Consider the following 57671-nt stretch of genomic DNA (forward strand, 5'->3'; position numbering starts at 1 on the left):
CCGTCGTGTGAAAGCCCGCTGCGGACGGGAACGTCCTTCCTGATGCTGAGCCAGGGTAATTTGAAAAATAAGGCTTATACCTCTCATGACGGGTAATGGAATGATGCCATCCCGTCACGCCTCCAACCGCCGCCAGAATAAGCAGCTTCTCCAGATCGTTCAGCGGTATGGGCTCATCCTTGGATTTGTATGCAAGCGGCCCGTCGGGAATTTCAGCGCCAAGGAAGAACCTTCTAGACCGGCGCCCGAACAAGGCTTCCACCAAAGGGAATTGAACAAGCTCCTCCAGTAACTGCTCATCGAAGTCCAAATCATCTAGTGATGCGAATAGTTTTTCATTTTGATTACTCACAAAATGTCCCCTCTCTGCTAATGTCGAATTTGAGCAACAAAAAGAGGCACCCGTTTCCCTTCTGCGCTTCTGCACAAAGAAATTTTTGGTGCCTCCATAGGAATGGTCGACAAGTATATTAATCCTTTTAATACTTTACCGGTAAATGTTATTAATAGAGCATTTCATGAGACCATTCTCCCGGCAATGCCGAATCCGGTAAAATCGGAAGCTTTAATGCCTCAACAGCCTCCTGCAAAAACCGTTTATCGAACTCGAACCCTCCCCGATGCGTCTCATGCGATTGCAACAAATCCATTTGACTTTCACCTAGCTGATTAAGTGTCATCAGATCCTTATTATAGAACGAAGCATCCCAACGGATTCGTGATAACACGCTTGCAATAACGCTGATTGGGAATCCGCTTCCCGCTTGAACAAGGGATGATGCTCGATCCGGCTCTTGTCGAATAAATTCGTGCGCTCTTAAATGTGCCTTCAAGTACGCAATTACAACATCCTCGTTGTTATGTGCCCATTCGTTATCTGAAATTAACCCAGTCAAATAGTCACTGCTGACGCCCTCAGATTGTAGCGGAATTCCCGCACCAAGCGCTTTCGCCCAGCTCAAATACGGCTCCCACAGCATGCTCGCTCCAATGCTGCCATCTAAGATCCCGTTCATGCAATCACCCATTGTACGATGGACAACTGGATTGAATTCTAAGCCTAAGCCCTTCTCCCACTCGCTCAGACGATAAGATGCACTTGAATGACCAACCGTTGCAATCTTCACCGCGGAAAATTCCTCCGGCCTATAAGCCGAACTGTTGGCAGGAACGACTAGGGAGATTCCTTCTCCATTCCGCGTTTTTCCGTCGAAAGCAAGCATTAAAGGACGAAATCTTGGTAATATCCGACTGAGCGCTATACTAGCAATCATCGGGTAATCTCCAATAGATGCGATATTAACTCGGCCTGCAATAATGTCTTCTACTAACTCTATGCCGTTCGGTGCATTAACCCAACGTACGTGATAATCAATTCCGGGGCTGATTGCCCGTAATTCCTCTTCGAAAAATCCTAATTGCTTGATAATAAGCGGACTCCACAGAAGCGCAGCCCCACTTTGGTAGCCGACCACGATCGTCCTTGATGAGGAGTGCTCTACTCTCGGGGGCATTGGAGGCAGTGGGCTCACAGGGGACGGAATTGCTCGAGAATGCTGCTGTATCCAAGTGTCAAGCTTATGCTTATCCACAAGAATTTCTTTACCAATCTTAATGTGAGGCAGCTGTTTATCACGACGCCAACGGTCAATCGTTGCCCGACTTACACCCAATAGATCCATGACTTCCTGCAATCTCAGTAGATGGTTGTGACGTTGCGACATACAGCTCCCCCCTTATTTCATACTATACTTATATGAATTATTGTAATTAACGTATATATGTATAATAATCGAACCCTCTCCATAATTCAATCTGTATTTCCGTCCTGTAATTTACTGGTAATACACCTCATTCCTCCTCATTGCGAATCTTACATCGTCATTGTATTGACACACCATTTTCTGGATGATAAGTTCAGAATTATTAAAACTCATTAAATACATCGGAATTATGAGTTAATAAAATGAGCTATAGGGGAGCAGTGAGAACATGTCCAAATTTATCGGCATTAATAGGAAGAAAACTACCTTGATTACAGCATTACTCGTATCCATCGTATTACTGGTTTTATCCGCCTGCGGAAATAACAATGCGAGCAAAGAGTCGGCTACCAGTTCAACGAACAAAACAGAAAAAACAGTACGTATCGGTTATCAAAAGTATGCTTCAGTAAACATCCTCAAGGAAAGAGGGACACTTGAAGCGAAGCTAGCCGAAATTAACTACAAGGTTGAATGGACGCAATTCCCGGGCGGACCGCAGCTACTCGAAGCCATCAACGTAGGCAGTATCGACTTCGGTAATGTCGGAGAAGCACCACCCATATTCGCACAAGCTGCTGGAACACCGCTCATTTATCTTGGGCATTCTCCTGCAAGCCCTAAAGCAGAATCCATCCTCGTACCTGAGAACTCTTCGATCAAGACAGGTGCTGATTTGAAGGGTAAGAAGGTAGCATTGAATAAAGGCTCCAACGTCCATTACCTACTTGTAAAATATTTAGAAAAAGAGGGACTGAAGTATACCGACATTGAAGTCGTTTTCCTTCCACCTGCTGATGCTAGAGCTGCATTCGAAAGCGGTAGCGTCGATGCATGGGTAATCTGGGAGCCCTTCTACTCTGCAGCCCAATTAGCAACCAAAGCGCGTGTATTAGCAGACGGTACAGGTCTCGTAGACAACTATGAATACTATCTCTCCTCCCGTGATCTTGCCGAAAAACATAAGGATGCCGTAGACGTCATTCTTGCACAGCTCAAGGAATCCGATCAGTGGGCGAAAGACAATCAAGGTGAGCTGGCCGAAATACTTTCAAAAGCACTCGGAATTGATGTTCCTTCTATTAAACAAGCATTAACTCACCGCGGATTTGGAGTCGAGCCAATTACCGACGATATTATCGCCGCACAACAGAAAATCGCTGATGTATTTTTTGAGCTTAAGCTGATTCCAAAAGAGATTAAGATTAGCGACGCAATCATTAAATAACAAAACCCATACCTTACAGAAGATTGAGGAGAATTGATATGGAAATATTCTGGTTTATCCCCTCGCATGGGGACGGCAGATATTTGGGCACTACTGAAGGTGCGAGAACGGTCGATTATGACTACATCCGACAAATCGCACAAGCGGCTGATCGGTTAGGCTATCATGGCGTGCTCGTACCAACCGGAAAAGCCTGTGAGGATGCTTGGGTGGCAGCTTCATCGCTTATTCCTGCCACCCAAAGACTTAAATTCCTCGTTGCCATACGTCCTGGGCTAATGTCACCCTCCACCGCTGCTAGAATGGCTTCCACCTTCGATAGACTTTCGAAGGGAAGACTTCTCGTTAACGTCGTAACCGGTGGAGATCCCCACGAGCTAGCGGGAGACGGAATATTCCTCTCTCACCAAGAGCGCTATGAGCAGACAGATGAATTTCTAACGATATGGCGGCGCCTGATGCAGGGAGAGGAAGTCACCTCCAGCGGAAAATATTTACGCACAGAAGCTTCTGAAGTACTCTTCCCGGCACTTCAGAAGCCTTATCCTCCCTTATATTTCGGAGGATCATCTCCTGCAGCACAGCAAATCGCCGCCGATCATGTTGACTACTATCTCACCTGGGGCGAACCCCCTGCAGAAGTCGCTGAGAAGATTGCTCAGGTAAGACAGCAGGCGGAGGCCGCTGGTCGAACAGTTAAGTTCGGCATTCGTCTACATGTTATTGTGAGGGAAACCGAGCAGGAAGCTTGGGAGGCTGCAGATCGGCTCATTAGTCATCTGGACGACAAAATCATTGCCGAAGCACAACAAATTCTCGGTCGCTATGATTCCGTCGGACAGAAAAGAATGTCTGCGCTTCACAATGGAGACAGGGCTTCCTTGATCATCTCCCCAAACCTGTGGGCTGGAATTGGACTCGTACGCGGTGGGGCTGGAACGGCTCTAGTAGGCGATCCGGTAACAGTAGCCGAAAGAATTAAGGAGTATGCCGAGCTTGGCATTGAATCGTTTATTTTTTCTGGTTATCCTCACTTAGAGGAAGCCTATCGAACGGCTGAATTGCTGTTCCCCTTGCTTCCTTTAACGCAACAAGATGAACCAAACCCATCTCTTACTATTCAAGCTTCAGGTGAACTCATCGCCTACAACAAACGCCCGAAATCAGGCAATGACCTCGAAGCCGAAGGAGGCAATTATGGGCTTGCTCAACAAACTGTTACGTAGTCGATTCGCACCGGCTTTCGTTCCCTTACTCATTTTAGTTACCTGGCAATTGCTCGGACAATTCGGATTTATATCCTCACGCACCCTGCCGACCCCGCTCAAAGTAGCGGAGGCCGGCTTGTCCGTTATTGAGAATGGTCAATTGTTCCATCATATTTTTATAAGCTCGAGACGATCATTCATCGGCCTCGCCATCGGCGGCGGGATCGGTTTCTTACTAGGCGTGATTAATGGTGTTTCCTATACTGCCAATCGTTTGCTCGACAGCACCTTACAAATGGTACGTAACATCCCCCATCTCGCACTCATTCCACTCGTCATTCTATGGTTCGGAATCGGTGAGACTGCCAAAATATTTCTCGTAGTGCTCGGTGTTTTCTTCCCGATCTATATGAATACCCTTCATGGGATTCGTTCCATTGACCCAGGACTGGTTGAAATGGCTAAAGTATACGGACTACGTGGTTTCTCTCTCTATCGCCATGTGATTATGCCAGGTGCATTATCCTCAATTCTCGTAGGTCTCAGGTTTGCTCTCGGCTTTATGTGGTTAACACTCATTGTCGCAGAGACGATCGCCGCTTCCGAAGGAATCGGATTCATGGCCATGGATGCGAGGGAATTCATGCGAACGGACCTCGTGGTATTCTCTATACTTATCTACGCGCTACTAGGGAAATTATCTGATAATGCTGCGAAATGGCTTGAATATCGCTTACTTAAATGGAATCCAAATTACGCTAAGCTGTAAAAAGGAGAGAAACGACTAATGAGCAACATACACGAAGGGAATCAACTTCATATCGAATCTGTCTCTAAGCGCTTTGGGGAAAAGGATGTACTTCAGGGGGTAACACTAGCTATTCCATCTGGCCAATTCGTTGCAATTGTCGGACGCAGCGGCTGCGGGAAGAGTACATTGCTGCGATTGATTGCGGGGCTAGATGAGCCAACCGAGGGAAAGCTATCTTTTGATAGCAGTGATATTAAAGGTATTAGGGAAGACACAAGAATGCTATTTCAGGATGCGCGACTGTTGCCGTGGAAGAAAGCCGTCGACAACGTTAAGATTGGGGTCAAATCAGGCAATGTGGACAAGGCGCTTGAAGCTCTAGGCCAGGTTGGCTTGAAGGATCGCGCACAAGATTGGCCCGGCGTTCTATCCGGCGGCCAGCGCCAGCGCATCGCACTAGCAAGGGCACTCGCAGGATCACCACAACTGCTACTGCTAGATGAGCCTCTTGGTGCACTTGATGCCTTGACGAGAATCGAAATGCAGCAATTGATCGAGAACCTGTGGGCAGAACAGCAGTTTACTGCTGTTCTTGTTACGCACGATGTCAGCGAAGCGGTTGCTCTCGCGGATCGTGTTATCCTTATTGAGAACGGACAAATCGCGCTAGACATCCTGATTACTCTGGATCGCCCTAGAGAGCGGGACTCCGGCTTCATCCATTTTGAGAAGCTCATTCTTAACCGCATTCTAGAACGCACGGAAGATGACTTATCCAAATTTAAGAGAAACTCATATGCAATATGAGGCTGCCTAGAAGCCGCCTAAATTTATCGCAAAAAGCTTATCGCAGGAGCGATAAGCTCAAGGACTCTTATCCTTATTCTAACGGCTGGCTAACCAGCATGTGATAAAGACCTTTATCCATCATTAGCTGCTCATGAGTACCAGACTCTGCGATAACTCCCTGATCCAGTACGAGAATGCGGTCCGCATTCCTAATCGTACTTAGTCTATGTGCAATGATGAGGGTTGTTCGATCTTTAAGTATCGTAGCCATATTCCGTTGTATTATTTTCTCGGATTCATTGTCTAATGCACTCGTCGCTTCGTCGAATATCAGAATACGTGGATTGCCAATCAATGCCCGTGCAATGGTAATACGCTGGCGCTGCCCACCGGATAGGCTTGCGCCCTTCTCCCCAACCTGTGTGTCGTACCCATTCGGGAATGTCATAATGAATTCGTGCGCTCCTGCAAGCATGGCGGCCGCCATTACCTCATCCATCGAAGCATCGGGAATTTGATAAGCAATATTTTCATGAATCGTTCCGCTAAAAAGCCCCGCTTCCTGCTGGACAACTCCAATCTGCTTACGAAGCGTCTCTGCCTGCACCTGCTTCAGATCATGCCCATCAATCCGGACCACGCCGCTGCTTGGCGCATATAGCTTAAGGAGTAAATTCGCCAATGTCGATTTCCCTGACCCGCTTCGCCCAACAATAGCAGTCGTTTGACCTGGAGCCATGTCGAAGGTAATGTTCTGCAATATATTCTTCCCGTCAGAATTATAGCGGAACGATACGCGTTCAAAAGTAATTGCCCCCGTAAGCTTCGGCAGCGCTGTCAGCCGGTTCAGATCGGCTTCCTCAACCTCCGTCTCGAAGACATCGTCAAGCCGCTCCAAGGCAATCCGTACGCCTTGAAACTCATCCCACATTCCGATTAGACCTAACGCCGCATTGGTAACGAGTGCAAACACCGCACTAAAAGCCATCAGCTCCCCGACGGTCATCTTATCCCCAATAATAAATACAGCCCCTGCATACAGTACGGTTATACCGCTTAAGGTTTGTAGCACTGTGGCGACAGAACCGGAGAAGATGTCGATTTTCCAACCCTTCATTTGTACAAAAGTAGATTGACGGAACCTCCCCTCCACCTTCTTCCTTACCTCGTCCTCGGCTGCGAGAGCTTTCACAGTGCGCATGGAGCCTATGGCTTCCACTAATACGTTCTGCAGTTCGACATCGGCTTGGAATTGCTTCCTGCTGTTACGCTTCATAAGAGGAGTCACGATCAGCGTAAGAGCAATGAAACAGGGAATAAACGCCAAGGCGATCCAAGCCAACGTAACGCTATAGCTAAACATAATGACCATGTATACGACGATCGTCATCACGTTCAATACAGCATTCATACTGTTCGTGACAAGAAATTGCCGGATGACCTGATTCTCCCCAGCGCGCGTCAAAATGTCTCCCACTTTCCGGGTAGCGAAATAACGCATGGGTAAGCGAAATACATGCCGATAAAAACTCATGATCATGTCGATGTCAATTTTAATGAATGTCCCCGCTATGACCCATTCCCTGATTGATTGAACGAGCATGGTAAGCAACGAGACCCCTAGCATAATGATCAGCATAATGCTCAGTTGATCATAGTTCTTGCCGACAAGCACGCGATCGATCACCTGCTGTGTAAACAGGGGGAGCGCCAGGTTAATGACCTGCAATAGCAAGGTCAACCATAAGAGATGGATCAGCGCTCTCTTGTGGGAGGCGAAAAAAGCCCAGTAGCGCTTGAATGAAGGTTTCGACTCTTCTTGAGTGAAGAAAGCTTCGACAGGCTTCAGAAACACCGTATTCAGTGTCCATCCTTTTAGAAAATCGTCATGCGAATAAGTCAATAACCCCACAGCCGGATCGGCCACGGTCACGAATCGTTCGTCTACTTTAACAACCACGACATAATGATTGCCTTTCCAATGGGCGATAGCCGGTAGCGTATGCTCGGCGAGTCCCTTCAAGCTGCTGCGGACCGCGTCCGCTTGAAAGCCGATCGATTCGGCTGTTTTGCACAGATTAAATAACGTGCTTCCCTCCAACCCGACTTGCGCTAGCTCCCTGAGCCGATGAATGCTCAAACGCTTGCCGTAATGCTCAGCGATCATCGTGAGGCAGGTTGGGCCACAGTCCATCTCACTTTGCTGAATGCGCACCGGGAACCGGTTCTTTAATCGCCAAGTCCTTCGCGCGCCGTACCGCTGCTGCTTCTCCTGTTCCGCTTCTTCTGCAAAAATTTCGGCAGCATTAACTTCGCTATCCTTCGCGTTAACGCTCGCTACCGCATTTAGAGTTGTTTCTGCACTCTGTAAATAAGCAGAAGCAATACCGATAATTGTTTCCCTAACCTTTGGATACTTAATAATCAACTTATCAAAGTCGCTCTTCGCCAGACTAAACACGGAAACCGCATCGTCCGCTATAACGCTGGCCTTACGAGGATCTCCGGTCAACAGCGCAAGTTCTCCGAAAAACTCCCCAGGCTTTATCGTATTAAGCTTGCGACCTCCTTCGCTATCCTTCCTTACGGAAGCCGTACCGGAACGAAGGATATAGAACGCATCTCCCGTCTCCCCTTCACTGACAATCGCTTGCCCGGGTGCATATTCCTTCATAGCCATAATATCAAGCAGCGAGCGCAGCTCCTGATGATGTAGCGGAGCAAACAGCGCCGTCCGCTTCAGAAATGTACGCATCGCATCATCAGCCAATTGTTCAAGTAAGTACACCCTCAATTCAGGGTGCGCGTCAATCATTCGCATAAACATTGTCCTGGATAACCTTAGAAGCTCAAGCTTCGCCGAAGCCCTCAGCGCATGCTCCTGAAATTGTTCATTCAACAGCGCTTCCTGTCCGAAATGCGAGCCCTCTTCTATTAATCCGAAATTAAGCTCTTTGCCATCCTCATCCTTACCAATCATTCGTACTTTGCCCGCCAAGATGAGATGAAACGACTCTGCTCTTTCTCCAGCTTCAATAATCGTGTCTCCCATATGGAAAGAAAGCCTCTCAAAGGAGGCAAATAGCTCCTCTTTCTCCTGTGGCGACAGCACCTGAAAAATAGGGATGGTATCCAAAACGATATGATGTAAATCGCGCATTCCTGTGCCTCCCGAACAATCAGCCTATTTACTTCCCTGCCAAATAGCCCCATAGCTTAATATCAACTTCTGATCTTTTTACAGCCTCGTTCAGCCACTCTTCATAAATCAAATTAGCAAGCTTAATCCTAAGCTCCTCCGTAAGTGAAGCCGGAATCACTTCCCAAACATACAGTAATCGATAGTAAGACCCGGTTGGAAAAGGCCCTCCCGATTGTCCTGCTTCCGAACTGAACACAAAAGACTCCTCTTCGCCGCTCATCTCAGATCGTCCAACCGCCCCGACGTAACCGCCGTCGTACTTGCTGCTACTGTTCAAACAATAGGTTTGCGCCAACTGATAGAACGGCTCGCCCTCTTCAAGCTGAAATAACAGCTCTTGCGCCTGCTCTCTGCTATCCACAATTAATTGAGAAAGAATCGCTTTATCGTAAGAGAGTCTATTTTTCAAATAGTAAGCGTCTATTCTGTCTTCCGTAACGATCCTCTTTACCTTCTCCGTCAGTAGCCGGGCTTTGGCCGACTCTAACAGATCTGCCGTCGTGAGCCCTCGCGCCTTGAGCCAAACCAACGTTTCAGCTACGCTGTATAACCCCAATTGCTGTCGCAGTTCATTAGCTTTGGCCTTCCATTCTTGCTCATCGATCGATATCTTGTGCAGTTCCGCATACTCCAGCGTAACGGCTCTTCGAATGCTATCTTCGACAGCAGAAAAACGCCCCTCCATGCACGCAAGCTTTAGTACATTGCGTAGACGCCATTCCGTACCGTTCACGTTAAATGCTACCAGCTCCATAACATCCATAATCATTCACCTCTTCGCTTTGAAATGGAAAAAACCTAACGATAGTTAGGTCTCTCCATTTTAACAACCTGTATTTAATAGAATCTATTCCTTGCTACAATTCGAGGTTATCGTTATAACTGGTGATTTAGTTTGCGCCGCGATTACGACCAGCCCTGGGTGGAGCAAACGGAAGAGGGCTTCTCGGGTCAATTAGCCCTACGCCGCCAGTTGTTTCTTTCAATTCTTCCTCCGTCAACGGCTTTTCCAAATTTTCAAGCTCGATTTCTTTTGGTTGTTCTTCATTAGACATTGTTATTATTTCTCCCTTCTTAATTTGATTTAATACATTAATAGTATCACCTTGCCTTTGCGCATCCTATTATCCGAAGGTATAGTAATGGTCGACTTTGGTATACCTTCATACTGTTAAGCATACTATGTTTTTTTCAAATAACTGTTAACCAGCTGCATTCGACTTTTGACATTCAGCTTCCGGAATGCCGCTGTCAAATGCTTCTTAACCGTTACTTCTGTAATATGCATATCCGCTGCAATTTCTTGATTCGTATAACCTTTCACCAGCAGAACGACCACTTCTTTTTCCCGCTCGGATAACATCTGCATACCATCATCCGACTGCTTGGAATGATCTACAAGACCGAAGGACGCTATCATTTTGTTCAAATAACTCTGCAGCTTGCCACTCCTCGTATCGAGAACGTAATAGGGTGCAGGAGCGTTAATGTCATATTCGTAATGTGCAACGTTTTTCGCCTGCTCGCACCCTAAGCTAAGGTGGAAATCCTTTAAGAAGGGAATATCCGGAGGAGCAGCCACGACATAATCGGAGGAAGTAAGCAGTGAGATGAACGTTAGCCCTGCAGTTGTACGTATCGCCACGTCCTCCAAATCCGCCACATCGATCGTTCTCACAAAATAACCCGCATTATGTTCCTTCGGCACCCGGAGTTCCTTCAGCTTATGATCCGACAAGCTTTGAAAATAAGCGGATGACAGCGGGTGAGTTTGCAGGTAATCAAGCGTCCCTATATGAATCGGAATGATTGCCGTCATACCGCATATTGCCCCCTGCTGATCTCTCATCAGCTTTACTATGCCAGGATCAAGCTCGTAAAGCTCTTGAAGATGAATATGCTTAACCGAATATAGACTTTCTTCTTTAGAAATCCTATACTCCAGCCTCTCGCCCGTGTCGGGGTTCTGAAAAGGAAAGCATACTTCCTTCGGGTTAATGTGACGATTGTCCAGATACTGCTCCGCCTCCGCCCAATTGGACGGATTCAACGTCTCCATGACATACGGAGTCGATTTCTGAAAACTGAAATGGCGGACAACATGATCGCCGGTATAATAGTACCATTCGACACCTTCCCAAGTGATCGCCTTCGTCTTGGGTAGTTTAATCATCTTGTTATAGTAAAACATGATACAGCGCTTCGATAACAAGTCGTAATGTTCAGGCTGGCGCAAACGTAGCTCATAGGCGATGGCATCCCGCATCAAATCATGAAGGATCCAACCTCTCTCTACTCTCCGAATGAAGGAAAGTCCGACCAGCCTTTGGAATAAATCTGTCTTTACCTGTCGATCCAATACATAAGAGAGAAACTCCTGGTTAAAATGCCGGAGTACAGCTACGGTCTCCACGAGCTCCCTGAGGTCTTCATTTGGAACCTCTGTTAGCCAAATACTCACAATATGTTTAAACACTTCGGTTCCATCCACCAATGCCAAGCTCTGAATGTTCTGAACCATCGTTGTAGAGACGATTAAGGACAACGTGAGCGGATGTCCTCTCGTTTTCATCCAAATTTGTTTGATCATTGATTCCTGAGAAATGTCCGAGCGCTCCAAATACTGCTTAACAGAGGAATAATCCAGATCACCGATCGGCATCCGGTGTATCCAATGGCGCCATGCCGGAGAACTGAGCCATAACCCTTGTAGGGGAAATCTTCCTGCAATGAGAATAAGGATGTCCGGGTGTAACCTTGGGAGAAATGCCTCTCTCAGCCAGATCTCCATATCAACCATGCCCTCGAATGTGTCTAAAGCAAGGACAAGCTTCTGTTTCATCGACTTTGCTCTAAGAATGTCATGGCATAGCTCTAGAAGCGCCTGCGGATCAGCAATCTGATGTAGCTTCTCCTTCGGATAGCCGAGCATACGTAATAATTGATTGCAGAAGTCCTGTGGTGTATGCGAGAACCCGCGGCTGTCCATCAACAGAAATATCGCACCCAAATTCACCGTTAGCCGGCGGAACTCGTCGATCAAATAGCTTTTTCCTACTCCTCCGGTACCATAGAGATTCAGCATCCGCCCTTGCTGTCCGCCCACTGTCAGTTGCTGCAGAAAATACTGAATTTCGATCTCCCGTCCTACCAAATAATGCCGTTCCAGCTGATCAATCTGGACAGCTATGCGTTCCTCAGGAACGCCGACCTTCACCAATCCAATGTACATAGGATTTACCTACCTTCGAATTACAGATACAAATCCTTGCCTGACAGTTGGCATTCCACACGGGCTAATTGATTGCTGAATTACTCACTCCTTCTATCTTAATAGAAGTAATCTATACTTTTCTTAATGAAATCTTAATGAATTTCAAATATTGTGTATTTCCCAATTTTTTATTGTTATGATTTGATCGTAATCATGATTGGCGGGTCGGCTTCATGCTATTTACGGAGGAGGAATGATTCACCATTAATAAAATTCTAATAGTAGATGATGAACCCGAAATTCGTCAGTTAATTCGGATGCATTTAGAACAAGCTGAGCTTCAAGTTATTGAAGCAACTTCAGGACGACAAGCTATTCGATACTTACAGGAATATCCCATAGAATTATTGATACTGGACCTCATGATGGATGATGGCAACGGGTTTGAAGTACTGCAATATTTACGAAAAGAAAATGCTGGACCTTTAGTAATTGCGCTTAGTGCAAGACGAGAAGTGCAAGACAAAATCTTGACGCTCGGACTAGGTGCAGATGATTATGTCACAAAGCCATTTAGCCCAGTGGAATTGGTTGCTCGTGTGCAAGCCCAGTTAAGAAGACATCGCCCTCATTCCTCTTATCCCGCCAAGATTCTACGTTTAAATAAATTAGTGCTGGATATCGATAATTATTGTTTACGAAATGATGGAAAATCGTTTACCGTAACTCCGGTAGAATGCCGACTTTTAGAATTGTTCATGCAAAATCCAGACCGCGTTTTAACCAAAAGAGAAATTTACAAGCATGTTTGGAATCATGAAAATTTTGATGATAACAATTTAAGTGTATTTATAAGCAAGCTAAGAAGCATTCTTGAACCCACAGAGGGCTCACTTCATTACCTTCATACTATACGCGGGATCGGTTACAGATTCTCAGGAGATGGACAATGAAAAATCGAACAAAGCTTTGGCTGCTTATGCTTATTAGTGCAATCATTAGTATTCTTTTGTTTACTTCCATTAGCCTTGTTATAGGTAAAGGCGCTAAGGGTTATGGCTTGAACAGCCTGAACGCCATCGGGCATGAAGTTATTGATGCGGTTGCAAAGCATCAAGCTTTTCATGTCAAAAACATAACGCCAATACTAGATAACTTTCATAGCAAATATCCTGAAATTCGCTATGAATGGGTTTCAGCAGATGGATCGACGACATATGATACGTTCGGAGAAAAGAAGACTTATAATTTTGGTCAGCTTGCAGACCGATTGCGTTATATGCCTCAGAGCTTATGGGGGGTCGACGAAATAGTCACGCTTGTTTTTTCCATTAGCCAAGGTGACCAACCCTATTATTTGCTCATCAGCTTGTCCAGTAACGATATGAAAAGAGGGCAAGTTTTTATTTTCATGCGCGGCTTTAAGGTCTTCGCTAATCTTATGATTCCATTAGTCGTTGCTTTATTAATTCCTTATCTGCTATCTCTATGGTTTTTCTCTTCCATAAACAAACGCATTAATAAGCTCAACCATGCTCTAGGGCAGCTTAACCTCAAAAGTGAAATCACCGTACTAGAGAATACGAACAAGGATGAGATTGGCCAGCTCACTGCGCATTATAATGCCATGGCTCGCCGTATTCAGAATCAGGGTGAACAAATCAAGCAATTTGACGCCAGGCGAAATCTGCTGCTGTCTAATCTCTCCCATGATCTGCGCACCCCATTAACGATGATTTTAGGCTACGCAGAAACGATTCGCGCTGGATTGTATAAGGATGAGATGGAATTGCAAGCGAGTGCCAAGGTTTTGCTGCATCGCTCTCGTTATATCGATAAGCTGCTAGATCAATTGTTAGATATTACTCGGCAGGATGAGGGGAATTTAGAGCTTCATGTTGAATCGCATAATCTATCTGAAATGATGCGGAAAGTGGCTGCAGATTACCTGATGTTTCTTGAGGGGCAAAACTTCACTGTTGAAATAAATATCCCTGACGAGGATATCCATGCCTGGGTTGATGCCTCCCTGATCGAACGCGCGCTGCGAAACCTGTTGGATAACGCGATTCGTTACGGATCAGAGGGCCATTATCTTGAGATTGGGCTTACAGAAAAGGATGATTCCCTATTCATGACGGTTATTGATCGAGGACGCGGAATTCCCTATCAGGACCAAAAGCATGTTTTCGAAAGATTCTATCGTGTCGATGGAAGCAGAAAAGGCGAAGGGCTCGGCATCGGACTATCTATTGTCCAAGAAATCATTGCCCTCCATGGTGGATCCATTACCTTGAAGAGTTTCCCTTTTGAAAGGACAGTATTCAAGATCCAGCTGCCAAACCATTAGTGTGGACAATCCCCATGCATTTATAATTTAACTCCCGCTCCAATATCGGCAACTATCCGACAACTTATCCCACAATGACTGGCTAATACCCGCTTTGTGGGATAATAAAGTAACTTTAGTGGACTCACAGTACTCTAACGCCCTCGTAACCACTCAAAAAGTAACATTAGTGAACACCCAGTGCTCTATCACCCCTGCCAGCGAGTAAAAAGTAACATTAGTGAATCCACAGTTCTCTATCACCCCCACCAGCCCGTAAAAAGTAACATTAGTGAACCCACAGTTCTCTATCACCCCAGCCAGCGCAAAAAAAGTAACATTAGTGAACCCACAGTTCTCTAACGCCCTCGGCACAGCTCAAAAAGTAACAATAGTGAACGCCCAGTGCTCTATCACCCCTGCCAGCGAGTAAAAAGTAACATTAGTGAACCCACAGTTCTCTATCACCCCAACCAGTCCGACAAAGCTGTCGTAAACAACAATTTTATTTTGGCATATGATCGAAAATGTAATTTGAATTACAAATTGGATGATCGCTTTGTTTTATACTACGTGAAGGCACAATCAATAGATTAATAGCGGAGTGAACGGCGAAGGGATGATCGTGTGCGAGGTATAGTGATGCTTCTCATGAGCGTTGCCATCGCCTCCTTCCTGTTCATATCCTCGGGGATTGGAGAGTTTCAACTATGGCAGAATTATTAAAAATTAGAGGCAGTGTATTTATCGGTGGAATGCTCTATTTACCGCCTATTCAGGATCCGTCCACAGGTTTGATTTATGAATATCAAGGGGATGCTAGGGAATTCACGCCTCACGCTGTGAACACCGGGCGTTGCCGCGTAGAGCAGGAGGTCGTAATCGACTTCGTCAAACAGAGGATTGCTACATTCGCCAATACGGGTGTCACTGTCCTTAAATTGACGACTCCAGATGGTACGGTCGAGTTCAAACGAGGCAAAGCCTCTACAGAAGGCATTCTAGTTGAAAACGAAACGTGGACTGAGGATGCAGTATCCTTAACCATGCGTGCGAGCGCAGGCAATCCCCTTCACCCAGATGCCCCAACGGTTGACTATTCTCTACAAATTATCGCCTATAAGAATGGCGAAGTGCAGATAAAGGGCAGCCATGACGGGTTTCCATGCTACGAATTTTATAAACAATTGGATTATGGGGACTTTCAATTGCTTCACGCCCATGATTTCAGGAAGACGGGAGATACTCCAGCCGCAATGGCCGGGGAAATGGAATATCATTTTGAATGTTAATCGTATACCCCCCTATTGACAGCACAATGTGTCCTAAAGAAACCACCGAATTTTTAATCGCCTTAACATACATCCCTCTAGGCATGCCCATTTAAAAGGGTTATCCTTCAACCAGTTGAATAAACCTACCGATTGAAGAATAACCCTCACCTCAAAATTGTTATTAATTTTTATGTTACCTACTCTTTTGCGCCAATACTTTCAGAAGAACGGTAACAGCCTCTGCTCTTGTCGTTCCAGCATCAGGCTCGAATTTATTCGCTCCTTTTCCATTAATAAAGCCAAACTTTCTGACGGCTGAGACGGCGCCTTTCGCCCATGCCGGAATAGCTTTGTCGTCCACAAAGTCGGTTGAGGAGTTCGCTTCTAACGATAGACCAGTTGCATTAGCAATAATCATTGCCATCTCTGCGCGAGTAATGACTGCATCCGGACGGAAGGACCCATCTGCATTGCCTTTTATATATCCAGCTTGCACGGCTTGGGCCACTGCGCCCTTCGCCCATGACCCAATTTTGTCCACATCAGTGAATGCCAGCGATGCGCTTGTATCTGATCCTTGAGGCTTTAACGTATTCATCAGCATCACTGTAAATTCCGCCCGTGTCACGATGCGATTCGGTCTGAACGTTCCATCTAGATAACCGGTAACAATTCCGCTTTCTATAGCTTGCTTGATCGCAGTCTCCGCCCAATGTCCGTCAATGTCGCTCAAATGTTTCGTCGGTCCGGGATGTTCTTGTTCATTCAATGATTGACCTGTGGCAAATACAGCAAACTTCGCAAAGTGATTGACCTTTACCGTAATTTGATTACCGGTTATTAATCCTCCAATCACTTCTATCCAGCTCTTTTTCACTTCATCATAATAGAAGACAGCCGCCGTTTGGCCACTCTTCAAGCTGGCAGGATCAAACGCAAAGGAAATCGAGACCGGATTATTAAAGTTTTCCCTGAAATTTTTCATGATCTCATATATCGCAGTAACCAGAACTTCATTTTTCGTAAGAAGATTTTGCGTGTCCGTCAATTTGGTGATCGTTATTTTCAACTCTTTATCGGTAGCATTAGCCGGTATTGAGACAAAGATTTCCTTCTCCAAACTAACCTCTCCCGCTTTACCTGCCGGAACCGTAAGCTTCCCATCCGTCGAGCTTACATCCTGTTCGCTTGGAAACGTAAAACCGCCGCCGTATGATGGTGGTGCCGCATTCACGGAAACCGTGTACGTTACTTTCGTAGTGCCATCCTGCGCTACTACAATTACCTTGTTACCAGAAATTAAAGTGGTTGCTACAATCGTTCCGTCGGCATCATAGATTTCAAAAGTCGCACCTGCTGCCTGTGTGATCGCTGCCTTCAAAGCAGCTATCGTTGTCCCGTACGGAATATTCGAGATGCTTTCATTCCCCGTTCCTCCCACAGTTACTGTCCCTATGGTAGATGTTATCGTGGCAACATGGCTTAACGCCGCACTATGCGTCACAGTTACTACCCAGTTCTGCTTAGTACCATCCTGTGCAATAACGATATATGTCACTGGAGATGTGAAATCGTTCTTCGTCGTTCTGCTCACTTGAGCTGTAGTGCCGACCTGTGCCGAGGCTCCTGCGGACAATGCGAACGTCGCTACCAACTCTCTTACATCCGTGCCGTGAGGAACGGTTATCGCGATATTCGTTCCGTTAATCGTACCCAACACAGGTGGTGTCAGCTCCGCAAAGCCAAAGGCTGTCACATCCTTCGCGCTGCTTGGGGCTGCCGTTACGGTTACCGTGTACGCTTTCGTCGTCCCATCCTGTGCAGTGACGATATATGTCACCGGAGATGTAAAATCATTCTTCGTCACACCACTCACTTGCGTTGTGGTACCCACCTTAGCCGAGGCTCCTGCGGATAACGTGAACGTCGCTACCAGCCCTCTTACATCCGTGCCATGAGGAACGATTAATGAAATGTTCGTACCGTTAATTGTACCCGCCACCGGTGGTGTCAACTCCGCAAAGCCAAAGGATGTCACATCCTTCGCGCTACTCGAAGCTTCTGTTACGGTTACTGTGTATGCTTTCGTCGTGCCATCCTGTGCAGTGACGGTATATGTCACCGGAGAAGTGAAATCGTTCCTCGTCGCACCACTCACTTGAGCTGTAGTGCCGACCTGCGCCGAGGCTCCTGCGGATAACGTGAACGTCGCTACCGACTCTCTTACATCCGTGCCGTGAGGAACGGTTAGCGTGATATTCGTACCGTTAATCGCACCCGCCACTGGTGGTGTCAGCTCCGCAAAGCCAAAGGATGTCACATCCTTCGCGCTACTCGAAGCTTCTGTTACGGTTACTGTGTATGCTTTCGTCGTCCCATCCTGTGCAGTGACAATATATGTCACCGGAGATGTGAAATCGTTCGTCGTCGTTCCGCTCACTTGGGCTGTAGTGCCGACCTGTGCCGAGGCTCCTGCGGATAACGTGAACGTGGCCTTCAACCCATTCGGATTGGTGCCATTCTTCACTTCAATCGTTACCGTATTCGTGGTTGTATTGATCGTTGCTGGTTTGCTTTGCGCAACGAAGCTGAATGCAGTGATATCATTGGCACTACTCGGCGGCGCAACAGTCACGGTAACCAACCAGTTTCGCGTTGTACCGTTCTCCGCTTTCACGATATAAGTGACCGGGTTCGTAAAATTGTTGGCAGTCGTCCCGCTTTTTTGAGATGTCCCGTTTACCCTTGCAGCGGACGCTGGAGATAATGTGAATGTGGCAATCAGATTAGTCACATTCGTTCCATACTTTACTTCAATCGCGACCGTATGTGCTGTCGTGTTGATCGTTGCAGGCTTGGTTTGTGAAGAAAAACTGAATGCTGTAATGTCTTTTGCGTTGCTTGATTCAATTGACACAGAGACAATCCATTCTTGGACGCTACCATCTGCTGCAGTTACTAAATACTTAACTGGGGTTCTGAAGTCGTTGGCAGTCGTCCCGCTCACTTGATTAACTGTGCCAATTTTCGCTGAAGCTTCAGGTGAAAGGGAGAATGTGGCCTTCAAATTAGACAAGCTGGTCAAAGGGATTCCGTACACGACTTCAACATCAACGGTGTGATCGATCGTACTGATCGTAGCCGCTTTGGTCAGTGTAACTGTGCTTAATGAGAATGCAGTAATATCCTTCTCACTGCTTTTTGTCACGGTTACTGTCCAGTTCTGACTGCTTCCATCCCCTGCCTTTACTATATATGTAACTGGAGTTGTGAAATTATTAGCACTCGACCCACTTACTTGATCAACAGTACCCACCCGAGCGGAGGCTTCTGGAGATAACGTAAATGTAGGCTTCAAATTGGTTACATTAGTAGCTCGCGCCACTTGAATCACGACAGTGTGTGCGGTCTTATTAATTGTTGCCGCTCCAGTCTGCTCTGCCAAACTAAATGCCGTAATATCATTCGCACTATTCGCTATGACGGACACGATATATGTAACTTTCGTTATTCCATCCGCTGCGGTTACAATGACTTTCTTCCCTGACGTTAGATTCGTTGCAACGTTTACTCCGTCTGCATCGAAAATTTCAAACGTTGCATTCGTCGCGGGTGTGATTTCTTCCTTTAATATGGCTAAAGTTGTTCCATATGGAATGTTGGTTATCGTTTCAGTTGTTGTTCCGCCGGTACTCACGATTCCGATACCGGAAGTCAAAGTAGCAGATGAGCTTTGGGCTGCCCATTGCGCATATAAGGTTGTATAGGGCATGATCTCGAAAGAACCACTATAGCTCTTTCCATTTCCATTTTCTTGTGTGTTCCATCCAATAAAGGTGTAACCCGTCCTTACTAAATTTAATGACCCCGCATATACGCTAGCCGTTTCTCCAGGTAAATATAAAATGGAATCGATCGGAACGGTCCCGCCGGTGTTTCCGTTTCCGTCATATTTCAATTGAAACAAAAAATCTTGCAAATAAGGATATCCGCCGTTACGCAATGGATCTATCCCCCAAAGGGTATTAAAGTCCCAGCCATCGACAGGTCCCTTCATATTTTCGTCTAAGCTAATGCTGCCTATATTATTCCCTTCACCATTACTGGTCAAAGGGCCTATTGGAGCCAAATCTCCACTCACATTCCCACTGGTGTAACTATTGCTATATGATCCTTCACTATCACTATAAGCAAAACCAATCAAGCCACCCACAAAACTATATCCGCTCACATTGCCAGTGGTAAAACTGTCTCTTATGATGCCTTTAACTTCAAGATTGCTGACCAATCCACCTACATGCTGTAATCCTATTACATCACCTGTGGAATAACTTTTACTTATCGATCCAAAATTGAAGCCAGTTAATCCACCCGTACTAAAAGTGCCATTAACCTTGCCTGTCGCGAAACTGTTGTTTATATAAGAATCTGTAGAATTGCTCCCAACCAGACCTCCTATACTCTGACCCTCTATCATTTCCCCTGTCGCGTAGCTGTAGCTGATCGTTCCATCATTTTCACCTACTAAACCACCTACTGCATAATCTCCGTGCACATCCCCCGTAGCGTAGCTGTAGTTGATCGACCCTTTATTCTTGCCCGCTAGACCGCCTGAAGCATACGAGCTTCCATTCACGCTAACATTAGCGTAACTATTGTCGATGGTTGCACTTACATTAGTAATTGTAACGCCGTTATCGCCTACCAAGCCGCCTACTCCATCTTTTCCGGTTACTTTGCCAGTAACATAACTGTTTGAAACCTTCCCTTTATTTGCACCCACCAAACCACCTACATAATTATTGCCCGTAACATCAACATTCTCCAGCTTCATATTTGTAATGACACTTTCCGTATTTGTCAATCCGAATAACCCTAAGTTGTTTCCATTACTATCTATTTTCAGCCCATTAATTACAAATCCGTTGCCGTCGAAATTCCCGCTAAATGGACTTCTGCGGTCATTTCCAATAGGAGTCCAGTCGTCTTTGTAGCTGCTAGTGCTCAAATCAATATTTTTAGTCAGCTTAAAATAAAGATTTTTATCTAGGTAATTTCCCCTGATCTGGTTAAGTTGATCGGCAGTTCCAATGAGATAGGGACTACTAGAGGTACCGCTTCCCAAAAACTCATTTGCCGCAAACGCTTTGCTGCTTCCGAAAATCCCTTCCGGCACGACAGCACCCAATCCTAGTAGTATCGTCAAAATTATAAACAAAGATTTTTTCCCTAATTTACGCATTCTTTATTCTCCTCTCAATCTATCTGACGGAATAAACAAGTCATAAAAAGGTTACTATAACGAAATAAAAGAATAATGAAAGATTTTATGAAAAACAGAAAAAAACCCCGCTGCACCAAGGCTTCGCGGGTTTTCACTAATGACAAAATAATTTATTGGGGTGCATAAAATCTCAATTCTTAATACTATTTTTCGATAAGTGGTTACTTCCAGAATGTAATTTTATCCGAGCTTAATCGAACTGACTCATGCCCTTCTTCCTTGGCTTTTCCTAGTGAAATAATCATTACTGGAACATAGCGTTCTTCATCCAAATCAAATGCTTTTGCTACCTGATCAACTTCAAAGCCTGCCATTGGATTCGTATCATAACCATGTGCACGAGCCACTAACATTAACTGCATTGCGAAGAGGCTACTATCAACTTTTGCAACTTCAACCTTTATTTCTCTTGGTAGAGTCGGATACATCGATAGAATGGCTCCGAGTTGACGATCTCGTACTTCAGCTGGCATTTTCCCTTGTTCTACGGCTGTGTTGTAAATTTCCTCGACAATTAATTCGCTTTGAGTATCACCAAAAATTAATAACATGGCTGATGAAGTATCATTTTGAGCTGTATTGAAACGCACAAGAGGTCTTAGTTTATCTTTTCCTTCCGGAGTATCAACCACGACTACGCGCCAAGGCTGCATATTGGCAGAGGACGGGGCCAAGCTAGCTTCGGAAATCATTTCGCTTATTTCTTCTTTCGATATTTTAATGCTCTCATCATAATGGCGCACAGAGCGTCTTCCCTTGACTATACTAGCGAAATCGTTATTTAGAATATTGTTAAACATAATATCTCTCCTTATGATAACGTTGGATTTTTTGACATTGTGTATGTCGTTCGTTATCATATTTGCATTATGAACTATAAACTTAGGTTTATAGCAAGAGAGGTTATGTTGTGAAAATAAATGATGTTTCAAAATTAACGGGTCTGCCCATATCGACATTGAGATTCTATGAACGTAAAAACCTAATTCCGGACACGTTTGTTACAAGAGATGCAAATAATTATCGTGTTTACTCAGAAGAGATTGTTGAATTCCTAGAAGATATTAAGGCGCTTTTATCCGTAGACTTTTCCATAGAAGATTTAAGTTTGCTTGTAGACCAACAGCTTAATTTATCGTACGAGGTAAAGAAAAAAATGGTTGAGCAAAAAATTAAAGAAATTGACGATGTCCAGAAACAATTGAAAAAGTCGAAAAAATTCTTAACTGCAATTTTAGAAGGAAAAGCAAATTTTCAAACAAAGTGTTAAGGGAATATAGACTCCCCTACTGTACTGCCTCATACAAGGTCGTATCCAGCGCCTGTAAATAGGGAGACCATTCTCCTATCGAGTAAAGTACAAGACGATGCATGGCACGCGTGCATGCAGTATAGAAAAGCTTGCGTTCACTTTCCCGGTTGTACGCAAGCGTAGATGCATCGTAGATCAGTACCGCGTCGAACTCAACGCCCTTGGCAAGATAGGCAGGAATCACCACAGTCCCCTTCACGAACGTAAGCGTCTCCTTCGTAATAAGCCGTAGATCCTCGCAGCCTTGCTTCATTAATGCTTCATAGGCATCACGGCTTTCGGCTTCTGTCTTCGTTATGATGGCAATGGTGTCGAAGCCTTCCGTCTTGAGCTCCGCGAGGTCGTCTATCATTCGTACCGCCCGCTTGTCGCTACTGCCTGACTTCACGAGGAGAGGCTTCCGACCACTCCGATCGAAGGGTACGATCCCCTCACCGTCATGCAGCAGAGACTTAGTGAAATCCACAATATCACGGGTTGAGCGATAACTTCTGTCAAGGCGGATAAGGCTCGTTTCTTCTTTGCCGTATAGCCGGATCAAAGGCGAATCCACATTATGCAGATTTGTTGCTTGCGGGAAAATTGCTTGACTGAAATCACCAAGCACCGTCATGCTGGCTCGAGGAAAAAGCTGCTTAAGAAACGCGTATTGGAAGGGCGAATAGTCCTGACCTTCATCCACAAACAGGTGACGAACCTCCGTGTTCTTCCGTGTACCCTCTATAAGTTCTTTTAAATAAAGGAACGGTGTCGCATCCTCATAAAACAGCTCGAGCCGACTCAGCTTCTCCTTCGTTTGCTTGCAAATTTCCGGCCACTGATTCGGTATTTCGGTCTCGTTCGTCATTTGCCTATAAGAGGCTTCCTCACTGAACAACTGATCGTACAGCCCGATCGTATCCACGAACATGAATCGCATCGCGTGCCGCCTCAGTGGTTTGAACTGCTCTCGCACGATCATTCGACGCAGCAATTCTTCCTCTTGTCCGGCGAAATCGAAGACCTCCTCCTCTTGCTGATCCTTCTTAAGCAGCGTACTGTAAGCTTCGGCATATTGCTCGTTGTCGAGGTAATCGAGCTCATCCTGAACCCAAAGCGCTTCCTGCTCCATACGCTCCAGCGAAGTAAGCTCTCGCAGCAGCCATTCCCGCAACAGCTCGACTCGATTAGCCACTCCAATGGAACTGTCATAGCTGTAAAATCGGGACTTCATCTGCTCCGAAGTAATTAACTCGCGATCCCGGAAACGTATGCTGTGGAATAACATCCCCTCCTTACCCAGCCACAACGCATAATGCTGAAGAGCTTGCAGGAATGCTTCGGACGCTTTATATTCAATTCCACTCTGCCGTGCCGCATCTTCTTGAGATAATTTCGAATTGAGCACATACTCGATCTGTTCAAACGGATCCTCTAGGCCCAACGTGGAACCAAGCCAATACGCAAGGTATTCTTGAAAGGTTGTCTGCTGCATGTTCTCCTCGCCCAGCTCGGGAAGCACCGTGGATACATAACTATTAAACATTGGATTAGGCGAGAAAAGAACGATCTGATCCGCCTTGAGTGTTTTGCGGTGTTTGTACAACAAATACGCTACCCGCTGCAGAGCCGCGGACGTCTTTCCGCTTCCAGCCGCTCCCTGCACAATGAGCATACGGCGCTTATCGTTACGGATGATGGCATTTTGCTCCTTTTGGATGGTCGCTACGATGCTCTTCATTTGCGCATCCCCACCCGCTCCAAGCACCTGCTGAAGTAATTCGTCGCCGATCGTTAAGCTCGTGTCGAACACATTCCGGAGCTTACCGTCACGGATCTGGTATTGCCTCTTCAGCGTCATCTCGCCCGTGATTTGTCCGTCCGGTGTTTCATAGTCGGCCGAGCCCGGAGAATAGTCATAGTACATACTTGCAATCGGCGTCCGCCAGTCATACACCAGAAAGCTCATGTCGTCTACATCGACGAAGGATGATACGCCGATATAGATTTGCTCGTCAAGACTCAAGCCATCCTCTCGAAAATCTATGCGCCCGAAGTAGGGAGATGGCAGTAGCCGATTCATGCTTTTCCAACGCTGCATTCTTTGTCGATGAGTGCGCTCCCGCTCCGACAACAACACTTCTTGCTGTTTTATACTATAGAAGGTATCTGCAAAATCCTCATGTGTGGTTGTATTGACCGTAACTTCTTCCCAGAACCGTTTGCGAAAATCCGTCACCTGATTGAACAGCCCGGACACCTCCGGCTCCAGTTCGGCGATTTTCGATCGCAGTCCTTCCGTAACTACATCTAGCCGCTCTTGTTCTTGCTGCCAATCCTTTGGATTTACCATCTTCTCGAACACGCTCCTTTTTAGCCTTGTATGAAGAAGCAAAATAACGTTTGACAACCCGCGACCCCTCGTGCTAAAATTAAAGTATAGATAAGATGTCATAACTTTGCCTTCTCATAAAAATTAAGACAATGATTCTCCAATCTTATCACGATACTCCTTTGTATGCAAATGATTTAATTATCAAGAAGAACCAGCATTGTCTGCTGGTTCTTCTTTTCTTTTCCCCGAATTTATACTAAAACCAGCCTAACTGAGTTAGCCAGACTGTCATTTATTTAGAAATATGATCAAAATGTAGCTCGAATTACAACTTGGATAAGTGCTTATGTTTTATAATATGAGAAGGGAAAATCTAGATTATATACGGAGGAGTTTCCATGATAGTACGTTCGAAGCTTCATATCCCCCTTGTGCGGCGCGATCTGGTAGCTCGTCCGAGATTAATTCATAAGCTTAATGAGGGAATGAAAGTCAAGCTGACACACGTTTCCGCGCATGCCGGTTATGGCAAAACAACGGCGTTAAGCGAATGGGCAAAGCAATGCGGCGTGCTTGTGGCTTGGGTTTCACTGGATACACGGGATAACGATTATATTCAATTTTGGAGTGGTATAACCTCTTCTACTCAGCAAATAATCCCAAGCTTTGGCGAGGCTATGTGCCCTTTACTTGAGAAGGGGCTTTGGGGTTCTTTAGAGCACGTAATTCCTACGCTGCTGAATGAACTGAATCGCATAACGAGCGAGCTGGCGATCGTTCTTGATGATTATCACTTGATCGAGAGTCCAGATATTCATAATTCTTTGAGCTATTTCCTTGAGAGGCTACCCTCTCATATTCATCTATATATAGCGAGTCGCAGCGAATTGGTCATACCTACCGCTAGACTACTGGCGAAGGGCGAATACAATCAACTCACGATACAGGATTTGCGCTTCCAACTGGACGAGGGTCTTGCCTTTTTTTCAGAGACTACGGATTTAAGATTAACTAGCGAACAGGTAGCGGAGCTTGAGCATCAGACTGAGGGCTGGATTAGCGGACTGCAGCTGGCCGCAATCTCTCTGAAGCACAGCACTAATATAGCTGAGTCTATTCATCAATTTAACGGCAGACAGCATCATATATCCGATTATTTGCTGGAGGAAGTTTATAGCCATCAATCGGAGGGCATGCGTTCATTTCTAATGGCTACATCTATCTTAAGCCGAATGAATCATTCTTTGTGCCAGGTCGTAACGGGGCAGATAGACAGTCAACAGCATTTGGAAAGATTAGAGCAGCTGAATTTGTTCATCATTCCTCTGGATGATCAGAGGAATTGGTACCGTTACCATCATTTATTTTCGGACTTTTTACAGCGTATGTGGTCGAGAGAAAATCCGGACAAACAAGAGCAAACGCATAGGGATGCAGCGTGCTGGTTAGAAAGTCATGGACTGGACGATGATGCGATGGAGCATTTCATAGCGGGCAAACACTATACGGATGCCGTTAGGCTGATCGAGAAAAATCTTCATACATTAGTGCAATCGCATAGTGTAGCGTTAATCAAATGGGTATCTGCTTTGCCAGAAAACTCTTTTGCCGAGAAGCCTATGGTTGAGCTATTTTATATATCGGTATTGTTGGGAGCGGAGAACTGGGAAGCGGCTTTTCTAAGAATAGAGAAGGCCCCAGCTAGATTCCAAGCACTGAAAGTCAAGCTGCCAAATACAGAATGGAAACAGGCCATGGGCAATATTTACTTCTTCAGCGTGGTCGCCTCTTACCTGCAAAAGGACTTGGTAAAAACCTCTGAATATTTCGAGCTTGTAGAACAATATATGCCGGAAGGCAGCTTCTTTCAAACCATGAGACGCTACAACTATCTTGGCTATGATCCGTTTGTGGATCTCTTGTCATATATTAACGATCTTCATGCGGCGGATGCTTTTTTGTCCAGATGGGCTATTGTTATGGGGGAAAAGACTAATTATCCTTTTGCGGGTGTCTTGCTCGCAGCTTACAGCAAATTACTGTACGAGTGGGATCGGTTGGAAGAGGCCGAGCTGTATGCAAGTCAGGCCCTTGGACGAAAAGATATTCAACCCTTTATGCGGATTTTCATTCACGTCGCCACTAGCGCCTCATCGATTCAGCAAGCCCTCGGAAATCCGAGCCGGGCCTCAAAGCTACTCGCGGATTTGAAGTCGCAGATCGACTCCCCTGATTATCAATCATTTATGTTGAAAATCGAAGCCGAGCAAGCTTGTCTGGCCTTACGGCAAGGCTCAGTCGAGGATGCGCTTGTTTGGCTGCAAGGGTGCGGTTTGGCGTATACGGATGAAGTGTCTCTCCATTATGTTCTGGAGTATTTGGCTTTGGCTAGAGTACTTGCAGCAAATGAACAATTGGAAGAAGCGCTGAACTTACTGAATCGCCTGAATAAGCTATTGCACAATAAAGACCGTCTCCGTGATCGAATCAAGGTGCTCATTGTACAAAGCGTGATCCTTCAGCGCTTGGGCAGGACTGAGGAAGCTTTAGCTCAGTTGGAAGCTGTTTTGCAATTAGCAGAGCCAGAGGGTTATGTCCGCAGCTTCGTGGACGAAGGCTCAGGGATAGCCGAGCTTCTGACTGCTTATTGGAAGACAAGATCAAGCAATCCGGTTCCAAATACGACCACGGTTTCTTTGGCCTATGTGAGGCAGCTGCTTCAAGCTATGCAAGTCACTCCGGAAGAGTTCATAAATGAGATGCTGACCGAGCAGGAAACGAAGGTAATACAATTGATCGCGGACGGGCAGACTAACAAAGGCATCGCACTTCACCTGAATATTACGGTTGAAACCGTAAAGTTTCATATTAAAAATTTATACAGGAAGCTTGATGTAAATAATCGTGTGCTAGCGCTGCAGCGCGCCAGAAAATTAGGGATATTGGGTTCATAAATGTTGAGCTCTAAGCTCACAATATAACGAAATCGATGTCAGCTCGATTTGTTTGCGAAAGTTTAAAAATTTTTCTTGCTCAATAATCCCGACCCTGCTATTATAAAGGAGCATGATTTTTGGAAAGCTAATATTTGAATTATCTAGGATCTTTCCAAGCAGATAATCTTTGACCACTTCCATTTGAAGTTAAGGCCATACGGACAGCCGGGTCAAATGCCGATTGGCAACTTTCGTTGCCTTATTGATTGAGTTAAAAGCTCAAATTTTATAAGTTGGTTACTTTACAACCAGTGCATACGCACATAACTTGTGAAACGGTCAATAAGAGTGGTAAAAGTAATTATTTGCTATATAGACTCTGATCCTACATGATATATTTGAATATTAAAGGCCTTTCCATGCAACTATGCAGTTTTTGGCTGAATGACGAGCTCTTAAGAGGTTTGTCCAGTCATGCTTATGTGGATAGTCTTATTATTTAATTATATCAGAGCAAGTGTGATGCGCATGGTGCGTGTTTCGCTTGCTTTTTTTGTTGATTTTTTACACTTTTTAGAAAATTTACTTGGGATAGGGGATTGAACAATGGGAAAAGCACTTATCATTGGCGCCGGAGGCGTAGCATCAGTAGCAATTCATAAATGCGTACAAAACAGCGAGGTTTTCGAAGAAATCTGCATCGCTAGCCGTACGAAATCCAAATGCGATGATCTAAAAGCAAAATTGGACGGCGGAAAAACCAAAATTACGACTGCACAGGTCGATGCAGACAACGTGGATGAGCTAATCGCTCTGATCAATGAAGTCAAACCTGATATTGTCATGAACCTGGCTTTGCCTTACCAGGATTTAACGATCATGGATGCTTGCCTAGCCACCAAGACAAACTATATGGATACGGCAAACTACGAGCCGGAAGATACGGCGAAATTCGAATACAAATGGCAATGGGATTACCGCGAACGCTTTGAAAAAGCTGGCATCACAGCTCTTCTGGGCAGTGGATTCGACCCAGGCGTAACTGGCGTATTTTCCGCTTATGCGCTGAAGCACTATTTTGACGAAATTGAATATATCGACATTCTCGATTGCAACGGCGGGGATCACGGCTATCCTTTCGCAACTAACTTCAACCCGGAAATCAACATCCGTGAAGTATCCGCTAACGGACGCTATTGGGAAAACGGACAATGGATCGAAACAAAGCCAATGGAAATCAAACGCGGCTATAACTTCGCTGAAGTTGGCGAGAAGGACATGTACTTGCTTTACCATGAAGAGCTTGAATCCCTTGTGGAAAATATACCTGGACTGAAGCGTATCCGTTTCTTCATGACTTTCGGCCCAAGCTATCTCATGCACTTAAAGGCGCTTGAGAACGTAGGAATGACTTCCATCGAACCGATCGAATACGAAGGAAAGCAAATCATTCCACTTCAATTCCTGAAGGCCCTTCTTCCGGACCCTGCTTCCTTGGGACCACGTACGGTCGGAAAAACAAACATCGGCTGTATCTTCAAAGGAAAAAAAGACGGTCAAGACAAGACTTACTATGTTTACAATGTTTGCGACCACCAAGAGTGCTATAAGGAAGTGGGCTCCCAGGCCATCTCCTATACAACTGGCGTTCCTGCCATGATCGGCGCAGCAATGGTCATGACTGGAAAATGGAACAAACCGGGCGTATTTAATATCGAAGAGTTCGATCCAGATCCATTCATGGAAGAGCTGAACAAATGGGGTCTTCCTTGGGTAGAAGACTTTAACCCGGTGCTTGTTGATGCTTTGCCTGAAGAAGCTAAAAAGCCGGAGCTCGTTCGCTAAGATGCGGTTCGAGGAGTTACCGACACCCTGTTACGTAGTCGATGAAGCGCTCATCGAAAAGAACCTTAAAATCCTGAATGGCGTTATGCAGCGTACGGGAGCCAAAATCGTGCTGGCGCAAAAAGCTTTTTCCATGACTGCTATGTACCCCCTCATTGGAAAATACTTAAACGGCACGACTGCGAGTGGTTTGTTCGAAGCGCGGCTGGCTCACGAGGAAATGGGCAAAGAAAATCACGTCTTTGCCCCTGCCTATCGTGAAGATGAAATTGACGAAATTATATCCATTTGCGATCATATTATCTTCAATTCCTTCTCCCAGTTGGAAAAATATAAAGCGAAGGCTCTTGCAGCAGGCAGAAAAGTGGGCCTTCGCATCAATCCGGAATGCTCGACGCAAGAAGGACATGAAATCTATGATCCGTGTTCACCAGGGTCAAGATTTGGCGTAAAACAAGAGGAATTCCGTCAGGAGCTACTTGAAGGCGTCTCGGGATTGCACTTCCATACCCTTTGCCAGCAGAACTCGGATGATTTGGAAACAACGCTGAATGCGGTCGAGGAAAAATTCGGGCAATGGCTGCCACAGATGGAATGGGTCAATTTCGGTGGCGGTCACCATATTACAAGAGACGACTATGATATCCCGAAGCTTGAAGCTTGCATTAAGCGAATGCAGGATAACTACGGATTAGTAGTCTACCTTGAACCCGGAGAAGCAGTAGCACTCAATGCAGGCTATCTGGTTACCTCGGTACTGGATATCCACCGGAACGGCATAGAGATTGCTATCGTGGATACGTCGGCTACATGTCATATGCCAGATGTTCTGGAAATGCCGTATCGTCCGCCGCTTTTCGGTTCAGGCGAAGCCGGAGAAAAGCCACACACCTATCGGCTTGGTGGTCCGACCTGCCTTACGGGCGATTTAATCGGAGACTATTCCTTCGATCAGCCCTTAAAGAATGGCGACAGATTAGTGTTTGGAGATATGGCGATCTACTCCATGGTCAAAACCAACACCTTCAACGGCATGCCGCTACCGGCAATCGCCGTGCAAGAAAAAGACGGCAATTGCCGCGTCGTTCGCGAGTTCGGCTATCAGGATTTCAAGATGCGACTAGCTTAATAAATAACCAAAGCCTTAACCCTACTTCACAAGAAGGGTTAAGGCTTTTTTGCGGGAAGGAACTCCCGTAGCGCTTTTGCTGACCTTTAATACTCTTTTTTAATTACGAAGAACGAACCTCGAATTGTTCCAGCTAGCTTGGACTTCTGCCTAGCAAACTTAAACTTCTCTTCTAGCTCCTTTGGTATCTCCATCCCCTCAGAAAGCTTAAAGCCAACGGCCCGCTTCTTAGGATCATCAACCGTATACATAACGTTAACCGAAAGACCGTCCTCATAAAAGACATAGGCAAATTTGATGTTTTCAACCTGAAACTGTGACGTTTCTAAAGGTTTGGCCGCGAACTCAATATCACGTTCTTCTTTCAAAATTCGGTTCACATAATCAAGGGTGTCCTGGCTTTCGCTAGCTTGTACAACCGTAAATTCATGCTTGTATTTGTTCATGAAGTAACGGGCTTCATTAGCACGTAAACCAGCAAGCGCCTCTACTACAGGTGAAGACTCTAAACCCACCGTAGACACATGATTAAAATCAACAATATAGGACATTTCCATCTCTCCTTTTAACTCTCATTATTACCAAAAAACCTCGCCGTTACTTGTCGTAAGGTTCGCGTAGTTTTATTCTCTAATGCTATTATTCGTTTTTAAGCCGACAAAAGGGCGCTCAACAGAACGCCCTTCCATCTTGCATATCTGTTTCTCTCTATTGTAAATACTGATGCATTCGTTAATTTATTTGAGCATTTGATACACTTGCTCGACATCCTTATCCCCACGACCAGACAGATTGACGATAATAATTTGATCCTGATTCATCGTCGGCGCCAGCTTTTTCGCGTGTGCAATCGCGTGCGCACTTTCTAGGGCAGGAATAATTCCTTCCGTGCGGGACAGCTCCTGGAAGGCTTCCAGCACTTCCTCATTGGAGACAGTTGCATATTCAGCCCGGCCTGTCACCTTCAGGTTGCTATGCTCGGGTCCAATGCCCGGATAGTCAAGTCCCGCGGCAATCGAATAGGTTTTCTTCGGTTGGCCTTCCTCGTCTAGCAACACTAAACACTTGAAGCCGTGAATGATGCTCGGGACACCTTCGGTTAAGGATGGTGCTTGATCTGGCTCAACGCCGATCAAACGAACTGTCGGCTCATCGATGTAGTGAGCGAATGCACCGATTGCATTACTGCCGCCGCCTACACAGGCCACTACCGCATCCGGCAAACGGCCTTCTTTCTCCAAAATCTGCCGCTTCGATTCTTCGCTAATGATCGCTTGAAAGTGCTTGACCATCGTCGGAAACGGATGCGGACCAACTGCGGAGCCGAGCAAATAAAACGTATTTTTATAGTTGCGCACTAGATCGTCCAGCGCCTCATCTACCGCGTCCTTCAGTCGTCCTTGGCCTTTATTTACTGGCACGACAGTCGCGCCGAGCAGCTCCATTCGGAACACGTTAAGCGCCTGCCGGCGTGTATCTTCAGCTCCCATGTAGATAATACATTCCATATTGAACATAGCGCAGGCCGTTGCCGTAGCAACACCGTGCTGTCCAGCGCCAGTCTCGGCGATAATCCGCTTGGCACCCATTCTTTTAGCGAGCAGAATCTGACCAATAGCGTTGTTGATCTTATGCGCTCCAGTATGATTCAGATCCTCGCGCTTTAAGTAAATCTTCGGGCCTCCCCAAGCATTCGTCAGTCGCTCCGCATAAGTCAGCGGATTCTCGCGACCAACATATTCAAGCATGTAATAGCTAAGCTCTTCTTTAAACTCCGGGTCGTCTTTAAACTTGTTAAATTGCTCACTCAAATAGCTCAACACTTCCTGCAGCTCCGGTGGGACAAAGCTGCCCCCGAACTCTCCAAAATATCCTTCTTGCTGCAATTGTTGTTCCATAAGTAAGCGCCTCCAATAATAAAATAGAAATGAAATCTATACCTGACATTCTACCATAGATTACAGTTCAGGATAGAATTATTCAATGCGTTAATAGAAAGAACTGATTGGAAAACGGATTGACGGACCACACGCCAATTGCTATGATTTTCCATAAGGTAAATACCTACAAAACCTATAGGAATAATTACTAAAATTTAACAATCAATAAAGCTGATTGGACATCCAAAAGCTGCTGTGATCGCCACAGGAGTTTTTTTTGCTATATCATTTCACATTGATAAGGAGTAACAAAATGACAAAACAGCGCAAGATTAAACTAGGAGCAGACTTAAACATCAATGGCAGTAATATGGGGCTTTGGAGACATGCGGATTCAGTACCGGGTGCAAGTGTGAATTTTGATTTTAATAAGAAATTGGCTATAAAGGCTGAAGAAGGCAAGTTCGATTTTTTATTCATCGCAGATGGCTTATACATCAATGAGAAGACCATTCCACATTTTCTTAATCGTTTTGAACCGATTGCATTCTTAAGCGCATTAGCAGCAGTGACCTCCAATATCGGATTAGTCGGTACACTATCAACCTCTTACAGTGAACCCTTCACAGTAGCGCGTCAATTCGGAACGATTGATAAGATAAGCGGCGGTCGAGCAGGCTGGAATATTGTCACTACACCTCTGGCGGGGACAGCTACTAATTATAGTAAACAGGAGCACCCTGAACACGATTCGCGTTATAAGATAGCTGCCGAGCATCTGGAGGTGACTAGAGGACTTTGGGATTCTTGGGAGGATGACGCTTTTATAAGAGATAAAGAATCTGGTGTCTTCTTCGATCCAGATAAATTACACACTTTGAACCACAAGGGTGATTTTTTCTCGGTAAAAGGTCCATTGAATATTGCACGATCTCCACAAGGGCATCCCGTTATTTTTCAAGCAGGAACCTCAGAGGTTGGCAAAAATTTTGCCGCATTAGTGGCTGACTCTATATTTACCGTTCATTTCGATATAGCAAGCGCCCAAGAATATTATAGGGACATTAAAACTAGAGTAGTCTCGAATGGTCGTTCGCCTGATGATGTGCTGATATTTCCAGGCATTACGCCAATTATCGGTCGGACAGCTGAAGAAGCAGAATTGAGGTATCAAGAGTACGCCAATCTGGTGACCATCGATAAAGCTTTGGAGAACCTCGGCCGACTCTTTGACCACCATGATTTTTCACAATATCCACTAGATGAAACGTTTCCTGAGCTTGGTGACTTAGGGGGAAATAGCTTTCAAGGCAGTACGAGCAAAATAAAAGAGCAAGCTCGGGCGAGAAATTTGACATTACGACAGGTAGCCTTATGGATAACCATTCCAAGAGGAGAGTTTGTTGGCACACCCGTTCAAATTGCAGATTCATTGCAAAGGTGGTTTGAGAATGAAGCTGCAGACGGATTCGTTATATTCCATGGGACTGTTGGCGGTTTAGATGAATTTGTGGACCTGGTGGTGCCGATTCTTCAAGAAAGAGGGTTATACAAAACGGAATATGAATCAACAACCCTTCGTGGTCATTTAGGTCTTCCTATCCCGGCTAACCGTTATACATTAGAAAAGAGTGCCGTTACTAACACACTATAAAAATCTAAAAATAGAATGAGGTTGTTTAGAATGAACAAGAAAATGAGACTATGGAACAAATTAACGTTAATTAGCCTGGCTTTAATCTTAGTATTAACAGCTTGTGCTTCAAACACCAAAAAGGAAGAAGCGAGTAAAGCACCACCCGCAAGTGTAGCACCATCACCATCCGAAAAAGCTGAAGAGCCTGAAGAGGCTGCCAAAGGCGGCGAGCTAACTTATGCCTTAGCAACTTCACCTGATTTATTGGATCCACATGTAAGCCGAGTAGCCGTTTCGGTTAGAGTACTTAGAACGATTTATGACAGCTTAGTCGTTCAGGATGCGGACGGTTCTATTAAACCTTGGCTAGCAACAGAATGGGAATTAGCGCCTGATAGCAAGAGCTATACTTTTAAACTACGTAAAGACGTAAAGTTCCATGATGGAACTCCTTTTAACGCAGAAGCGGTTAAGTATAACTTCGATCGCATTCTTGACCCCACCACGAAAGCCGCTAATGCAGCAGCCCTAATCAGACCTTATGTTTCTTCAGATATCATTGATGAGTTTACGATTAAATTAAATCTAGCTACACCGTCGGCTGATTTCCTTGGCAATCTAAGTCAAGCACTTGTTGGAATTGTATCTCCTACAGCTGCTAAGAAATTCGGAGATCAGTTCGGCAGGAATCCAGTAGGGTCAGGACCTTTCAAATTTGTTAAATGGGATGACAACGCTCAAATTAATGTAGAAAGAAATCCAGATTATAACTGGGGACCTAGCAACGTAGATAATAAATCGGCAGCCAATCTAGATACAATCAGCTTCAAAATTATTCCGGAGGAAGCAACAAGATTGGGTAGTGTGCAAAGCAATCAAGTGCAAGCTGCTGAATCTATACCGCCTCAGAATATACTTTCCTTGAAAAAAGAAGATAAGCTGCAGCTCCTGCAAGTAAATACCAATGGTTTGCCGTATACGTTATTTATTAATCAAAGAAAGAAGCCATGGAATGAACTAAAAGCTCGACAAGCGCTCCAATATGGCATTGATGTTACAACTATCGTTCAGACCTTATATTTAGGGACCTATGAACAAGCTTGGTCACCGATTAGTCCGGGGTTATTGGGCTACGATAAATCGTTGGAAAATGGAATTAAGCTGGATATTGATAAAGCAAACAGCTTGTTAGATGAGATTGGCTGGGTTAAAGGTAAGGATGGCTTGCGTGAAAAAGATGGTAAAAAGCTAACATTACATTATGTAGATAGCTCTCCAAACCGTGAAAAAAGAAATGATATTGCAGCCATTGTTCAACAACAGCTGAAAAAAATCGGTATTACAGTCGAAGTAGAGATCACTAAAGATGTATTGAACAGTGTATTCGTGAAGGATGGCTACGATATATTTGGGAACAGTCAAACGAATTCCGATCCCAATGCATTATTCGCATTCTATCATTCACTCGTTAAGATTGTTGGAGGCGGAAATATTCCTGGCGTGCTGGATCCAGAGTTAGATGATCTTCTTAACAAAGGTGCTGTTGAGCAAGATAATACCAAACGCGTAGAGATATACAAACAAGCACAGCAGCTCATTATCAATAAGGCTTACATCATCCCGATTTATGTATTTCCTTACACTGTTGCAGCATCGAAAACCGTAACTGGACTGAAATTTGATGCGCTTGGATATCCTCTGTTTAATGATGTTTCGATTACAAAATAGTTAGAATTAGGTGATAAATGATGACAAAATTAATTCTGGTGCGGCTCTCTACTTCTCTGTTGGTTATATTGGGTTCATTGGTATTAGTCTTCATTATCATTTATCTGCTCCCGGGGGATCCAGTGTTACAAATGCTGGATCCCAATACAGCAACACCAGAGGATATAGCAAACCTACGGCATCAATTAGGGCTCGACAAATCGTTTGTCTCGCAGTTTTTAACCTATGCCAATCAAATGCTTCACGGTGACTTCGGTAAATCTATTCTTAATAGTGAGCCGGTTTTACCGAAGATTATTAAACATTTTCCAGATACATTAGCATTAACTTTAGCTAGCTCTCTTATTTCAGCGGCTGTTGGCATATTTCTCGGAGTGCTTTCAGCTATTCATCGAAATTCATGGATTGATATCGTAACAAGAATAGTTGGATTGTTCGGAATTTCAATGCCATCCTTCTGGTCGGGAATACTCTTGATTCTGATCTTCTCGGTCCACTTCGGCTGGTTTCCAGCGATGGGCTCGGATGGTTGGAAGACACTTGTTCTGCCAGCCTTTACTCTAGGAATTGTAGGCTCTGGTTTTATTGTGCGGATGGTTCGCAACAGTATGCTAGAAGTCATTAATGAGCAATTCATTCTCACCCTTCGTTCTAAAGGATTATCTGAAAGATTGGTTATGTATAGGCACGCCTTAAGAAACGCTTTAATTCCAGCGATAACGATGATCGGCGTGTTAGTAGGTGAGTTAATGGCAGGTGCTGTTGTGATTGAGACCGTATTCTCTCGACAAGGCATTGGTAGAATTGTATCAGATGCATTGATGGCCAAGGATTTGCCGGTTGTTCAAGGTGTTGTATTTTTCTCGGCCATTATCTATGTGTTAGTTAACTTACTAGTAGATCTTTCTTATTCGGTTATTGATCCACGAGTAAGACGAGCTCATTAGAAGGAGTTATTGATTAATGAAACAAGCCGTCTTATCGAAATTAGCTTGGCGTGAACAAAAGCCGTTATTACAGGCTGGCTCATTGAAGAGAAAACGCATAGCGGTATCAGACTTGCTAGTCTATACCGCTGCAATAATCGTGCTGTTTTTTTTAGGATGTGCTATTTTTCCAAGCTGGATAGCCCCCTATTCGCCAACTTCAATGGTACCTACTGACATCATGAAATCGCCTAGTCTTCACCATTTGTTCGGGACGGACTATTTTGGTCGGGATGTATTCAGTGTTGTGGTATATGGCAGCCGAGACTCCCTTATTATTGGCGTAGCAGCTGCAGTATTTGGTGCCTTTGCTGGAGGATTAATTGGAGCAATTGCAGGATATATTGGTGGCGCTATTGATGTTATCTTCATGCGCTTAATTGATGTATTGATGGCAATTCCAGGCATATTATTGGCTCTAGCTGTTGCCGCTGCGTTAGGGCCAAGCTTGATTAATATCGTTTTGGCTGTTTCCATCTCCGCTATCCCAGGCTATGCCCGTGTTATTCGCGGTCAAATTATGAGCATAAAGGGTCGACCTTACATTACAGCGGCGCGTTCGATTGGCACTAGAAATGTTCATATTTTTCTGCGTCACGTCCTACCTAATTCCTTATCACCACTCTTAGTTATGGCGACGATTGGCTTAGGGACCTCCATTCTCGTCGGATCGGGACTAAGCTTTCTTGGTTTGGGTGTTATTAAGGAGGTTGCGGATTGGGGAACCCTGCTTTCTCAGGGAAGAGGCTATCTCACCGTTGCATGGTGGATTTGTACCTTTCCTGGGCTTGCTATCACGTTATTCGTACTTTCCATTAATTTAATGGGTGATAGATTCCGTGACTATATAGATCCGAAACAGAGCAGAAACTAAATTGTACTTTAAAGGGCGGTGATAGCTTGAAGAATTCACTAGACATCCAGAATCTTACGGTTCAATTCGAAACCAAGAAGGGTTTATTGACCGCTATCACCGATGTTTGTCTAACCATTGAGCCAGGTGAAACAGTTTGTCTTGTTGGCGAGTCCGGGAGTGGGAAAACGATCACCTCTAAGGCAGTAATGCGCTTAATCGATTATGAAAATGGAAAAATCGCGCAAGGTCAAATCCTCTTCGCTGGCGATGATTTGGTGCAATTATCACAAAAAAATCTTCGGCTGCTGCGAGGGAAACGTATTGCAATGGTTTTTCAAGAGCCTATGGCTGCCTTTGATCCTTTGTTCTCCATCGGTAGTCAGATTATTGAAGTCATTGTGCAGCATAAGCTTGGTAATGCAAAGCAGGCTTGGGAGCGTGCGGTGCATCTGCTTGCAAGAGTGGGTATACCGGAGCCAGAAATACGTATGAAGCAGTTTCCAAATGAATTATCGGGAGGTATGCTGCAAAGAGCGATGATAGCTATGACTCTTGCTTGTAGTCCGGAGCTATTAATTGCAGATGAGCCTACAACGGCTTTGGATATGACGATTCAAGCTCAAATTCTGCATTTACTACAGGAGCTCAAGGCAGAGTTCAATATGTCTATTCTATTGATTACACACGATATGGGAATTGCTGCTGAGATGGCTGACCGAATTGTAGTGATGTATGCAGGAAATGTTGTTGAACAAGCGACCGTTTTCCAACTATTCGAAAAGCCTCACCATCCGTATACACAAGGGTTGCTACAATCCATTACAACAATGGATAGCGACCGCAAAACGAAGCTATATTCGATTCCGGGATCTATACCTAATTTATTCGAATTACCAACGGGCTGTCATTTCCATCCGCGATGCTCATATGCAAGTGATCAATGCTTGACTCAGTCACCACCTCTTCAAACATTCCAAGGACGCGAAGTGGCATGCTGGCATACAGAGGAGATTGCATCGATCGATAGACAACCGGGAGCAACGGTCTCCATCTCAAGAGAAAGCTCTCATTCTAATCATACCCCCTTTGAAAAAGAAGATTTATTGGCTAGAAATAAGCTTTTATTTGAAATTAAAGAAGTTAGTAAATTTTATCCAATCAAGAAAAATGTACTTAGTCGACATCCGCAATTTATCCGGGCTGTTGATAAAGTTTCATTTAATATTCGTAAGGGAGAGACGTTTGGTCTTGTGGGTGAATCCGGGAGTGGCAAATCTACATTAGGTCGAGCGGTTGTGCAGCTAGAGAAAGCAACCTCGGGACAGGTGCTTTATCAGGGACGCGACCTTACCAATCTAGATCAAACAGGATTGCGTGAGGAACGTAAGCATATGCAAATGATTTTCCAGGATCCGTATGGGTCAATGAACCCGCGTTGGAAAATTGGTGACATTATTGCTGAACCACTCTGGGTCCATTCAAACCTTAGCACTAAAGAAACGAGGGCTCAGGTCGGAGAGCTGCTTGAAATTGTCGGATTGAATGCTTCGTGGTATGACCGTTATCCACATGAATTTTCTGGTGGCCAACGTCAAAGAATTGGCATAGCGCGGGCTATTGCTCTTCGTCCTTCTTTCATTCTTGCTGATGAAGCTATATCTGCCTTAGATGTATCCGTTCAAGCTCAAATTATTAATTTAATGCAGGACTTACAGCAAAAATTAGGTCTGACCTATTTGTTTATTGCACATGGACTGCACATTGTACGGCATATTTCGGATCGAATTGGTGTGATGTATCTTGGAAAGCTCGTTGAGATCGCAGATAGCGACCAGCTGTTCAGTAATCCTGCACACCATTATACGAAAGCATTGATAGCATCGATTCCATGGCCTGATCCAACCAGAAAAAAGGATTTTGTAGCCATTCAAGGCGAGATCCCTTCTCCAGCTAATCCCCCATCGGGATGTTATTTCCATACAAGATGCCCAGCAGCAACAGCCTTATGTAAGGAATTAGCTCCAGAGCTTAAGGCTTTGCGTGAGGACCACTTGGTGGCTTGCCATTATCCATTGTAGTGAGAAAGGGATTACGTGACAGATGGCTTACGAACTCAGTAGCTCTTATTTGATCAAAATCTAATGGTTTTATATTTTAACGAACTCCAGACATCTTATATCCAGCAAAGTAGCGCATTTCCTCCTATATTTTCCTCAATAACGCTACTGGAGTTCGTAAGAAAAAATATGGAGCCAATTTATTGGTAATAAGCACGATACAGTTCGTCCCTCGTATTTTAGGGTCTAGCTCACGAATGCTCACTCGTATTTTAGGGTCTAGCTCACGAATGCTCACTCGTATTTTAGGGTCTAGCTCACGAATGCTCACTCATTCGCAGGATTTCAACTCATAGAATCAGATGAATGGAGTGAAAGTAGGGGAGGCCCGTTGTCGTTTGACGCTTTTGGCTATGCGGGAACAGAAGTCGCGCTCATACGCACTTCGCAAGAGCTTTCTGCTGCACACTCCACTAGGCCCTTGGAGGTTCACCCTCCCATGTCTCAACGGGTCTTTGCCCTTACATTCCTTCGTTCTACCTGACCAAGGCGTGGAGACCAATTGCGTTTAGTTAACGGGTCTATGCCCTGACGAACCGTACGATTGGTCCTCCGTGCTTTCTATTGGTGTTGATGTCCTGCGAACGATTCAACATTCGTAAACGTATCTGAGTCCGTTCATGCTACTGTCTGTCGTTTAGGCTGCCGTGATGCCTAGCTTGCTTTCGTACATTTCTCCCCGTTGAACCATACCAATTACAAGGCGCGCTAGCTTCCCTATGAGTTTGAATACGGATTTCAGCTTCGTCATTCCGTTTAGTTGGTTTCGCTTGTGCCAGTTCTTGAAATCCGGGTGATGCCGCACCAATCTGAGTACACTTAGAAACAAATATTTACGTAACGTGCTGTCTCCTCGCTTCGAGAGCTTGACCTGCCCCTTGTGCTTCCCAGACGTTCGCTCCGCCAAATTGAGCCCTGCACGACGTAGCAACTGCCTCCCGTGGGCATACTGGCTCAGATCCCCAGCGCGTCCTAACAAGACGGCTATGGCGACCGTGCCCAAACCTACGCTGCTTAGCTGCTTAGCCAGTGGTAGGCTACTCAACAGTTCTTCCATGTCCTGCTCCATCTCCTGGAGCGCCGCTTGGGTTTGTTCGTAAGCTTCTAACAGACGAGCCAGATCCCGACGGGCTTCCACGTTCATGTGCGGTTTTCCGATGCTGCTATCCGCGGCGCCGAGAAGCTGGACGGCGGTCGCCATCCCACTAACACCACCTGCACGTCTCATTCCCTGCTCGCGCCATCCTTCTGTGACCGCTTCGCCATTTAGACTTTTAAGGTCGTCAGGTAGCGGAAAGGCTCGGAGCGTCGCCAGTGAACGTGCCGTATCCCAAGCGGGGAAGACGCTTCTGAACTCAGGAAAGTAAAGATCGATCCAGCGGACGATGCGATTGCCTAGACTCGTGGACATTTTTACCCAATACTCGCGGTTGCTCGTAATGGTCTTGATTCGGTCGAATACGGGGGACTGCGGTGCATAGTCCGTATAATAACCGCGGCTGACGACATCCGCGATGACGAGTGCATCCTTGGGGTCGTTCTTCGAGGGGCTGTTGTCCCGATTCTCCTTGTTGCGATGCGTTGTCACCGGGTTCACCAGCACCACATCGATGCTTTGCTCCAATAGCCAATTGGCGAGATTATGCCAGTAATGGCCGGTCGGTTCCATGCCAACGATGATGCGCGATTTACCGTGTTTGTCGCATATATCCTGCATCCACCTTCCGAGTTTCTCGAATCCTTCTCGCGTATTGGTGAAGGACAGATGACGGCTCGAAAGGGCTCGTCCACGGTAATCCGTGACTTGCGCCGCATGCACATCTTTAGCGATATCGATCCCCACCACAGCGCACTGACTGGTAATTCGTTCAATACGTTGATTTGTTGTTTCATTTTGGGTAAACTTCATGTTAAGCGCCTCCTGTTGGGTTTTTAGGGCTTTGACCCGTCACACCCCCATCATACGAGGCGCTCCTTTTTTTGTCCAAATCTAAATCTTAGACTCTACAGGAATGTTTAGAACAAATTGGTTGTCATTTTACCGCTAATAAGCGCTATACGATCCGTTAGCCTCTACACACATCTCCCTTTTGTGTGCAGGTTGCGGAGGCAGTGGTATTTACTCAGGTAAACGTTTGTTTCGAGCTATCGGTTAAAGTTGCTGTTGACTTAAACCCTAGTTTAAGTCGTATCATGATGATGTCGACATAGAAATGCACTAATCCGGAGGCCTCCAAATGAACTATTATTCCATCGGCCAAGCTTCAGCCAAGTTCAATATTCCAGAATCAACATTGCGTTATTATGATAAAAAAGGACTACTGCCGCTAATCGAGCGTGATGAGGCGGGCAGGCGTTTATTTTCGGAGCACCAGATGGCACTCCTTCAATCTCTCATTTACTTAAAGAACACACACATGCCAATCAAAAGCATTAGGCAGTACATGGAGTGGTTTGTAGAAGGTGATTCCACCCTCGAATTCCGGCTTGATATGATCAGGAAGCACAAGCAAAGAGTGCTGGATGAGATTTCATTACTGACTAAATACGTACCAGGAATTGATAAGAAGATTGATCGCTATTTAAAACAGACCGAGGAGGGACGAACATGAAGCTTTCAGGGAATACAGTACTGATTACGGGCGGAAATGCGGGAATCGGATTGGCGTTTGCAGAAAGATTTATGAAAGCTGGGAATCAAGTCATTGTTTGTGGCCGACGGGAAAATGCACTCCAAGCTGCGAAAGAACAATTTCCTGGTCTCATCACGCGAGTAACTGATTTGGATCTAGCATCCGAGCGTGTAGCGTTATTTGACTGGGTAACCGCGAATTATCCTGACGTGAATGTGCTGGTCAATAATGCTGGCATCCAGCAACTCTATAATGTACTTACAGCGGATGTGAGAGACAACTGGAATTATTTCAGTAAAGAAATCACAACTAATATGGAAGCCCCTTTCCATCTATCCATGCTGTTCGCACCTTATCTTGCGTCAAAAGAAACAGCGACGATCATTAACGTCACATCCGGACTGGCTTTTACACCATTTCCGATTGCCCCAATATACTCAGCCACCAAAGCAGCGTTTCATTCCTTTACCATCAGCCTAAGGCATCAGCTTAGTGATACATCGGTCGAGGTCATTGAAGTTGCTCCTCCAGCGGTCAATACAGATTTAGGAGGGGCAGGAATGCATAAGCAAGGCGAACCATTAGATGCCTTCGCGGATGGAATATTCAACGAATTAGCCACTGGCAAAAATGAAATCGGGTATGGTGATTCTGTGGACCGTATACGAATGTCTCGAGACGAAGTAAACGTATGTGTGGAAAAGATGTATCAGGCAACGAAAAGCTTAATTAAATAACTACTGTAATCAGCTTAAAACCGCCGAAACCAGTGATTCCGACCATTTAGACCGCTCCCAGCGGCTTAATACCGCCGACCAGTGATTCCGACCATTTAGACCGCTCTCAGCGGCCTAATTGCTGGGACACCGGATATCTCCCACACTTCAGGCCCGCTTCAGCACCTGTTGCTCGACTAAGCCAGAGCTTTCTCACCATTCAAAGCTGCAGGTTACGACGGTGGGGTGGGAATCGAAAAGTAAAAGGTTGTTCCTTGCCCAAGCTCACTGTCAAACCAAATTTCGCCGCCGTTTAATTGGACGAATTCCCTACAGAGAGTAAGTCCCAGCCCAACCCCTCGCTCACCGGCAGTCCCTAATGATGATATAGGGTATGCTTCCTGCAATAAGGTTTCGGCTTGATCCTCCGATATTCCAGATCCTGTGTCGCTGACAGAAACAATGACTTTACCATCAGCATGAATCGCTTCTATACGGATTTGCCCCTCATTATTCGTAAATTTAATTGCATTAGATAGTAGATTGCGAATGATTAAATCTAGCATCTCTTTATCTGCAAATACGAGCACATTGTCTAGTATATTGGATATGATCTTTATACGCTTGCCGTCGCTTCTAACCTGCATCATGTCCATATTCGTCCGAACCACACTAGCCAAATCCCTAATAACCGGGCTGAACACCATACCGCCCCTCTGATTCTGAAACCAGTCCAGTAAGCTTTCTACCAACGTATATGAACTCTGAATTTGCAGTCCCATCTCATGAATGATTTCATCGTGTGTTCCGCCACAAGTCTGCATTTCCTCCTCCATCAATTCCATTAGGTTGACTTGTACGGCAAGAGGATCGCGAATATCATGTGCGATAACGTTAAACATCTTATCCTTGAATGTATTGAGCTCAGCTAGCTGTTGGGATTTCTCGAGTAATGTGGCCTCATAGTTAACCGCCTCAGTTACATCGTTTAACATCACCATCTTGCCAACCTTCTTTTGTTTGTGGTCAATAATCGGCGTCAAATAGATGTTATAAAATCGATCCTCGTTATCTCTTGAAATTTTCAACCTTTCATTGATTGATACCTTCTGAGTAACGATATCTACTATGTGGGGGTAAGACATAAATATTTCCGTTACAGGCTGTCCAACGGCTGCTTTCTCATTTATCCTAGCCATGAACTCATTAGCTGATTGATTATATCCCGTTATTTTATTATCAAGATCAATTAAAATAACAGCATCCTGCATCGACTCGAACACCTTCTCTAAAGCCAGAGGAGCAAGTCTTAACATATTAAATTGATAGATTTCCCACATATAGAATATACCTGAGAAAACAAAGCCAAACGGCGAAATATCAATAGCTAAATTAAACATACCGCTCAAATAAATAATCGCAAACCCATAAGGACCCAGGGAACCAATCATCATCAGCATGACTTGCTTCTTCATACGAACCGATGACCGTCGATACTTCTGGATCAATAAACCCATTCCGATTATAAAAAAGAGATACGAATAGACAACATGAAACATGTAAAAGGGACCCACAACCAAGGTTACTAGCGGAAACCCCTCCGAAACATCAATAGACAAGCTGCGATAATATAAATGGTGCCACTCGTTTGTATTATGAGCAATAATTGTAATTATGGGTACGATCATTAGTAGCGCAATAATAGGTTTGCGAACAAGTGCCTGCCGTCCCGTATACTGCAACACCATAATAATCCATACTGTCGAGGCAAAAGGAATACCCACATACTCAACTCGAAGCCAGAAACGAATTTGTTCCAGCGTGGGACTAATAATTTCATAGGCATAACCTAATGTGTAAAAAGCACCAGCCAGCATGCCTAGTCCATAACTGACGGCGATGGGTAATTCCCTTCTTTTCCAGCAGAGATAACATAGCATCAGTAAGCAGCAAGTTGCCGCCATCAGCAGCGCTGATAAGGACATATTGTATTTCATTGATGCCAGCTCCTGTCAAAGTTAGGTTTGAGCGATTTGTACTATTTTATCAAGGATGATTAAGTTAGCCTATAGTAATCAACAAATAAACTAAAGCTTCTCTGAAAGCGCCCTGCGTATCGTTCTATGTAGTCTATCTTGTTCAACAGGCTTCACCATGTAGTCATAGGCATGAACCTCGAATGCAGCCGAAGCATATTCTTTATAGGAAGTAACGAAAACAAGCTTCACCAGTCTGCCTTGCTCTCTTAACCGGACAGCGAGCTCAATTCCATTCTCTCCTGGCATACGAATATCTAAGAATATGAGGTCCACATGATGATTCATCACATAAGATAAGGCAGCTGTGGTCTCCTGAAAGCTCCCCACGATTTCGATCCCATCTATTTTGGCAAGCATTCGTTTCATAATGAAATGCATAGCTCTCTCGTCATCTATAATAATAACCTTCATCCTGCACCCCTTTTCTGTTAGATATCAGTGTAACTTAGCCTAATGACTGTAAAATGACAAACTTGGATAACGTGAAGCTTATCTCTTCCCAAACAGAACAGATGGCTAACGGACTCAGGAGCTCTTATTTGCTCAAAATCTAATGGTTTTATTTTGTAACGAACTCCACACACCTTATATCCAGCAAAGTAGCACCCTTTCTCCTCAATATGACGCAATAAGACCACTGCAGTTCGTTAGAACAAATTAGTAGTCATTTTGCCGCTAATAAGCGCTATACAATTCGTTAGCCTCGACACAACTCCCTTCTTGGATGCGGGAGACAGTCATACTCGGGCGGCGGCTAACCTGCTGGCCGAATCCAGCTTCCACGCTTTATAGCACAAAGAAAAGGCACATTCTCCTCAACTAAGTTGAAGGAACGCACCTTTTCTATTAAACGGGCTTTTACAGCGGCCTCTACACAGACAGCTCTTACTAGCTCTATGTTATGACACTATAAAAGCATCTACATCTGTATAAAAGCCACTGGATGATGGATTCTTGTCACTGCGGACTTGAATTTTTATCGTATGTGTTCCGTTGCTCAATCCGCTTTTACTGTAGAGCACCTTCTGCCTGTTCCATGTAGTGGAATACGTATCCACGGTTTGATCCAAAATACCGTCAATATAGACATCCGCTTTCCCATGATCCGTGTTGGTTCCACCTATCCATTGAATTCCGATTCCAGTAAATGAGTACTGGGCGTAGCTGCCGGATGAGGCAGAATAATTTACGGTTGTATTTACATAGCCCGGTGAATAATTGGCCACCCAGCTACCTGAATAAAGGATGCCGGATTGGCTATTATCTACGTATTGTTTCGGTAAAGCTGTATAGGCGAATGAATCGATATCGGTAATATAGCCGCTTGAAGCTACGTTCTTATCGCTACGGACTTGAATCTTAATCGTATGTGTTCCGCTGCTTAATCCTTTCTTGGCATAAAGAACCTTTTGCTTGACCCACCCATCGGAATACGTATCCACGGTTTGATCCAAGATGCCGTCAATATAAACATCCGCTTTTCCATGATCGTTGTTGGTTCCACCTATCCATTGAATGTCTGTTCCTTTGAACGTGTACTGAATGTAGCTTCCTGGTGCGGAAGCATAATGCACATTCGTATTCAGATATCCCGGTGAGGCAACAGAGATCCAACTGCCTGAATACGTAATGGCAGGATCGGCATCATCTGTGAATACCACGGGAGAAGTTGTGTAGGTTAATGCATCGATATCTGTAAAATAGCCGCTTGAAGATGCATTCTTATCGCTGCGGAGTTGAATTTTAATCGTATGTGCTAAGTTGTTTAGACCTGTTTTTGTATATAGTACCTGCTGCGTCTTGGTGTCATAAGAGTAGGTATCTACGGTTTGATCTAGAACCCCGTCGATATAAACATCTGCTTTTCCATGATTGTTGCCGGTAGCCCCTATCCATCTTACACCTGTTCCCGTAAACGTATATTGCATGTAATCTCCGCCTGTAAACGAATGGTGAAGGTTTTGTCTCCAGTACCCGCTATCTTTCTTACTGATCCAATTGCCTGAATAGGTTGGTCCTCCAGTAGCGCTGTCATCTACCGGTGTCCACATCTCTGGGGGGGCAGGAATGTTGGTCGGATCTACAACCTTAATGTAGTCCACGAACAAGTCATTTCCACTATCGGAATCTGCGCTAAGCTGTATGGTGTTCGAGCCGGCGAGCAAAGTAATTGTTTCTACCTTAGTCTCCAGCTTCTTGGACATAGTCGTGCCCAAACGGATGTTCTTAACTTTGCTGGCATTCACATTTAGTGCGATATTTGGTAATGTGGAATGTTCCCCGGAACCATAAGAATATCGAATATACAGCTTATATTCCTTTGTCAAAGGTACGTTTACATTGAATTGCGCAGCTGATCCAGCCGTCCTTACTTTGGCGTATCCGTCTCCCTTATAGTTAATAATCTGATTGTCACCTGTAGTCGCTCCTCCGGACAAGGTTGCGTTCTCAGCCTGATAATAGGTTCCTGCGGTATCGGGGTCGTCCGACTGTAGAAAAGCATAGCTTAAGCTGTCAACATATAGAGAGGGTGAGGAATCGCTGGCAGCAAGTTTAATATCAAACGTATTACTGCCTGCATTCAGATAGTAGACTCTAGCGTCTTCTGTCCATTTACTCCAATACTGTTCCGTATACGTAGCCCCAACTCTAGTCTGTCTGCTTCCGTTCACATATACGCTGACCGTTCCCTCCGTAGCGCTTGTATTCGCATACCTGAAATTAACGATATAATACCCAGCCTGACTGGTATTGACGTTAAATCTGACTCCGTTCCCCGCAGTACCGAAGCCGGTGACATAACCTGAACCGGTATATCCGTCTTTGGAGCTACCTATTGAGGTGCTTCCCAACAAAGTCGCATTCTCCGCTTGAAGTGTAGTCTTTGTCTGATTGGTGAGATACACGGGCAAATAATGAAACTCATACGGGGAAGATTGATAGTCTGTTGCCGCAAAGGCCCACATTTTTTTCCCGCTGTTCTGCATGTAAGCATTGGTTAATGCAAAATGGGTAAGTCCAGGTGTGGTTGCCGTATCAACCTGATGATCCAGTATTTTGGTCCATGGGCCCCAAGGGTGCGGTGCTTCATATACCCAGAAAGGAGAAGGTGTATTTTGCCACGATAACATGTTGGTCAAAATATATCTGCCCAGATTCTCATTGTAGACAACCCAACCAAAACCAATCACCCCGGTTTGTGAATACATCGGTGTAATTTCCGCAATATTGGTTGTCCAGTTAGAAGCAAGCGAGCCATCCCCTCCAATTCCACCTTTGTAATATTGATATTTGGTGGCATCCAGTAGAGGAAGGTCTGTACGCAATACCCTTAATAAATAATAGTCATCCCGATAATATAGCTTATACGGGTTACTTGCATCGGAAGAGTTATTGGAAGGAGACAGCATATATACATAGAGGTCTGCCTGATCGACTGCCGGCGCAGCTCCCCCCTTTCCATATTGATAGAAGCTAGGCCAGCCAAAAGTCGATCCAAGTATTGCACTTGTATTTGTACTGCTTGTCCACGTTTGCCCACGATCCGTTGATTTTTTCAAAACAGGATTATGGAAGACATCGGTTCCATTGGGGCTACTGGTACCCCAGATATATAGCACGCCATCAACCTCATATGAAGTGGTGTGATATGCGCTACTGCCAGATGCGCCATCATCCGATCGATTGGTAGTGATTTCTCCATTAGCGTAATCCGTTACCCTGAACGATGATTGGTCTTCCGGTACCCCTTGAAATCGAATCAATTTCGAATTCGCATGGCCCACCTCACCATAATCCCCATCGGAAATCCCTGTGCCATCATCATGTTGACCTATTACCGTACCATCGGAGGTCATGGACGCGCTCCAGGTATCACCGAAGCTTCGCAACCCATCCTGAGCATCATAATAATGAACGTCACCAAGAGCAGCCATCGTCGTTGCGGCTCCTGCTGCGCTTGCCACGTCCGGTTTAATAACGATTAGGGAAGATTCTACGAGCAAACAAGCGGCCAAAAAACTTACAGAACACAGCTTCATAAATCTTCTTTTCACCATTTGAGATTTAGAAAACATATATACCCCTCCCAGTCAATTAGATAGCGCTTACAATTGAACACAAGATTATCATACCATTGGCACTTAGGTATGATAATCCGCTAAGCTGTTCAATTAACTTAACTATCCTGCTATTATTTAATCGAATCTTTCGAATTTAATGATGCTTTGTTTGACGGATTTTCGATAGACGCTTGGGGAGATGTGATTGGTTTTTCTGAAAATTTCGTTAAAATAATTCGGATTTTTATACCCCACTAATTTCGATATCTCGGAAATGGTTTTATTCGTGGAGAGAAGCAGCTTCTTAGCTTCATCAATGCGGCGGGTAATTAAATAATTGATGGGGGAGTCACCGGTTTCATTCTTAAACAAATGTGAGATATAGTGCTGGCTTAAGTGAAAGGTTTTCGCTATTTCCTTAAGGGTTACTTCCTTCATATAGTTCTCGTTAATATAGTCTATGATGATCTGTCCAATGGAATAGGTTTTATTGAGAGTGTGCAGGTGATGGAACTGGTTAAGCATTCTTAGAAGCATAATAATTAAAGAAGTCAGTTGATTATGACAAACCGTTTGATAGCCGATGGCTTTATTTTGACACTCGTTAATAATCTCAGAAAGAAAATATTCAACTTTATATGAATATTCGTTCTGGGATAGAATGGGGGATATTGTTCTGGGAATTAAGTCACCTTCCTTAAATCCATCAATGCTAATGTTACCAATCATGCAGTAATAAGTGTGCAGGGGGTTGGACGGATTAGAGAATTCCTCATGAATAACTCCCTTGTTGAATATAGCGATATCTCCCTTTTGCACATGGTAACGCTGATTGTTGACAATGAATTCCCCTTCACCCTCGGTGATAAAAATGATCTCGCTATAATTATCATGTTTATGTACTGGAAAATAGAGATGGGGCTCATTCTCGATTCGTCCGCATCCGATAAGAATTGGAGGTTTTTTTAAATAAAAAATAGATTGTTTGAACTCCGTAAAGCTTAGATTGGCCATATAGATCCCTCCCATGGTGTACATACTAAAAACCATTTTACTTGAACAAGTTAGTCTACGCTTACAAATTTTGAAAAAACCATGGAGAGTGCTACTAACACACTCCATGGCTCTTATTGACCTGCTTTGAATGGTTCGCTTATTAGCGTAGTGTCATCTAATAATTGACTCCAGAAACCAAGATAATATTCGAATAGGGGGTTACTTCACCACTTCGGATACATGCTATGGCTGATTTGGACAATTCTTTGAACTCAGTGTGTGGAACAAAGCTAGGATTAACTCCGAGAAGCACGCTTTTCATTTCCTCCAGCCTATGAGGTGATTGCTGTTCCGTTTCTTCAGCAATAATCACTTCCTCAATGCAAAGCTCAATTAATACCGTTCGGAGCACATCCATGAAGGCAGGCAAGCCCGGAACGAGAGAAAGATCAATCCGCTTCACATGAGGTGGAATGGGAAACCCCGCATCACAGATAACTAGCTTATGGTAATGCCCTATACTCGCAATAACCTCAGATATATTTTGATTAAGAATCCCTGTTTTTTTCATTGGCACTCCTTAACATCTTTATTAGGATACTAGCCTTCTAGACATTAATGAGTTAAAGGGCCAACACGGCCTTTGTTCTTTCACGGAAATAAGTAGCTGATTGCATAACTAGATGATTAAGAAACTGCCGCTCCGGCTTGCCATACATTGCAGGATAAGGATCTCCACCAGGCCCAAGCGGTTCAGGCGTAATATATTTACCCGGTTGATTGAAGCCTAGTAGATAGAGCGCCATAATAATAGTATCCAAATCTAGCGATCCATCCCCGAGTGCCCCACGGTTGCTATCTGCCATGTGAAGGTTGAGCAACTGCTCTCCTGCAGCAAGTAATGCTTCGGCAATATGTACCTCTTCTACCTGCATGTGATACACATCGGCGTTAATATGTTGCACTCCTTTGTGATTAACCGCCTGAATATATTGTTGAGCGTCAGCTATTGAATGAATGAAGCTTACCTCCGCTGCACGCACAGGCTCTATCGCTGCTTTAATATTATGCTCGATGAATAAATCGGCGACCAACCTCAGGTTATCGACACTGCGGTCAAACTCCATGCTGTCGTAGGGCTTATTCCTACCGACGGCTCCAGGTACAACTAGGATATACGAACCACCAACAGCGGCAGTAAATTCAATCTCTCTTTTCAAATAATCCAATGCAGCCTGCTGGTGAACCGCCCGATTACTAGAAAGATCGTTATCCGGCGAGAACATTCCACAAACTCCAGCTACTTGTATGTTATGCGCACCTAAAATATCTAGAGTTTCCTTGGCATTATAACCAAGAGAAGTTCCATAATGATTACCGTGCAGCTCAATAAATCGGATATCCGCACTTTGTAATCTCTTGGCTGTTTCGGTTAGCGACTCCATCCCAAAGCCCCAGTTGCTCCATGAGAAGTTCAGCTCATTCTGCAACCGCGCCGGATGATTCTTTTTTAATTCCAAGAAAGCTGATTTAATTTTCTGATTCTTCTGTTCATAATTTTGCATCAAGATTAGCCTCCGTTAGGGATATATGGTTAGGGCATGGCTGGGTAGTTAGGTCCAAAATGCTTCAAGAATACTAAAGGCTCCCATAGACTGTCGTTTGTTATGGTAATTCCCGCTTGTGCGGCTTGCTCACTAACGAAGAACTCATCTCCACTCATTTGTCCAAAACGTAAAGTACCTGCTGCCTCTGTATCATGCACACCAAACTTACCATGACCTTGAACCAAAATAGTTCCATAAGCAACAGGATCTTTAACGACAACAGTTTGCCCCGGAAGAATGGTTAATTCCTTAGCTCCAAAATATTCATTGCCATACGTAATCCACTTCTCTATATGCCGCTCATCTGAATGCTCACAAGTAAGAGGTGGGCGGAAATAATGTTTCTTATAATGAGGATCAACGTTTTTCTCCCAGTCCATTAGGCTAAGAATATAATCGATATCCCGTTTTTGATCATCTGGGCAATTCTCCGTTAAGAACTCATAAGGATAAACCTCGCCCGAGACAATATTCTCATGAACCGAGTTCACATCACTATTCCATTGGGGCTCATAGGTTAAATAAGAGCCTGGAGCATGCACCACTCCCGGAGGAGTATACCAGCCTGTACCCAATTCAATCCGATAGGCGCGGGAAAGCTCTGTAATGCGATTGTCTCCTGCTTCATAATCGAGCAGACGAGCCTTAACCTCCTCCATCGTTACATCAGGATCATAACCAAAGTACGTAACGGGAAACTGACCAGGATGGTTATTTAATTGCGGTGGAAAATAGTAAGCTTCTGGTTTACCCATACGTCCCACTAAGGCAGCAGCCGCATCATCCAAGTGCAAATGGTGAAAAAGTGGCGTTTCGAAATCGAAAAATTTGGAGTACATCGGCCAGGTCCCGTATTTCTCATATAGCTCTTCGCCAATAATCTCCGCGCCTAAGGCTTCAATCGCATCTTTAAGCAGGAATTTGTCGCTAGCATCTGGATTAACCGCTACATAACTCATTCCTTCATCTGCTGGTGCAAGTGGACCATTCATCGCTGGAATAACCGAAGAAAACCATCTCTCTTTAATGGAGCCTCTTTCGGTGCCTAATGCATAATAATCATCGGGATGCAGCCGTAGCCGTTTACCCGCTTGTGCAAATCGTCTAGGTACGAATACCGGCTTAAGCCGAAAAATACCCTGCCCTTGTTCCAATGTTGCCCGAATTTTATCTTTATTCGTCATCTCGGCTCAGTCTCCTTATATCCATCTAGGCTTCTATTAGAACAATCAGCGATCTAGGCTGGACGACAGCGTAACCTTCACTGCTTTCCGACTCATCCTGCCCTACTCTATATAATTGAAAGCTTGCTTCACTATTCGCTAACGTAACCTGAGCCTCTAGAACCTCCAAGCTCTGATTAGCCAATACAACCGCTCTTTTACCATTCGCAGAATTAATGAAAACACTATATACCAGTTCCTGTTGAGGATTCGCTCCTGCTACAGTCGCCCCCATTGTATCTTGAAAGGTTCCGTGCCAAATGTACTCTTTTAATCGGTTTCTCAGCTGCTGCGCTTGTTGGCCATATTCAACGGTACGCGGATAATCCGTTAAGCGGCCTTTGAAATGATAAGGCTCATAATTAATAATATAGCCATAGGCCATGCACTGATTAACCATTTCACGATCATCCCAGCCTGTCAGGCAAGTCGCTATTTTCATTGCTGGATCCATGAATTTCCATGCTGCTCGATGGTTAATCTCCCAGCCCGCCCACTTGTCCGTACTTCTCACATAATTGATCGGGTAATATTGTGTTAAATGATCATTGCTGCCTTCCCCTGCCAGAAGAAACTCTGGATTGTGTGCTTTAGCTGCCTTATGAATTTCCTCCGCAAGCAAGGTTGAACCTTTGACGTTATTCTCTCCATAGCGATGGTTATGAGTGGGGTCAAAGCAAAGCAGCCGTTCGTCACTAGTAAGCTCGTCATAGAGCAGCCCGCTTGAGCCGAGGTCCAATAGCTTCTGTAATTCTCTTAGTGCCAATTTACGATAATCGCTTGATAGATGGCATAGCATGGCCCCTGTCCGACGGCTTCCACCGCCCAACTGTTGAGTTATGGTTTGATAAGCATAGCCCTGAAAATAAACAGGATCTCCGTACATGTCTTTCATCGTATGTTGTTCTATCTCGGCCTTGTATTCGGGTGTTGTACGATCTGCCCATTTGAACTTACACATCAAGTAAATACGCACACCCAGCTGCTCTATCTGTTGAATAGCGGATTGCAGATCCTCCCATGTTCCCAATTGCGGATTAATATCCTGGAAGGGTTCATCTCCATCCTGGCCGCCACGTGCCCAACCAATCAGCTGAATCGCACCAACACCGCGTTCCTTCGCCTCTCTAGCAATGTCCACTAGCTCTAGATAGGAATTCTGACAGCAGCCCTCGGGAGAATTAATATGCAAGGTCATCCAGCAATCAATTTCTTCAGCCCATGCGGGAAGCGGCTCGTGCACATGCCAGGTTTTACGCCAATCCATGTAAGTCTTTAAGCCTTCATGCCAGGTACCTTCGTACAAACGAATGACCATTGGAGCCAGTGTCATGCTTTCCCCCGGTTGAATAAACGGCAAGCGAATCGCGCTCACTACATATCCAGCAGGAATTCCATCGATTTCATCTTCCTCCATAACGCGGCCATGCTTACTATCCCCGTATCCTGGCTTTAATTCGTGGAGAAAATTAACGATATTCTGAGCTTGATCATGCTGACCTAGATAAATCCCATTCACACCATTAGTCATTAGAATAAATGGCGTCAACACACTGCTTTCTGGATAGGTCATGAGAAAGCTTGGATGGTCTGTCCCCCAATAACCTAATTGGTTAGGAAAACTCGGGCCATGCGAAACCTCGCGGAAACCACCGCACATAGTCATTGACATCGAGCTTAGGTGAGCCTCACCCTTTTGTTCCCGGAGTCCACCAAGACAGGGGGCCCACGCTTCTTCAACAATAAAGGGTGATTGGTTATCTATCTCCAGCTCGAAATGGACCTGATCCGCTTCCAAGCTAACCGTTAATTCAACTTTAATAGCGAGTACGCCTGATTTATCGCCTTCAACCTGATCCCACTTCAGCTTAACTTTATTCGATCCAAGCTGCCCATAAGAGGAAAGTGACTGTCGTTCGCTTAATACACGGTTGTTTCGATGCTCTGGCATAGGTACGGTTAAGCGAATCCCCATAGCTAGCTTGGGCTGGCGGATGACCTGCCAGTCGTTCTGTTTATTCAATAACCCAACCAATGCACCTGTCTCTGGGTCAAATTCTACAGCTATATAGTCATTCTCGAGTCGATAATTCACTTATGCTCAACCTCTCACTTCATAATAGAAAATAGAAAACACATTGACTACCCCTTAAGCGCTCCAGAGGTAAGCCCGCTGATGAATTGCCTCTGAAAAATAATAAACATGGCGATAACAGGTAATGTTGTAATGACGAGTGCAGCGAACAATTTATTGAAATCCATCATGCCCCACAAGCCTTTGAAATTACTTAAGGCTAAAGTGATTGTCCGTAACTCTGGATTATTAATCACAATTAAAGCCAGCGGAAACTCATTCCAAATGGTCATAAACTGTAAAATAACTACGGTTGCTAGACCGGGTCTCGAGAGCGGAAGCATAATTTTATAAATCAATTGAAGTCGGTTAGCCCCGTCTATGCTTGCACTTTCCTCCAGTTCAAAAGGAACCGATCGTAAAAAGGCCGTCATTAAGAAAATAGAAATCGGCAACCCTATAGCGATATACGGTAAAATTAAACCCCACAAAGAATCAATCAAATGGAGAGATTTCTGAATCCGATACAGTGGGATAAGAATGATTTGAATCGGTAGCAGCATAGTCGAGATAAACAGCGTTAAGATTAGCTTTCGGCCTCTAAATTCAATTCTTGCTAAAGCATAGGAGGCAAGATAACAGAAAACGACAATGAACAGTAAGGTAACCACCGTTACGAATGCGGTGTTCCCCATAGATTGACCAATCTTTCCCACTGTCCAAGCTTTAGAGAAGTTAGTCCATAGAAACTCCTGTGGAACAATGCTCCATGGTCTTGCGAACATATCCTTTTGATCCTTCAGTGAAACTCCAAGCATCCAGAGAAGTGGATACAATATAGTAAGCGAGAATACGGACAATAAAAGTATTCGTAACATCACATATAAAGGCTTTGCTTTCAATACGATTCACCTCTCTTAAGCACGCTGATCTCTTTCCGATACTCTAAGCTGTACAAACGTAATAGCTAGAATAATGAGGAACAGAGCGAATGCAATAGTCGTTCCATAGCCGACATTATTCGAAGCTCCGAAGGTTTGTTTATACATATACGTCAGAAGCACATTTGTCGAATTGTAAGGACCACCATCGGTCATTACGTAGATAATATCAAACACATTAAAGGCTCCCATAGCCGAAATTACTATGTTTAATAAAGCGATTGTTTTTAATTGTGGCAGCGTAATATGGAATAGCTTCTGCATAGCAGAAGCACCGTCAACCTCAGCGGCTTCATAGAGATTCTTCTGAATACTCTGTATTCCAGCTAAGAATAACACCATGTGATAGCCCGTCCAGCGCCAAATATCGACAAAGATTAAAGAAAGTAAAGCGGTACTCGTTTGACCCAGCCATTGGATGGGCGTTTTGATAATGCCTAACTGGACAAGAATTGCATCCAGCATTCCAAAGCTTGGATTATAAATCCACTGCCAGAGTATTCCTATTGCTACGAACGACATGACGGCAGGCATGAAGAATACCGTCCTGAAAAATACAACCCCACGAAAGGCTCCATTCAGTAGAAGAGCAATAAGAAGAGCGAGTACTACCTTACCGAAGACGGTTCCCAGTGCATAGAGCAGGTTATGCTTTAATGCTAGATAAAACTGTTCGTCCTTTAACAAAGCTACATAATTATCAATACCAATGTATTTCATCTCACCAAAGCCATCCCAATGGTGCAAGGAAATCCAGAATTCATAGGCAAAAGGAATTAAGACAAAAACAAGAAACAACAGCAGTGCAGGAAACAATAAAAGATAGGCCGTCCATGTATTTCTTAATTTGCGAGTCAATCCAGGTACCTCCTATCTTAAAGAGAAGGGGAGGATGCAGCACTCGCATCCCCACTCCATCTGCTTATTAATGACTAGACAGACTTACTTAGTGCTATCGAAATCATAGCCGCCCGCTTTCAACTTATCATATACCGCTTGAATTTTAGCCATGGCCTCATTCGCTGGTAGTATCTGACCTACAACCGCTTGAATTTGGGCTTGGAATTCTTCGGTAATTTCCTTCGGCCAATACCAATCTAAGAACGTTACGGTCACTGGAATATGTTCATCCTTAAGCTTAGCTACAACATCACTGCCCTTAGTAGGTACATTTTTATTGGCTGGGAGCGCCATTCCGCTAATGTCTACATACTTCTGATGAACAGCATCGGATGTAAAATACTCTATTAATTTCACCGCTAAATCTCTTTTCTCTGGTGCAACCTTGGCATACAAAGCAACACCATCTCCACCTGCACCGGTCATTTGAACCTTAGCTCCTGCTTTAACTGTAGGGAACAAAGCTACGTCAAGCTTATCGGCTAGAGCTTTGCTGAAGCCATCCAATTCCCAGCTTCCACCGTAGAACATAGCTGCTTTCTCAGCAATAAACAAAGCACGCGCGGCATCCATATTAGTTCCGTTCACACCATCTTGAAGGATTTTATCTTTTCCGAATTTCCCGAGATCTTCCATGGCTTCAACAAAATCAGGATCTGTAAACTTTGCTTTACCCTGTAAGGCTGCAAAGGTCCGATTA

The 57671-nt window shown here is 44.8% G+C and carries 41 protein-coding genes and 2 pseudogenes (2 of these 43 cut by a window edge); 20 read left to right on the forward strand and 23 right to left on the reverse strand.

All coding sequences use genetic code 11. The annotated features are described in order from the left end of the window. A protein-coding gene (locus tag KCTCHS21_RS29790; protein WP_197726495.1) for a hypothetical protein crosses the window boundary here: on the reverse strand, positions 1 to 352 show its beginning. 983 nt of this gene lie to the left of the window's left edge; only the first 352 of its 1335 coding nucleotides appear in the window; the start codon lies at positions 350 to 352; its stop codon lies off the left edge, out of view. Between the two features lie 151 nt (positions 353 to 503). After that, positions 504 to 1724: a helix-turn-helix domain-containing protein gene (locus tag KCTCHS21_RS29795; protein ID WP_130616110.1), complete on the reverse strand. Its 1221-nt coding sequence runs from the start codon at positions 1722 to 1724 to the stop codon at positions 504 to 506. Positions 1725 to 1992: 268 nt separating this feature from the next. On the opposite strand from KCTCHS21_RS29795, the gene KCTCHS21_RS29800 reads away from it, so the two are divergent. Genes KCTCHS21_RS29800 through KCTCHS21_RS29815 form a run of 4 tightly spaced genes read left to right on the forward strand, consistent with a single transcriptional unit; the run spans position 1993 to position 5757 of the window. Beyond that, positions 1993 to 2991 carry a sulfonate ABC transporter substrate-binding protein gene (locus KCTCHS21_RS29800; protein WP_130616111.1) on the forward strand — a complete coding sequence of 333 codons (999 nt, stop codon included), beginning with the start codon at positions 1993 to 1995 and terminating at the stop codon, positions 2989 to 2991. A 38-nt stretch (positions 2992 to 3029) separates the two neighbouring features. Next, a complete protein-coding gene (ssuD, locus tag KCTCHS21_RS29805) occupies positions 3030 to 4217 on the forward strand; it encodes an FMNH2-dependent alkanesulfonate monooxygenase (RefSeq protein ID WP_130616112.1) in 1188 nt (395 codons plus the stop codon). Beyond that, positions 4189 to 4968 carry an ABC transporter permease subunit gene (locus KCTCHS21_RS29810; RefSeq protein WP_130616113.1) on the forward strand — a complete coding sequence of 260 codons (780 nt, stop codon included), beginning with the start codon at positions 4189 to 4191 and terminating at the stop codon, positions 4966 to 4968. Before ssuD ends, KCTCHS21_RS29810 begins: the two co-directional genes overlap by 29 nt. Positions 4969 to 4986: 18 nt before the next feature. After that, entirely contained in the window at positions 4987 to 5757 is a 771-nt protein-coding gene (locus KCTCHS21_RS29815) for an ATP-binding cassette domain-containing protein (RefSeq protein WP_130616114.1), read from the forward strand. A gap of 73 nt (positions 5758 to 5830) precedes the next feature. On the opposite strand, the gene KCTCHS21_RS29820 is transcribed toward KCTCHS21_RS29815, so the two are convergent. From KCTCHS21_RS29820 to KCTCHS21_RS29830, 4 genes are all read right to left on the reverse strand, one after another. After that, positions 5831 to 8899: a peptidase domain-containing ABC transporter gene (locus KCTCHS21_RS29820; RefSeq protein ID WP_130616115.1), complete on the reverse strand. Its 3069-nt coding sequence runs from the start codon at positions 8897 to 8899 to the stop codon at positions 5831 to 5833. 28 nt (positions 8900 to 8927) lie between these two features. Then, positions 8928 to 9704, reverse strand: a complete 777-nt coding sequence (locus KCTCHS21_RS29825; RefSeq protein ID WP_157994155.1) for a peptidylprolyl isomerase — start codon at positions 9702 to 9704, stop codon at positions 8928 to 8930. A gap of 127 nt (positions 9705 to 9831) precedes the next feature. Next, positions 9832 to 9996, reverse strand: a complete 165-nt coding sequence (locus KCTCHS21_RS31000; protein WP_157994156.1) for a hypothetical protein — start codon at positions 9994 to 9996, stop codon at positions 9832 to 9834. Between the two features lie 125 nt (positions 9997 to 10121). Further along, complete coding sequence (locus tag KCTCHS21_RS29830) at positions 10122 to 12173, reverse strand: LuxR C-terminal-related transcriptional regulator (protein ID WP_130616117.1); 2052 nt, start codon at positions 12171 to 12173, stop codon at positions 10122 to 10124. 299 nt (positions 12174 to 12472) lie between these two features. Here KCTCHS21_RS29830 and KCTCHS21_RS32145 point away from each other — a divergent pair. The 5 genes and pseudogenes from KCTCHS21_RS32145 to KCTCHS21_RS29845 form a co-directional block, all read left to right on the forward strand. Beyond that, positions 12473 to 12700, forward strand: a pseudogene (locus tag KCTCHS21_RS32145) (response regulator); the annotation flags it as partial. Further along, positions 12677 to 12782 (forward strand): annotated as a pseudogene (locus KCTCHS21_RS32150) (DNA-binding response regulator); the annotation flags it as partial. The pseudogenes KCTCHS21_RS32145 and KCTCHS21_RS32150, both read left to right, overlap by 24 nt. A 44-nt stretch (positions 12783 to 12826) precedes the next feature. Continuing rightward, positions 12827 to 13108: a winged helix-turn-helix domain-containing protein gene (locus tag KCTCHS21_RS32155; RefSeq protein WP_408621829.1), complete on the forward strand. Its 282-nt coding sequence runs from the start codon at positions 12827 to 12829 to the stop codon at positions 13106 to 13108. Then, the gene (locus KCTCHS21_RS29840; RefSeq protein ID WP_130616119.1) at positions 13105 to 14505 is read left to right on the forward strand and encodes a sensor histidine kinase; all 1401 of its coding nucleotides are present in this window, start codon (positions 13105 to 13107) and stop codon (positions 14503 to 14505) included. Before KCTCHS21_RS32155 ends, KCTCHS21_RS29840 begins: the two co-directional genes overlap by 4 nt. A gap of 689 nt (positions 14506 to 15194) precedes the next feature. Then, complete coding sequence (locus KCTCHS21_RS29845) at positions 15195 to 15776, forward strand: DUF3238 domain-containing protein (protein ID WP_130616120.1); 582 nt, start codon at positions 15195 to 15197, stop codon at positions 15774 to 15776. A gap of 175 nt (positions 15777 to 15951) precedes the next feature. On the opposite strand, the gene KCTCHS21_RS29850 is transcribed toward KCTCHS21_RS29845, so the two are convergent. After that, positions 15952 to 21000 carry an SGBP N-terminal domain-containing protein gene (locus KCTCHS21_RS29850; RefSeq protein ID WP_130616121.1) on the reverse strand — a complete coding sequence of 1683 codons (5049 nt, stop codon included), beginning with the start codon at positions 20998 to 21000 and terminating at the stop codon, positions 15952 to 15954. A 203-nt stretch (positions 21001 to 21203) separates the two neighbouring features. Further along, entirely contained in the window at positions 21204 to 21842 is a 639-nt protein-coding gene (locus KCTCHS21_RS29855; protein WP_130616122.1) for a nitroreductase family protein, read from the reverse strand. A 110-nt stretch (positions 21843 to 21952) separates the two neighbouring features. Here KCTCHS21_RS29855 and KCTCHS21_RS29860 point away from each other — a divergent pair, with 110 nt between their 5' ends. After that, positions 21953 to 22312: a helix-turn-helix domain-containing protein gene (locus KCTCHS21_RS29860; RefSeq protein ID WP_130616123.1), complete on the forward strand. Its 360-nt coding sequence runs from the start codon at positions 21953 to 21955 to the stop codon at positions 22310 to 22312. Positions 22313 to 22328: 16 nt separating this feature from the next. On the opposite strand, the gene helD is transcribed toward KCTCHS21_RS29860, so the two are convergent. Beyond that, positions 22329 to 24686, reverse strand: a complete 2358-nt coding sequence (gene helD / locus KCTCHS21_RS29865; RefSeq protein ID WP_130616802.1) for an RNA polymerase recycling motor HelD — start codon at positions 24684 to 24686, stop codon at positions 22329 to 22331. A gap of 380 nt (positions 24687 to 25066) precedes the next feature. Here helD and KCTCHS21_RS29870 point away from each other — a divergent pair, with 380 nt between their 5' ends. From KCTCHS21_RS29870 to nspC, 3 genes are all read left to right on the forward strand, one after another. Next, the gene (locus KCTCHS21_RS29870; protein WP_130616124.1) at positions 25067 to 27622 is read left to right on the forward strand and encodes a winged helix-turn-helix domain-containing protein; all 2556 of its coding nucleotides are present in this window, start codon (positions 25067 to 25069) and stop codon (positions 27620 to 27622) included. A gap of 588 nt (positions 27623 to 28210) precedes the next feature. Continuing rightward, positions 28211 to 29449 carry a saccharopine dehydrogenase family protein gene (locus tag KCTCHS21_RS29875; protein WP_130616125.1) on the forward strand — a complete coding sequence of 413 codons (1239 nt, stop codon included), beginning with the start codon at positions 28211 to 28213 and terminating at the stop codon, positions 29447 to 29449. A gap of 1 nt (position 29450) precedes the next feature. Further along, on the forward strand, positions 29451 to 30578 hold the full coding sequence (gene nspC, locus KCTCHS21_RS29880; protein ID WP_130616126.1) for a carboxynorspermidine decarboxylase: 1128 nt from the start codon (positions 29451 to 29453) through the stop codon (positions 30576 to 30578). An 86-nt stretch (positions 30579 to 30664) separates the two neighbouring features. Here nspC and KCTCHS21_RS29885 read toward each other — a convergent pair whose 3' ends face one another. Both KCTCHS21_RS29885 and trpB read right to left on the reverse strand, forming a co-directional pair. Further along, a complete protein-coding gene (locus tag KCTCHS21_RS29885) occupies positions 30665 to 31129 on the reverse strand; it encodes a DUF8821 family protein (protein WP_130616127.1) in 465 nt (154 codons plus the stop codon). Positions 31130 to 31315: 186 nt separating this feature from the next. Continuing rightward, on the reverse strand, positions 31316 to 32476 hold the full coding sequence (gene trpB / locus KCTCHS21_RS29890; RefSeq protein WP_130616128.1) for a tryptophan synthase subunit beta: 1161 nt from the start codon (positions 32474 to 32476) through the stop codon (positions 31316 to 31318). Between the two features lie 295 nt (positions 32477 to 32771). On the opposite strand from trpB, the gene KCTCHS21_RS29895 reads away from it, so the two are divergent. From KCTCHS21_RS29895 to KCTCHS21_RS32000, 5 genes are read left to right on the forward strand one after another with little or no spacing between them, the layout of a single operon-like run. After that, positions 32772 to 34112, forward strand: a complete 1341-nt coding sequence (locus tag KCTCHS21_RS29895) for an LLM class flavin-dependent oxidoreductase (protein ID WP_130616129.1) — start codon at positions 32772 to 32774, stop codon at positions 34110 to 34112. A gap of 30 nt (positions 34113 to 34142) precedes the next feature. Then, entirely contained in the window at positions 34143 to 35822 is a 1680-nt protein-coding gene (locus KCTCHS21_RS29900) for an ABC transporter substrate-binding protein (protein ID WP_130616130.1), read from the forward strand. A 20-nt stretch (positions 35823 to 35842) separates the two neighbouring features. Then, positions 35843 to 36769 carry an ABC transporter permease gene (locus tag KCTCHS21_RS29905; protein ID WP_130616805.1) on the forward strand — a complete coding sequence of 309 codons (927 nt, stop codon included), beginning with the start codon at positions 35843 to 35845 and terminating at the stop codon, positions 36767 to 36769. A gap of 16 nt (positions 36770 to 36785) precedes the next feature. Continuing rightward, on the forward strand, positions 36786 to 37682 hold the full coding sequence (locus KCTCHS21_RS29910) for an ABC transporter permease (protein ID WP_130616131.1): 897 nt from the start codon (positions 36786 to 36788) through the stop codon (positions 37680 to 37682). A gap of 26 nt (positions 37683 to 37708) precedes the next feature. Further along, positions 37709 to 39742, forward strand: a complete 2034-nt coding sequence (locus tag KCTCHS21_RS32000; RefSeq protein WP_130616132.1) for an ABC transporter ATP-binding protein — start codon at positions 37709 to 37711, stop codon at positions 39740 to 39742. 676 nt (positions 39743 to 40418) lie between these two features. Here the strand turns inward: KCTCHS21_RS32000 and KCTCHS21_RS29920 are convergent. Then, positions 40419 to 41690, reverse strand: coding sequence for an IS110 family RNA-guided transposase (locus KCTCHS21_RS29920; protein ID WP_130616133.1), 1272 nt, complete (start codon positions 41688 to 41690; stop codon positions 40419 to 40421). Positions 41691 to 42018: 328 nt separating this feature from the next. Here KCTCHS21_RS29920 and KCTCHS21_RS29925 point away from each other — a divergent pair, with 328 nt between their 5' ends. Together KCTCHS21_RS29925 and KCTCHS21_RS29930 are read left to right on the forward strand one after the other, a co-directional pair. After that, positions 42019 to 42393 (forward strand): MerR family transcriptional regulator, encoded by a 375-nt coding sequence (locus KCTCHS21_RS29925; protein ID WP_130616134.1) that lies wholly within the window; start codon positions 42019 to 42021, stop codon positions 42391 to 42393. Next, positions 42390 to 43151: an SDR family oxidoreductase gene (locus KCTCHS21_RS29930; protein WP_130616135.1), complete on the forward strand. Its 762-nt coding sequence runs from the start codon at positions 42390 to 42392 to the stop codon at positions 43149 to 43151. The genes KCTCHS21_RS29925 and KCTCHS21_RS29930 overlap by 4 nt, the downstream gene beginning before the upstream one ends. A 212-nt stretch (positions 43152 to 43363) precedes the next feature. On the opposite strand, the gene KCTCHS21_RS29935 is transcribed toward KCTCHS21_RS29930, so the two are convergent. The 11 genes from KCTCHS21_RS29935 to KCTCHS21_RS29985 form a co-directional block, all read right to left on the reverse strand. Beyond that, positions 43364 to 45127, reverse strand: coding sequence for a sensor histidine kinase (locus tag KCTCHS21_RS29935; protein WP_130616136.1), 1764 nt, complete (start codon positions 45125 to 45127; stop codon positions 43364 to 43366). Positions 45128 to 45217: 90 nt separating this feature from the next. Then, a complete protein-coding gene (locus KCTCHS21_RS29940) occupies positions 45218 to 45580 on the reverse strand; it encodes a LytR/AlgR family response regulator transcription factor (protein WP_130616137.1) in 363 nt (120 codons plus the stop codon). A 488-nt stretch (positions 45581 to 46068) separates the two neighbouring features. Further along, the gene (locus KCTCHS21_RS29945; RefSeq protein ID WP_130616138.1) at positions 46069 to 49245 is read right to left on the reverse strand and encodes a CBM35 domain-containing protein; all 3177 of its coding nucleotides are present in this window, start codon (positions 49243 to 49245) and stop codon (positions 46069 to 46071) included. Positions 49246 to 49365: 120 nt separating this feature from the next. Further along, a complete protein-coding gene (locus tag KCTCHS21_RS29950; protein WP_162309408.1) occupies positions 49366 to 50244 on the reverse strand; it encodes an AraC family transcriptional regulator in 879 nt (292 codons plus the stop codon). A gap of 157 nt (positions 50245 to 50401) precedes the next feature. Continuing rightward, a complete protein-coding gene (gene rbsD, locus KCTCHS21_RS29955) occupies positions 50402 to 50797 on the reverse strand; it encodes a D-ribose pyranase (RefSeq protein ID WP_130616140.1) in 396 nt (131 codons plus the stop codon). Positions 50798 to 50849: 52 nt separating this feature from the next. After that, positions 50850 to 51791 (reverse strand): sugar phosphate isomerase/epimerase family protein, encoded by a 942-nt coding sequence (locus KCTCHS21_RS29960; RefSeq protein ID WP_130616141.1) that lies wholly within the window; start codon positions 51789 to 51791, stop codon positions 50850 to 50852. Positions 51792 to 51820: 29 nt separating this feature from the next. Further along, a complete protein-coding gene (locus KCTCHS21_RS29965; protein WP_130616142.1) occupies positions 51821 to 53017 on the reverse strand; it encodes a hypothetical protein in 1197 nt (398 codons plus the stop codon). A 25-nt stretch (positions 53018 to 53042) separates the two neighbouring features. After that, entirely contained in the window at positions 53043 to 55151 is a 2109-nt protein-coding gene (locus KCTCHS21_RS29970) for a DUF6259 domain-containing protein (RefSeq protein ID WP_130616143.1), read from the reverse strand. Positions 55152 to 55198: 47 nt separating this feature from the next. Beyond that, entirely contained in the window at positions 55199 to 56008 is an 810-nt protein-coding gene (locus KCTCHS21_RS29975) for a carbohydrate ABC transporter permease (RefSeq protein WP_130616144.1), read from the reverse strand. Positions 56009 to 56047: 39 nt separating this feature from the next. Then, positions 56048 to 56929 (reverse strand): carbohydrate ABC transporter permease, encoded by an 882-nt coding sequence (locus KCTCHS21_RS29980; protein ID WP_130616145.1) that lies wholly within the window; start codon positions 56927 to 56929, stop codon positions 56048 to 56050. A gap of 84 nt (positions 56930 to 57013) precedes the next feature. Further along, positions 57014 to 57671, reverse strand: partial view of an ABC transporter substrate-binding protein gene (locus tag KCTCHS21_RS29985; protein ID WP_130616146.1) — the 3' portion only. The gene runs 680 nt beyond the window's last position; the window shows 658 of its 1338 coding nt (coding positions 681–1338); its start codon lies off the right edge, out of view; the stop codon is at positions 57014 to 57016.

This window comes from Cohnella abietis, assembly GCF_004295585.1.
GTDB classification, from domain to species: Bacteria; Bacillota; Bacilli; order Paenibacillales; family Paenibacillaceae; genus Cohnella; species Cohnella abietis.

What these genes read in the sequence shown, in the direction of transcription:
- KCTCHS21_RS29795 (WP_130616110.1), bottom strand. Translation starts at nt 1,724, where the DNA reads ATGTCGCAACGTCACAACCATCTACTGAGATTGCAGGAAGTCATGGAT.
- KCTCHS21_RS29800 (WP_130616111.1), top strand. Translation starts at nt 1,993, where the DNA reads ATGTCCAAATTTATCGGCATTAATAGGAAGAAAACTACCTTGATTACA.
- ssuD (WP_130616112.1), top strand. Translation starts at nt 3,030, where the DNA reads ATGGAAATATTCTGGTTTATCCCCTCGCATGGGGACGGCAGATATTTG.
- KCTCHS21_RS29810 (WP_130616113.1), top strand. Translation starts at nt 4,189, where the DNA reads ATGGGCTTGCTCAACAAACTGTTACGTAGTCGATTCGCACCGGCTTTC.
- KCTCHS21_RS29815 (WP_130616114.1), top strand. Translation starts at nt 4,987, where the DNA reads ATGAGCAACATACACGAAGGGAATCAACTTCATATCGAATCTGTCTCT.
- KCTCHS21_RS29820 (WP_130616115.1), bottom strand. Translation starts at nt 8,899, where the DNA reads ATGCGCGATTTACATCATATCGTTTTGGATACCATCCCTATTTTTCAG.
- KCTCHS21_RS29825 (WP_157994155.1), bottom strand. Translation starts at nt 9,704, where the DNA reads ATGGATGTTATGGAGCTGGTAGCATTTAACGTGAACGGTACGGAATGG.
- KCTCHS21_RS31000 (WP_157994156.1), bottom strand. Translation starts at nt 9,996, where the DNA reads ATGTCTAATGAAGAACAACCAAAAGAAATCGAGCTTGAAAATTTGGAA.
- KCTCHS21_RS29830 (WP_130616117.1), bottom strand. Translation starts at nt 12,173, where the DNA reads ATGTACATTGGATTGGTGAAGGTCGGCGTTCCTGAGGAACGCATAGCT.
- KCTCHS21_RS29840 (WP_130616119.1), top strand. Translation starts at nt 13,105, where the DNA reads ATGAAAAATCGAACAAAGCTTTGGCTGCTTATGCTTATTAGTGCAATC.
- KCTCHS21_RS29845 (WP_130616120.1), top strand. Translation starts at nt 15,195, where the DNA reads ATGGCAGAATTATTAAAAATTAGAGGCAGTGTATTTATCGGTGGAATG.
- KCTCHS21_RS29850 (WP_130616121.1), bottom strand. Translation starts at nt 21,000, where the DNA reads ATGCGTAAATTAGGGAAAAAATCTTTGTTTATAATTTTGACGATACTA.
- KCTCHS21_RS29855 (WP_130616122.1), bottom strand. Translation starts at nt 21,842, where the DNA reads ATGTTTAACAATATTCTAAATAACGATTTCGCTAGTATAGTCAAGGGA.
- helD (WP_130616802.1), bottom strand. Translation starts at nt 24,686, where the DNA reads ATGGTAAATCCAAAGGATTGGCAGCAAGAACAAGAGCGGCTAGATGTA.
- KCTCHS21_RS29870 (WP_130616124.1), top strand. Translation starts at nt 25,067, where the DNA reads ATGATAGTACGTTCGAAGCTTCATATCCCCCTTGTGCGGCGCGATCTG.
- KCTCHS21_RS29875 (WP_130616125.1), top strand. Translation starts at nt 28,211, where the DNA reads ATGGGAAAAGCACTTATCATTGGCGCCGGAGGCGTAGCATCAGTAGCA.
- nspC (WP_130616126.1), top strand. Translation starts at nt 29,451, where the DNA reads ATGCGGTTCGAGGAGTTACCGACACCCTGTTACGTAGTCGATGAAGCG.
- KCTCHS21_RS29885 (WP_130616127.1), bottom strand. Translation starts at nt 31,129, where the DNA reads ATGTCCTATATTGTTGATTTTAATCATGTGTCTACGGTGGGTTTAGAG.
- trpB (WP_130616128.1), bottom strand. Translation starts at nt 32,476, where the DNA reads ATGGAACAACAATTGCAGCAAGAAGGATATTTTGGAGAGTTCGGGGGC.
- KCTCHS21_RS29895 (WP_130616129.1), top strand. Translation starts at nt 32,772, where the DNA reads ATGACAAAACAGCGCAAGATTAAACTAGGAGCAGACTTAAACATCAAT.
- KCTCHS21_RS29900 (WP_130616130.1), top strand. Translation starts at nt 34,143, where the DNA reads ATGAACAAGAAAATGAGACTATGGAACAAATTAACGTTAATTAGCCTG.
- KCTCHS21_RS29905 (WP_130616805.1), top strand. Translation starts at nt 35,843, where the DNA reads ATGACAAAATTAATTCTGGTGCGGCTCTCTACTTCTCTGTTGGTTATA.
- KCTCHS21_RS29910 (WP_130616131.1), top strand. Translation starts at nt 36,786, where the DNA reads ATGAAACAAGCCGTCTTATCGAAATTAGCTTGGCGTGAACAAAAGCCG.
- KCTCHS21_RS29920 (WP_130616133.1), bottom strand. Translation starts at nt 41,690, where the DNA reads ATGAAGTTTACCCAAAATGAAACAACAAATCAACGTATTGAACGAATT.
- KCTCHS21_RS29925 (WP_130616134.1), top strand. Translation starts at nt 42,019, where the DNA reads ATGAACTATTATTCCATCGGCCAAGCTTCAGCCAAGTTCAATATTCCA.
- KCTCHS21_RS29930 (WP_130616135.1), top strand. Translation starts at nt 42,390, where the DNA reads ATGAAGCTTTCAGGGAATACAGTACTGATTACGGGCGGAAATGCGGGA.
- KCTCHS21_RS29935 (WP_130616136.1), bottom strand. Translation starts at nt 45,127, where the DNA reads ATGAAATACAATATGTCCTTATCAGCGCTGCTGATGGCGGCAACTTGC.
- KCTCHS21_RS29940 (WP_130616137.1), bottom strand. Translation starts at nt 45,580, where the DNA reads ATGAAGGTTATTATTATAGATGACGAGAGAGCTATGCATTTCATTATG.
- KCTCHS21_RS29945 (WP_130616138.1), bottom strand. Translation starts at nt 49,245, where the DNA reads ATGTTTTCTAAATCTCAAATGGTGAAAAGAAGATTTATGAAGCTGTGT.
- KCTCHS21_RS29950 (WP_162309408.1), bottom strand. Translation starts at nt 50,244, where the DNA reads ATGGCCAATCTAAGCTTTACGGAGTTCAAACAATCTATTTTTTATTTA.
- rbsD (WP_130616140.1), bottom strand. Translation starts at nt 50,797, where the DNA reads ATGAAAAAAACAGGGATTCTTAATCAAAATATATCTGAGGTTATTGCG.
- KCTCHS21_RS29960 (WP_130616141.1), bottom strand. Translation starts at nt 51,791, where the DNA reads ATGCAAAATTATGAACAGAAGAATCAGAAAATTAAATCAGCTTTCTTG.
- KCTCHS21_RS29965 (WP_130616142.1), bottom strand. Translation starts at nt 53,017, where the DNA reads ATGACGAATAAAGATAAAATTCGGGCAACATTGGAACAAGGGCAGGGT.
- KCTCHS21_RS29975 (WP_130616144.1), bottom strand. Translation starts at nt 56,008, where the DNA reads ATGTTACGAATACTTTTATTGTCCGTATTCTCGCTTACTATATTGTAT.